This window comes from Streptomyces sp. NPDC037203, assembly GCF_055605065.1.
The window spans coordinates 69425-116133 of the sequence record NZ_JBVJUC010000016.1 but is presented as its reverse complement, the minus strand read 5'-3'; the positions used below and the strand labels follow the sequence as shown (position 1 = coordinate 116133).

At 74.4% G+C, this 46709-nt stretch carries 28 protein-coding genes (1 of these 28 cut by a window edge); 19 read left to right on the top strand and 9 right to left on the bottom strand.

All coding sequences use genetic code 11. From position 1 onward, the window contains the following. Positions 1-132 precede the first annotated feature (132 nt). Positions 133-1059: an ornithine carbamoyltransferase gene (locus ACZ7EC_RS31035; protein WP_471067975.1), complete on the bottom strand. Its 927-nt coding sequence runs from the start codon at positions 1057-1059 to the stop codon at positions 133-135. 95 nt (positions 1060-1154) lie between these two features. Next, positions 1155-2498, bottom strand: a complete 1344-nt coding sequence (locus ACZ7EC_RS31030; RefSeq protein ID WP_471067972.1) for a helix-turn-helix domain-containing protein — start codon at positions 2496-2498, stop codon at positions 1155-1157. A 253-nt stretch (positions 2499-2751) separates the two neighbouring features. On the opposite strand from ACZ7EC_RS31030, the gene ACZ7EC_RS31025 reads away from it, so the two are divergent. Further along, on the top strand, positions 2752-5718 hold the full coding sequence (locus ACZ7EC_RS31025; protein ID WP_471067970.1) for an AfsR/SARP family transcriptional regulator: 2967 nt from the start codon (positions 2752-2754) through the stop codon (positions 5716-5718). Between the two features lie 131 nt (positions 5719-5849). Here the strand turns inward: ACZ7EC_RS31025 and ACZ7EC_RS31020 are convergent, their stop codons facing one another. Then, complete coding sequence (locus ACZ7EC_RS31020) at positions 5850-6089, bottom strand: hypothetical protein (RefSeq protein ID WP_471067967.1); 240 nt, start codon at positions 6087-6089, stop codon at positions 5850-5852. 165 nt (positions 6090-6254) lie between these two features. Then, entirely contained in the window at positions 6255-6611 is a 357-nt protein-coding gene (locus ACZ7EC_RS31015) for a hypothetical protein (RefSeq protein ID WP_471067964.1), read from the bottom strand. Positions 6612-6821: 210 nt separating this feature from the next. Here ACZ7EC_RS31015 and ACZ7EC_RS31010 point away from each other — a divergent pair, with 210 nt between their 5' ends. The 7 genes from ACZ7EC_RS31010 to ACZ7EC_RS30980 are packed head-to-tail and all read left to right on the top strand — an operon-like array spanning position 6822 to position 26875. Next, positions 6822-8201: an MFS transporter gene (locus ACZ7EC_RS31010; RefSeq protein ID WP_471067961.1), complete on the top strand. Its 1380-nt coding sequence runs from the start codon at positions 6822-6824 to the stop codon at positions 8199-8201. Continuing rightward, a complete protein-coding gene (locus ACZ7EC_RS31005) occupies positions 8185-11802 on the top strand; it encodes an amino acid adenylation domain-containing protein (RefSeq protein ID WP_471067958.1) in 3618 nt (1205 codons plus the stop codon). Before ACZ7EC_RS31010 ends, ACZ7EC_RS31005 begins: the two co-directional genes overlap by 17 nt. Next, positions 11787-12842: a MupA/Atu3671 family FMN-dependent luciferase-like monooxygenase gene (locus tag ACZ7EC_RS31000; RefSeq protein WP_471067955.1), complete on the top strand. Its 1056-nt coding sequence runs from the start codon at positions 11787-11789 to the stop codon at positions 12840-12842. Before ACZ7EC_RS31005 ends, ACZ7EC_RS31000 begins: the two co-directional genes overlap by 16 nt. Next, a complete protein-coding gene (locus ACZ7EC_RS30995; RefSeq protein ID WP_471067952.1) occupies positions 12839-17656 on the top strand; it encodes an amino acid adenylation domain-containing protein in 4818 nt (1605 codons plus the stop codon). The genes ACZ7EC_RS31000 and ACZ7EC_RS30995 overlap by 4 nt, the downstream gene beginning before the upstream one ends. Further along, positions 17653-21555, top strand: coding sequence for a non-ribosomal peptide synthetase (locus ACZ7EC_RS30990; protein ID WP_471067949.1), 3903 nt, complete (start codon positions 17653-17655; stop codon positions 21553-21555). The genes ACZ7EC_RS30995 and ACZ7EC_RS30990 overlap by 4 nt, the downstream gene beginning before the upstream one ends. Continuing rightward, positions 21552-24803 carry a non-ribosomal peptide synthetase gene (locus tag ACZ7EC_RS30985; RefSeq protein WP_471067946.1) on the top strand — a complete coding sequence of 1084 codons (3252 nt, stop codon included), beginning with the start codon at positions 21552-21554 and terminating at the stop codon, positions 24801-24803. Before ACZ7EC_RS30990 ends, ACZ7EC_RS30985 begins: the two co-directional genes overlap by 4 nt. Further along, the gene (locus ACZ7EC_RS30980; protein ID WP_471067943.1) at positions 24800-26875 is read left to right on the top strand and encodes a beta-ketoacyl synthase N-terminal-like domain-containing protein; all 2076 of its coding nucleotides are present in this window, start codon (positions 24800-24802) and stop codon (positions 26873-26875) included. The genes ACZ7EC_RS30985 and ACZ7EC_RS30980 overlap by 4 nt, the downstream gene beginning before the upstream one ends. 85 nt (positions 26876-26960) lie before the next feature. Here the strand turns inward: ACZ7EC_RS30980 and ACZ7EC_RS30975 are convergent, their stop codons facing one another. The 4 genes from ACZ7EC_RS30975 to ACZ7EC_RS30960 form a co-directional block, all read right to left on the bottom strand. Further along, positions 26961-27698: a thioesterase II family protein gene (locus ACZ7EC_RS30975; protein ID WP_471067941.1), complete on the bottom strand. Its 738-nt coding sequence runs from the start codon at positions 27696-27698 to the stop codon at positions 26961-26963. Positions 27699-27785: 87 nt separating this feature from the next. After that, positions 27786-28271 carry a hypothetical protein gene (locus tag ACZ7EC_RS30970; RefSeq protein ID WP_471067938.1) on the bottom strand — a complete coding sequence of 162 codons (486 nt, stop codon included), beginning with the start codon at positions 28269-28271 and terminating at the stop codon, positions 27786-27788. Between the two features lie 10 nt (positions 28272-28281). Beyond that, the gene (locus ACZ7EC_RS30965) at positions 28282-28536 is read right to left on the bottom strand and encodes a hypothetical protein (RefSeq protein ID WP_471067935.1); all 255 of its coding nucleotides are present in this window, start codon (positions 28534-28536) and stop codon (positions 28282-28284) included. Between the two features lie 140 nt (positions 28537-28676). Further along, positions 28677-29909: a serpin family protein gene (locus tag ACZ7EC_RS30960; RefSeq protein WP_471067932.1), complete on the bottom strand. Its 1233-nt coding sequence runs from the start codon at positions 29907-29909 to the stop codon at positions 28677-28679. A gap of 259 nt (positions 29910-30168) precedes the next feature. Here ACZ7EC_RS30960 and ACZ7EC_RS30955 point away from each other — a divergent pair, with 259 nt between their 5' ends. From ACZ7EC_RS30955 to ACZ7EC_RS30935, 5 genes are all read left to right on the top strand, one after another. Then, on the top strand, positions 30169-30921 hold the full coding sequence (locus tag ACZ7EC_RS30955) for a GntR family transcriptional regulator (protein WP_471067929.1): 753 nt from the start codon (positions 30169-30171) through the stop codon (positions 30919-30921). Positions 30922-31325: 404 nt separating this feature from the next. Then, the gene (locus ACZ7EC_RS30950; RefSeq protein WP_471067926.1) at positions 31326-31511 is read left to right on the top strand and encodes an SPOR domain-containing protein; all 186 of its coding nucleotides are present in this window, start codon (positions 31326-31328) and stop codon (positions 31509-31511) included. 77 nt (positions 31512-31588) lie between these two features. After that, on the top strand, positions 31589-31999 hold the full coding sequence (locus ACZ7EC_RS30945) for a (deoxy)nucleoside triphosphate pyrophosphohydrolase (protein ID WP_471068004.1): 411 nt from the start codon (positions 31589-31591) through the stop codon (positions 31997-31999). Between the two features lie 122 nt (positions 32000-32121). Next, entirely contained in the window at positions 32122-32553 is a 432-nt protein-coding gene (locus ACZ7EC_RS30940) for an ATP-binding protein (RefSeq protein WP_471068002.1), read from the top strand. A 319-nt stretch (positions 32554-32872) separates the two neighbouring features. Further along, the gene (locus ACZ7EC_RS30935) at positions 32873-35461 is read left to right on the top strand and encodes a SpoIIE family protein phosphatase (protein WP_471067923.1); all 2589 of its coding nucleotides are present in this window, start codon (positions 32873-32875) and stop codon (positions 35459-35461) included. Between the two features lie 77 nt (positions 35462-35538). Here ACZ7EC_RS30935 and ACZ7EC_RS30930 read toward each other — a convergent pair whose 3' ends face one another. Then, positions 35539-37281, bottom strand: coding sequence for a hypothetical protein (locus tag ACZ7EC_RS30930; protein ID WP_471067920.1), 1743 nt, complete (start codon positions 37279-37281; stop codon positions 35539-35541). Positions 37282-37394: 113 nt separating this feature from the next. Between ACZ7EC_RS30930 and ACZ7EC_RS30925 the strand changes: the two genes are divergently transcribed. From ACZ7EC_RS30925 to ACZ7EC_RS30900, 6 genes are all read left to right on the top strand, one after another. Then, complete coding sequence (locus ACZ7EC_RS30925; protein ID WP_471067999.1) at positions 37395-38513, top strand: glycoside hydrolase family 18 protein; 1119 nt, start codon at positions 37395-37397, stop codon at positions 38511-38513. Between the two features lie 288 nt (positions 38514-38801). Then, positions 38802-40772 carry an ABC transporter family substrate-binding protein gene (locus ACZ7EC_RS30920; protein WP_471067909.1) on the top strand — a complete coding sequence of 657 codons (1971 nt, stop codon included), beginning with the start codon at positions 38802-38804 and terminating at the stop codon, positions 40770-40772. 152 nt (positions 40773-40924) lie between these two features. Further along, on the top strand, positions 40925-42832 hold the full coding sequence (gene typA, locus ACZ7EC_RS30915; RefSeq protein WP_471067906.1) for a translational GTPase TypA: 1908 nt from the start codon (positions 40925-40927) through the stop codon (positions 42830-42832). A 546-nt stretch (positions 42833-43378) separates the two neighbouring features. Beyond that, a complete protein-coding gene (locus ACZ7EC_RS30910) occupies positions 43379-44410 on the top strand; it encodes an ABC transporter permease (protein ID WP_471067903.1) in 1032 nt (343 codons plus the stop codon). A 151-nt stretch (positions 44411-44561) separates the two neighbouring features. Continuing rightward, positions 44562-46373, top strand: a complete 1812-nt coding sequence (locus ACZ7EC_RS30905; RefSeq protein ID WP_471067901.1) for an ABC transporter substrate-binding protein — start codon at positions 44562-44564, stop codon at positions 46371-46373. Positions 46374-46458: 85 nt separating this feature from the next. Continuing rightward, positions 46459-46709, top strand: the start of a protein-coding gene (locus tag ACZ7EC_RS30900; RefSeq protein WP_471067898.1) for an ABC transporter permease. The gene runs 730 nt beyond the window's last position; the window shows 251 of its 981 coding nt (coding positions 1-251); its start codon is at positions 46459-46461; its stop codon lies beyond the right edge, outside the window.

Sequence of the window (46709 nt, the reverse complement as noted above, 5' to 3'; positions counted from 1 at the left end):
GTCTTCAGAAGGGACAGTTTGGTGGGGGAGGGGCTCTTCCCAGGTTCTCGCTGCGGGGGGGGGTGGGGGGGGGGAGGGGGGGGGGTTTACCCCCCCCCCCCCCCCCCCCCCCCGGCCCTTTATTGTGTCCGCTCAGTTCCCGGCTGAGTTCACGCACCACTCCAGGACCGCCATGGCGGCCGTCATCTTGTGGTGCGCCTGCCGCCAGGCGATGCTGCGCGGCCCGTCCAGCACCTCGTCGGTGACCTCCTGGCCGCGCACGGCGGGCAGGTCGTGCAGGAACACGGTGTCCGGGCCGCCGAACCGGTCGAGGAAGGCGTCGTCGATCCGGAAGCCCTCGAAGTCCTTCAGCCAGTCGGGGTTCGCCTTGGCGACGCCCATCGTCTGCCAGCGGCTGGTGTACACCGCGTCGGCCGTCCCCTCGACCTCGTCCAGGCCGGTGACCTGGGTGACCGCCGCCTTGCCGCCGGCCAGCTCGTCGGCGAGGTCCAGCTTGTCCTTGGGCACCTCGTAGCCGCTCGGGCACAGCAGGGTCAGCCGCAGTCCGGGGGTCAGGGCGGTGGCCAGCGCGAGCGCGGCGCCGGAGCTGTTGCCCTCGCCGACGGCGAGCAGGTGCAGCCCGTCCAGCGAGCCGAACCGCTCGGTGAGCGTGGTCAGGTCCGCGATCGCCTGGGTGGGGTGCTCGTCCAGGCTCAGCGCGTTGACGACGGCCAGGTCCGCGCTGCTGCCGAGCCGCCGGATCTCCTCGACGTCCCCGTTGGTGCGCACCACCAGCGCGTCCAGGTACTGGCCGAGCACCCGCGAGGTGTCCTCGACGGTCTCGCCCGTGGTCAGCTGGAGCTCGTCGGGGCCGAAGGTGACGACGTCGGCGCCCAGCCGGGTCGCGCCGCTCCAGAACGACGTACGGGTACGGGTCGAGGACTTGCGGAAGTAGATGCCCACCTGCTTGCCGTCGAGCGACCTGCGGTCGACGCCCTCGCGGCCGAAGGACACGGCACGCCGCACGATCCGGTCCAGCTCGGCGGGGGTCAGATCGGCGAGGGAGATGAGGTTGCGCATGGCTGAAGTGCCTCTCGTGAAGGGGTGATCGGTCGCGGAAGAATGGGAGGAGCGGACGGACGGGGGAGGGGACGGGTGGCGCGCGGGCGGTGGGGTCAGTCGGTGGCGCCGACCAGGTCGGCGGCGGGACGACGCGTCGTCATCAGCTCGCGGACCAGGTTCAGCACGGTGAAGCCCATGGGGCCGCCCGGCTCGGCCGGGTGCTGGCGGATCAGGCCCCGCAGCAGCAGCCCGTGCACCTCGCGGGCGGTCTCGGCCAGCGGTCTGCCGTCGGCGCGGGCGGCGGCGTCCACCGTCCACGGCTCCGGCAGGGCCGCCAGCGTGGTGAGCAGGCCGGCCGCCCGGTCGTCCAGGCCGGCCAGCGCCGCGCCCAGCTGCTCGCTCAGCGTGCCGCCGGGCTCCGCCGCCGGTGTGACGTCGTCGACCAGCAGCAGCGGGGTCGAGCGGGCGATCTCCAGCAGCTGGTCCGGCGAGTACAGCAGCAGCCAGGAGGCGGCCGCCTCCAGGGCCCGCGGGATGCCGTCCACGTGGTGGCAGATGTGGGCCACGGCGGTCGTCACCGCGTCGGTGGGCAGCAGGTCGGGACGCATGTGGCTGACGTGCGAGAGCATCAGCTCGACCGCCGGCCGGCCCGCGACCAGCGAGTCGCCCGGCAGCGGGGACGCGTCCGCGTCCGGGGCCGGGGCCGGCAGCGGGGCCAGCGGCAGCAGCCGGCCCGCCGGGGGCCGGGTCACCCGCCGCGAGGTGACGATGGTCTTCAGCCGCTCGCAGGCCCGCAGCAGGTTGAGCAGCACCGGCACCGCGGGCGCCGGGTCGTCGAGGCCGTCGAGCACGATCAGGGTCGGCTTGGACCCGATGACCGAGGTCAGCTCCTCGAAGTGCGCACCCTCGCGGATCAGCGAGCGGACCCACTCCACCAGCGGTGTCCGCGAACCCGGCGCCGGGCCCGCGTCCGGGCCGCGGTCCATGGGCACCCACAGCACCGGTATCCGGTCACGGGCGTGCAGCACCAGCGCGGCCTCCTGGGCCAGCCGGGACTTGCCCACTCCGGGCAGCCCCACCAGGGTCAGCAGCCGGTCGTGCCGGTGGTCCAGCCGCTCCGTCAGCGCCTCCAGCTCGGCGCGCCGGCCGATCAGCGGGCGCAACGGGGCGGGCGGACCGGCCAGTTCGGCACTGTAGAAGGACTCCAGGACCCGGCCCGCCGCATGGGTGTCGGCGGCCAGCTCCAGCTCCACCCGCCGGGCGTCGCTCATGCGCATCGCGTCGGCGAGCAGCTTGAGGGTCTCCCTGCGCGGGGTGCGTACCCGCCCCTGCTCCAGGTCCCGGATGGCGCGCACGCTCACCGTGGCGAGACCGGCCAACTGGTCCTGGGTGAGCCCGGCACGCCGCCGTGCGTTCTGCAGCAGCACATCGAGACCGGGCGCGGACTCGGAATTCATCGGTGTCTCCTTCATCCTCGGAAAACGTGGCCGAATGCCAGGTAGGCGACCCGAGCCGACGAGGTGCCTGCCAACGAGGAAGAGACTGATCGACCCGCTTCCCGTACGGTTCCCGCCACGGTCCCACTGCGTTCCGTATGGGTTACGCTGCTCTCCGGCGCGAAGCGGACAGCTTTAGGGGAGCGGCGATTTAGGGGGGCTGTCGGTGACGGCGGCGTCAGGGGAACGGCTTCGGTTCAATATCCTCGGCCCGATGGAAGCATGGGCCGACGGCGTCCGGCTGAAACTCGGCGGCGTCATCCAGGAACGTGTTCTGGCCACCATGCTGCTGGAACCGGGGAAGGTGCTCCCGGTGTCCCGGCTGGTCGAGGCCGCCTGGGACGAGGAGCCGCCGGCGACGGCGTCCCACCAGGTCCGCAAGGCAGTCGCCGACCTGCGAAGACGGATACCGGGCGGCGCCGAGACGCTGCTCACGGTGGGGCCCGGCTACCGGGCCGTGATCGACGCGACCCAGTGCGACCTGTCCGAGTTCGGCACCCTGGTGCGCACCGCGAAGTCGGCCGTGGCCGAGGAGCGGCTCGCCGAGGCGGTCCAGGTACTGCGCAGCGCCCTGGCACTGTGGCGGGGCCCGGTGCTGTCCGGGGTGGGCGGACCCGTCGTGGAGGCGGCCGCCACCACCATAGAGGAACGCCGGCTGGCCGTGTGGGAGGAGCAGATCGCCCTGCGGCTCGCCCTCGGCGAGGCCGGTGAACTCGTCGCGGATCTGCGGGAACTGGTCGCCGAGCACCCGCTGCGCGAGACCCTGCGCGGCCATCTGATGCTCGCCCTGTACCGCTCCGGACGGCAGGCCGAGGCCCTGGAGGAGTACGGCAAGGTCCGCGAACTGCTCGTCGAGGAACTCGGCGTGGACCCCGGCCCCCACCTGACCAAGCTGTACGAGGGGATCCTGCGCGAGAGCCCCGAGCTGGCCGGCGCCGCGCCCGCCGCCCCGGCCGCCCCCTTACCGCTCGTCGCCGAGGCCCCCTGCACCCTGCCGTACGACCTCTCCGACTTCACCGGCCGCGAGACCGAGTTGGCCGAACTGCTGCGCCGCGCCCAGCGGGGGAGCGAGCAGGGGCCGAGGATCGTGGCCCTGGACGGCATGGGCGGCAGCGGCAAGACCTGTCTCGCGGTGCGCGCCGCCTACCAGCTCGCCGCCGACTACCCCGACGGCCAGCTCCACATCGACCTGCGCGGCTACACCCCCGGCGACCAGCCGGTGACCGCCGGCGCCGCGCTCGACAGCCTGCTGCGGGCGCTCGGCGTGCCCGGCGAGCGCATACCCGACGACACCGCGGGCCGCACCGCCCTGTGGCGGTCCACGCTCGGCGGCAAGCGGGTGCTGGTCCTGCTGGACAACGCGGCCGAGGCCTCCGACATCGAGCCGCTGCTGCCCACCGCCCCCGGCTGCCTGCTGCTGGTCACCAGCCGAGGCCGCCTCGTGGACCTCGACGGCGCGCAGTGGATCTCCCTCGGTGTGATGTCCCCGCGCGAGAGCGCCGCCCTGGTCGCCGAGACCCTCGGCGCCGAACGCGTCGCCGCCGAGCCCGATGCCGCCCTCGACCTGGCCCGGCTGTGCGGCCACCTCCCGCTCGCCCTGCGCATCGCCACCGCCCGGCTGCGCAACCGGCCGCGCTGGACCCTGCGTTACCTGGTCGAGCGGCTGCAGGACGAGACCCGCAGGCTCGACGAGCTGAGCTCCGGCGCCCGCAGCGTCTCGGCCACCCTGCGGCTGTCGTACCAGGCCCTGGACAAGGAGAGCCGCATCGCCTTCCGGATCCTCTCCCTGCATCCGGGCGGCGACATCAACGTGCACGCCGCGGCCGCGCTGCTCGACCGCGACATCCGGGACGCCGAGGACCTGCTGGAACGGCTGCTGGACGTGCATCTGGTGCAGCAGCCGGAGATCGGCCTGTATTCCTTCCACGACCTGGTGCGCAGCTTCGCCCAGAGCCTCTTCGAGGCCGCCGACCAGGGCGGGGGCGAGGCGGCCGACGCCGTGGAACGCCTGCTCTGCTACTACCTCACCGCCACCGAGCTGGCCTGCGACGTGCTCTACCCCGGCCGCCGCCACCGCCCCACCGGCATCGGGAAGTCCGCGGCCGAGATGCCCCCGCTCGGTGACGCCGAGCGGGCCAGGACCTGGTTCGACCGGGAACAGGACACCCTGCTCGCCGCGGTCGCCCTGGCCGAACGGCGGGGCCTGGACCGGTACGTCGTCTGCCTGAGCCGCAACCTCGTCTTCCAGCTCAACGCGCGTGGACAGATGGAGGAGTTCGGGGAACTGGGCCGGGCCTCCGTCGAGGCCGCGAAACGCCTCGGCGATCTCGCCCTGCTGGGCATGAGCCTGTCCAACCTGGGCGTCGCGTGCTGGCGGCTCGGCCGGTTCGAGGAAGGGCTGGAGGCCGCGCGGGAGGGCCGGGACGTGGCCGCACAGCTCGGCGACCGGCACACCGAGGCGCACAGCGAGGGCACCCTCGGCCAGTTCAACAGTCTGCTCGGCAACTTCCCGGAGGCGCTCACGCACCTGGAGCGGGCCACCGCCTACGAGCGGGAACTGGGCAGCCCCCGAGCCGAGGCCGACAGCCTCACGATGCTCAGCACGCTGTACGAGCAGTGGGGGCGCTACGAGGAGGCCAAGGCCGCCGCCCTGCGCGCGATCGAACTCCAGGCCGGACTCGGCCGGTTCGAGAACCAGTTCAGCGCCTTCACCGACCTGGCCTTCGCCCAGGCCGGCCTCGGTGACTACGAGGAGGCCGCCCGCAGCCTGGACCGGGCCCGCGCCCTCGTCGCCGACGGCGCGGATCCGGGGAACGTGGCGCTGACCCTGGCCCTGTCGGCCGACGTCGACCAGCATCTGGGCCGGCCCGTGCGCACCCCCGACCTGGCCGAGCAGGCCCTCGAACTGGTGGCGTCCAGCGCCTCGCCGCTGCGCCGGGCCAAGGTGGAGAACATCGTGGGCCGGCTGCGCGGGCGGCAGGGGGAGCGGCGGGTCGCCCGCGAACTGCATTCCGGAGCGCGGGAGTTGGCCGCCGCGGTGAGCTACCGCATCGAGGAGGCGTACGCGCTGGCGGGGCTCGCGGACGCCGAGGACGACGCCGGGGCCGCCGCCCGGCACCGGGACGCGGCGGAGGAGCTGTTCGCGCGCATGGGGGTCGCGCCGGACCGGCGCCGCCGCTGAGCTTCCCCGGCGCGGGCGCAAAGCCCCGGAAGCGGAAAGCCCGGAAGCGGAGACCCCCCGGACAGCGCGGTGCCCCGTCCGGAGGTCCGGACGGGGCACGGTCGCGAGGCGCACAGCCCTGGGGCGTCGGCTCAGTGGGCCGCGACGACGGTGGGGTTCTGGTTGTCGGCCAGGACGACCGTGCCACCGGTGGGGTTCTGGACGTTGGCCGGGCCGACGGTCGGGTTCTGGTTGTCGGCCTGGACCGTGGTGACGCCGGTCGGGTTCTGGTTGTCCGCCTGGAACGCGCCGGCCCCGACGGTGCGAGCCCCGAGACCGAGGATCAGCAGGGCGGCGGTCAGAGCGATGAACCCGGCGATCTTGCGTCCCATTTTCTGCCCCTTGGTGGTGTCTGTGCGGTTCGCGGTGTTTTCCGCTTCCTGACGCCACTGACTTTCCTGGGGGCCGTTCCTGCTGGGTTCCTGCCGCGTTACCGCGCCGCAGGAACGCGCGAGCGAGCCCCCCGGCCATACCGGGGGGCGGGCTTCGACCAGCGGTTACTCACTCAGACTGCACGCCACCACCCGAGGCCCCGCGGAGGTCAGTACGACCTGGGTGCGGGCCGGTCCGGTCTCATGGCCGGCCAGATCGAGCAGGGAGCGCACCAGCGAGCGCATGACCGCACGCTCACCCTCGCCCGAGGGCGGCGGGGCGATCCGGGCCACGTTGTGCATCCCGTTGACCGTCTCCGTCTCGACGCTGAACCGGGGGCCGTCGACGGGGCCCCGGTCGACATACGGAGGTGTCTCGCCATGGGCGGCCACCCGCTTCGCCCAGCGCTCCACACCGGAGAGGTCCCGGAGCGCGTGGGCCAGGTCCGTCCTGTCGGGCGATCGGTCCCGCGGTTCTTCCACGGCAGTACTCCTTCGGCGGGTTGTGCAGAAAACGACAGAGGGACCGTCACCCGGACCGCTCCTGTTCCGTTCCCGTCACGACCCCGGCCAGACGTTCGCGATGGGAACGCGGCAGGAATCAGCCCCCGCATCATGTCGGCCATTCCACAGCGGACCGGGCCCTCACGGCCCGCCGCGCCGACCGCACGCGACCGTCCTGGGGGCAGTGCAGTGACAGCAACACCAACCGATTCGGGCCCCGGCCGCTTCACCGGTCTCGGGCCCCTCATGCTGGTCTGGTCGACCCAGTCCGTCTCGCTCGTCGGGAGCGCGGCGGTCAGGTTCGCCTTCGTCGTCGACGTCTGGTCCACCGGACAGAGGGCGAGCGCCGTCACCGCGCTCTCCCTGTGCGCGCTGCTCCCGCAGGCACTGCTCAGCCCCATTGCGGGCGCAATCGTCGACCGCATGCGCAAGCGGGCCGCGCTCCGGCTGGCGGATGCCGGCGGACTCCTGGTCGTGGGCTGCCTGGCGCTGCTGCACTACCTCGGCCTGCTCCACTCCTGGCAGATCTACGTGGCCACCGCGCTGCTCGGCGCCTGCTCCGCCTTCCAGTTCCCGGCGCTGTCCTCGGCCGTACCGCTGCTCGTGCGCAAGGACCAGCTCGGCCGCGCCAACGGGCTGCTCGGCGGGGCCAAGAGCGCGGCGAGCATCGGCGGCCCGGCCCTGGGCGGCCTCATGCTCACCCTCTTCGGCATCGGCCCGACCCTCCTGGTGGACCTGGTCAGTTACGCCTTCGCGCTGGCCGGTGTGCAACTGGTGCGGCTGGCCGGGGACCGGGCCGCGCCGCCGCCGTCCGGCCCCCGCCGCCGGATCACCGCGGAGGCCGGGGAGGGCCTGCGCTATCTGTGGCGCACCCGCGGCCTGCGGGACCTGATCGTCAACTTCTGTGTCGTCAACCTGGTGATGGTCTTCGGCTTCGCCCTGATCCAGCCCATGGTGCTGCTGCGGGCCGACAGCGCGGCGCTGGCCGCGGTCAACACCTCGATCGGCGTCGGCGGGGTCGCCGGCGGTGTGCTGATGGCCGTGTGGGGCGGACCGCGCGACCGGGGCCGGGGCATGATGCTCGGCGTCATCGGGATGTGCCTGTCCGCGCTGGTGGGCATGGCCTTCGCCGGCGGCGTCGTCGGCTGGTCGGTGGCCGTGCTGATCGGCGCCCTGCTGATGACGGTCGTCAACGCCCAGATGAACGCCATCGTGCAGACCAAGGTCCCGCAGGAGTGGCAGGGCCGGGTCTTCGGCGCCGTGATGTTCCTCGGCTACATCTCCGTCCCGCTGGCCACCGCACTGTCCGGCCCGCTCGCCGACCACGTCTTCGAACCGCAGGCCGCGCACGGCACGGGCCTGTTCACCCTGCTCGGGCCGCTGTTCGGACACCGGCCGGGCAGCGGCATGGCCGCCATGTTCTTCCTCGCCGGCCTGGCCGGTGTCGGGGTCTCCCTGTGGGGGCTGGCCAGCCGCAACATCCGGGAGATCGACCTGGTGATGCCGGACGCGGACGAGGCGCCGGACGTCCCGGACGGGCAGGGGGTGCGCGATGAAGTGCGTGCATGAACAGGTCGCGGAGCGGGCGCGTACGGCGCCGGGTGCCACCGCGCTGATCGACGGCGCCGAGCGTCTGACGTACGCCGGACTCGACGCGCGCGCCGCCCGGTCGGCCGCCCTGCTCGCCCGGCACGGCGTGCGGCACGGCGACACGGTCGGCGTGCACCTGGAGCGCTCGGCCGAACTGGTCGTGACCGTCCTCGGCGTCCTCAAGGCCGGTGCCGCCTATGTGATCCTCGACCCGCAGTTCCCGCCGGCCCGGCTCGCCGCGATGGCCGCGGACGCCGCCGTCACCGCCGTGGTCGCCCCCGCCGGCCGCCGCCTCCCCGGCGTCGCGGCCCCCGTGGTCCACCCCGAGGACGCCCGGACGGTGCCCGCGCCGCCGGACGGCACGGTCCCGGTACGCCCCGGCGACCTCGCCTGCGTGATGTTCACCTCCGGCTCCACCGGCCGCCCCAAGGGCGCCGCCGCCCCCCACGAGGCGATCACGGCCACCCTCACCGGCCAGGACTTCGCGTCCTTCGGCCCCGGCTCGGTCTGGCTCCAGTGCGCGCCGCTGTCCTGGGACGCGTTCGCCCTCGAACTGTGGGGCCCGCTCGTGAACGGCGGCACCTGCGTGCTGCATCCGCCCGGCCGCCCCGAGCCCCTGGTGATGGCCCGGCTGATCGCCGAGCACGGTGTCACGTCGATGTACCTGTCGGCGTCCCTGTTCAACGTGGTCGTGGACGAGTACCCGGACGCCCTCGACGGGCTGCGCGAACTCCTCGTCGGCGGCGAGGCGCTGTCGCCGCCGCACGTCGCCCGCGCCCTCGCCCGCCGCCCCGGCCTGCGGCTGAGCAACGGCTACGGACCCGTCGAGTGCATGGTCTTCCTCACCACCCACCGGGTCACCTCGGAGGACCTCGCGACCGGCGGGCCCCTGCCGATCGGCCGCCCGCTCGCCGGCAAGCGCCTGCACGTCCTCGACGAGCGGCTGCGGCCCGTCCCCGACGGCGGCACCGGCGAGCTGTACGCGGCCGGTGCGGGCCTCGCCCGTGCGTACACCTCACGCCCCGCCCTCACCGCCGAACGGTTCGTCGCCGCCCCCTCGGGCGAGCGCCTCTACCGCACCGGCGACCTGGTCCGCCGCCGCCCCGACGGCGTCCTCGAACACCTCGGCCGCGCCGACAGCCAGCTCAAGATCCGGGGCTTCAGGGTGGAGCCCGGCGAGATCGAGGCGGTCCTGGCCGAGCACCCCCGCGTCGAGCGGGCCGCCGTCCTCGCCCATGCCCACCCGGCCGACGGCGACCGGCAGCTGACCGCGTACGTCGTCCCGCGCGGCACCCCCGCCCCCGCGCCCGAGGAACTGCGCGGGCACGCCCGCACGGTCCTGCCCGACCACCTGGTACCGGCCGCCTTCGTGCTCCTGGACGCGCTGCCCCTCACCCCGAGCGGCAAGCTGGACCGGGCGGCGCTGACGGCGACCGGTCCCGCCCGCGAGCGGACCGGCGGGGCGGCCGGACGCCCCGGCGCCGGGGCGGACGGCACCACGGGCACCCTGTGCGAGCTGTTCGCCCGCGTCCTCGCGACTCCCGTCGCGCCCGACGACGACTTCTTCGCGCTCGGCGGCAACTCCCTGCTCGCCGCCCGGCTGACGGGCCGCATCCGCGCCGCGCTCGGCGTCGAGGTGGACATCCGGACGGTCTTCGAGGCGCCCACCCCGGCCCGGCTCGCCCCGCTGGCCGACCGCGCCCCCGCCGCCGTACCGCCGCCCGCACCCGCCGCGGCCTCGGGTCCGCTGCCGGTCTCCGACGCCCAGCAGCGCCTGTGGTTCCTCGACCGGACCGGGGCGGCCGCCGCCTACAACCTGCCGATGCTGGTACGGCTGCACGGCCCCGTCGACCCGGACGCGCTCGCCGGAGCGCTGTCCGACGTGGCCGCCCGGCACGAGGTGCTGCGCACCCTCTTCGGCGAGGACGACGGCGTCCCGGTACGGCGGGTGGCGAGCGGGCCGCAGGCCGTACCGCCCTTCGTCCACGAGCACGTCGCGGCGGACGAGCTGGCGTCCCGCATCGCACAGGCGGCCCGGCACCGATTCGACCTCGGCGCCGAACTGCCGTGCAGAGCGGTCCTGTTCACCGTCCGCGAGCGGCCCGCCGAGCATGCGCTGCTGGTCCTGGTGCACCACATCGCCGGGGACGGCTGGTCGCTGCGGCCGCTGTTCCGCGATCTCTCGGCGGCCTACGCCGCCCGTGCGCAGGGCCGCCCGGCGGGCTTGGCACCGCTGCCGGTGCCGTACGCCGAGCACGCCCGCCGCCGCCTCGCCCGGCTCGGCTCCCCGGCCGACGCGGGCTCCCTGGCCGCGCGGCAACTCGCCTACTGGAGAGAGCAGCTGGCCGGACTCGACGCCGACGGGCCGCTGCTGCCGCGCCGCCCCGGCGCGCCCGCCGTGCCGGGACCGGCCGCCGCAGTCGTCGTACGGCGGCTCGGCCCCGCGGCCCACGCCCGGCTCGCCCGGTCCGCGCAGGCCCACGGCGCCACCCTCTTCATGGCCCTGCACGCCGCCCTCCTCACCGCGCTGCTGCGGGCCGGCGCCCACCCCGACACGGCGATCGCCGCACCCGTGGCGGCCCGCGCCGCGGACGGCGAGGTCGAGGACGTCGTCGGCTTCTTCGTGAACCTGCTCGTGCTGCGCGCCGACGCCTCGGGCGACCCCACCGCGGCCGAACTGCTGACCCGCGTCCGGGACGCCGACCTCGGCGCCTTCGCCCACCAGGACGTGCCGTTCGAGCAGGTCGTCGGCGCGCTCAACCCGGCCCGCAGGCCCGGTCGGCAGCCGTTCACCGAGGTGGTCCTGGCGCTCCAGAACAACGCCCGCGCCGAGGTCGCCCTGCCCGGCGCGCGGGACGGCGTGGAGCTGGTGCGCACCGGTTCGGCCCGGTTCGAGCTGCTCGTCGACGTGTCCGAGACGACCGGCCCCGACGGCACACCCGGCGGCCTCACCCTCACCTTCGAGTACCGGTCCGAGGCGCTGCCGACGTCCTTCGTCGACTGGCTGGCCGAGGCGCTCCCGGCGGCCCTGGAGGCCGCCGCGGCCGCCCCCGCGACCCGGCTGTCCGCGCTCGCCCTGCCCGAACCGCCCCGCCGGGCGGACGCGAGCGACCGCCTCCCGGCACCGGCCCGCGCCACCGCGCCCGCCGCCGGCGCCGGGCCCGCGGCCGAGGAGCGCGTCGCCGCCGTCTGGCGCGACGTCCTCGGTCTGCGCGTCATCGGCCGTGACGACGACTTCTTCGCGCTCGGCGGCAACTCGCTGCGCGCCGTGCGGGCCGCCGCCCGGCTCAGCACCCCCGAACGGCCGGTGACCGCGGCGCAGTTGTTCGCCGCGCCCACCGTCGCCGCCCTCGCGGCGGAACTGGCGGCCCCCGCGGCCGGCCCGCGCCCCGCCATGGCGCCGATCCCCCGCGCACCCCGCGTCCCGCGCGGCTCCCGGACCAGCCAGAACACCCCGGACACCCCGGACACCCCGGACGCCCCGGACGCCCGGAGCCCCCAGACATCCCCGACAGCCCGGACGACCGCCCCCCACCGCGGCGGCGCGAAGCAGGAGGAGCGGCAGTGGACCTCAGCGTGATGTTCTTCGGTGCGGACAGCACCGCCGGCGGGCAGGTGCGGCACGAACGCACCTACGAGGACATCCTCACCGTCGCCCGTACCGCCGACCGGCTCGGCTTCCACGCCCTGTGGACGCCCGAACGCCACTTCCAGCAGGTCGGGCAGGTCTTCCCCAGCCCGCCGGTGCTCGGCGCGGCCCTCGCCATGGCCACCGAGCGCATCGGGATCCGCGCGGGCAGCGTCGTACTGCCGCTGCACCACCCGCTCAAGGTCGCCGAGGACTGGGCGGTCGTGGACAACCTCTCGCACGGCCGGGTGGGCCTGTCGGTCGCCACCGGCTGGCACTCCGCCGACTTCGCGCTCGCGCCCGGCAACTACGCCGACCGCCGCGCCCGCACCCTGGACACCGTGCCCCTGCTGCGCTCGCTGTGGGCCGGGCAGAGCGCCGAATTCCCGGACGGCACGGGCAAGCCGGTGAGCGTGCTGCCCCAGCCGCGGCCCGTGCAGGACGCGCTGCCGCTGTGGATCACCACCTCCGGCAACCCCGAGACCTGGGAGGCGGCCGGGCGGCTGCGCTGCGGGGTGCTCGGCGCGACCGTCGGGCAGAGCCGGGACGACCTCGCCGACCGCATCGCCCGCTACCGCACCGCCTGTGCCGCCGCCCCCGACCAGCGGGGAACCGACGCGCACGGCCGGGTGACACTCATGGCGCACACCTACGTCGGCGCCGACGACGCGGAGGTACGGCGCCTGGCCGCCGCCCCGCTGAAGGCATACCTCGCCTCCTACCTCCGCCAGACCTCCGCCAACCGCACCGCCGACGCCGGCACCGCGGCGCTCACCGAGGAGAAGACCGCGCTGCTCGCGGAGTTCGCGTTCGAGCGCTACCTGAGCTGGGGCAGCCTGCTGGGCTCGCCCGGCCACTGCGCCAAGATGCTCGCCGATCTGGCGGAGCTGGGCGTGGACGAGGTCGCCTGCTTCGTCGACTTCGGCCTCGGTACCGACGACGTGCTCACGAGCCTGCACCGGCTGGCCGAACTGAAGGAGAACCTGTCATGACCGCCCCAGTCCGCGCCGGAACGGCAACAGGAACGGCAACGGGAACGCGGCCCGCCGCCTCCCTCGCCGAGCGGTTCAGCGCGCTCGGCGCCGAACAGCGCGTCGGGCTGCTGCGCAGGCTGGTGGAGAGCGGGCGGGTGCGCGACGTGCCCGCCGTCGTCCCGCCGCGCGACCCGGCCCGGCCGGTCCGGCTCAGCCCCGCCCAGCAGGACCTGTGGGCGTACGAGTCGCTGTATCCCGGCACCCCCGCCCTCAACCTGTGCTGCGCCTACCACTTCGAGGGCCCCGTGGACCCCGCGCATCTGGAGGCCGCGCTCACCCTGGTCCAGCGGCACCACGACATCCTGCGCACCCGCGTCACCGCCGCCCCCGACGGCGAACTCACCGTGGACTTCCCCGACACCGGGCCCTTCGTCCTGGAACACGACGACCTGCGCGGCACCGGCGTCTCGGTGCACCGGGCCTTCGACGCCTTCCGCCGGCGCCCCTTCGACCTGTCGGGCGGCCGGCTGATCCGGGGCCGCTTCGTCCGCGTCGACGACCGCCGGACGACCCTGATGCTCGGCGTGCACCACGCCATCGCCGACTGGTGGTCCTTCGACGTCCTCCAGAACGAGTTCGCCGAGGCATACCTGGCCTACCGCGACGGCACCGAGCCCACGCTCACCCGCCCCGCTGTCCAGTACGCCGACTTCTCCGCCTGGCAAGGCGAGTTGGAGGAGTCCGGCGTGTTCGGCGAGCGCCTCGCCTTCTGGCGCCGCTACCTGGCCGACCCGCCCGGCCCGCTCACCGCCCCCGGACAGGGCACCACCGCAGGACAGGGCACCACCGCAGGCTCCGGCCGCGACGACCCCGACGGGATCGTGCACATCGGCTTCGACCTCGACGCCCGCCTCGCCGCCGCCGTCCGCGCCCTGGCCCGCCGCTCGGGCACCACCGTCTACGGCGTCCTGATGGCCGCGTTCGCCGTCCTCGCCCACCGGGTCACCGGCGCCGAGGACATGGTCCTGGGCACCCCCGTCGCCAACCGGGCCGCCAAGGGCCTGGACCGCGTCATCGGCTACGTCATGAACGCCGTGCCCACCCGCTGGCGGGTCCGCTCCGACAGCTCCTTCAGCGGTCTGCTCGCCGCCTTCGCGGCCGACTTCCCCGGTCTCGTCGCCAACGCCGACCTCCCGGTCGGCCGGATCGTCGCCGCTGCCGCGCCCGAGCGCAGCCTCGGCCGCTCCCCGCTGTTCCAGTGGGTCTTCATGCACCTCACCCAGCAGCCGAGCGTCTCCGCGGTACGCGAGTTCGCCGAGCCGGAACGCATCCACACCGGCGGCGAGCACGACCTCGTCGGGGTGGTGAAGGACAGCGGCGACGCGATGATCGGCAGCTTCGAGGTGCGCACGGACACCTTCTCGCCCGAGGCGGTGGCGCGCTGGGCCGAGTGCTACGTCGAGCTGCTCGAACAGGTCACCGCCGACCCCGCGCGCGAGGTCGGCGACCTCGACATCGTGCCCGCCCGGCTGCGCGAGCGCCTGCTCGCCCAGTGCGCGGGACCCGCCGCGGAACCGCCCGCCTCGCTGCCCGAGCTGGTGGCCCGCCAGGCCCGGCTGACCCCGGACGCGCCCGCGCTGGACACCGGCGAGTGCGTCCTGTCGTACCGCGAGCTCACCGACCGGATCGACCGGCTGGCCACCACCCTGGCCCGCAACGGGGCCGGCCCCGGACGCCTCGTGGCGCTCCTCCTCGGCCGGGGCACGGACTGGCCGGTTGCCGCGCTGGCCGTCCAGCGCACCGGTGCCGCCTACCTACCCCTCGACCCCGAGCAGCCCGCCGAACGCCTGCGCCGGACACTGGCCGACACGCGCCCCGCACTGGTCGTCACGGCCGGCGCACCGGCCGCGGCCACCGGCACACCGGTGCTGGTCCTCGGCCCTCAGGCGTACGACGCCGAGCCGATGACCGCGCCCGCCCCCGACCCCGCCGCCCCCGCCTACGTCATCCACACCTCGGGCTCCACCGGCACCCCCAAGGGCGTCGTCGTCCCGCACTCGGGCCTGGCCGCCTTCGCGCGCTCGCTCGCGGACCGGCTCGGGCTGGGCGCCGGCGACCGGGTGCTCCAGCTCGGGCCACCGGTCTTCGACATCTCGGTCGCCGACCTGTGCATGGCCTTCGGCTCCGGCGCGACCCTCGTCCTGCCGCCGGCCGGACCGCTGGTGGGCGAGGACCTGGGCCGGGTGCTGACCGGGCGGGGAGTGACCGCGGTCATGACGACCCCCTCCGTGCTGGCCACCGTCCCGGCCGGTGCCTACCCGGACCTGAGGGTGCTCGCGGTCGGCGCGGAGGTCTGCCCGCCGGAGCTGCTGCGGCGCTGGACGGCCACGGGCCGCCGCCTGCACAACGCGTACGGCCCCACCGAGGCGACGGTGGCCGTCACCCTGTCCGAGCCGCTCGTCCCCGGCCCCGGCACGGCGGGCCCGCCCCTGGGCCGCCCGCTGGCCGGCACCGTCGTACGGCTGCTCGACTCCCGGCTGCGCCCGGTCCCGCCGGGCACCTGTGGCGAGCTGTACCTCGCCGGACCGCTGGCCCACGGCTATCTGCACCGCCCCGCGGGGACCGCGGAACGCTTCGTCGCCGACCCCTACGGCCCGCCCGGCGCCCGCATGTACCGCACCGGCGACCTCGCCCGGCAGGACGACGACGGCACCCTGCACTACCTGGGCCGCACCGACGACCAGGTGAAACTGCGCGGCCTGCGGGTGGAGCCCGCCGAGATCGCGGCCGCCCTCGGCGAACACCCCGCCGTCGGCCGCTCGCTGGCCCTCGTCCGCACGGGCCCGGCGGGCCGCCCGCAGCTGATCGGCTACGTCGTGCCGGCCCCCGGCCGCACCCCGGACCCGGACACCCTGCTCGCGCACGCGGCCGAGCGGCTGCCCGCCGCCCTGGTCCCGGCCGACGTGGTCGTCCTCGACACGTTCCCGCTGACCCCCGGCGGAAAGATCGACAAGGCCGCGCTGCCCGCGCCCGCCCCCCGCGGCACGGCCGCGTCCCCGGCAGCACCGCGGGCCGCCTCCACCGCCGAACAGACCCTGCGCACCCTGTACCGCGAGGTCCTCGGCACCGAACCGCCCCCGGCGGACGCGGACGCGGACTTCTTCCGGCTCGGCGGCGACAGCATCATGGCCATCCAGCTCGCCGCCCGTGCCGCGACCGCCGGCCTGCTGCTCGCCCCCAGGGACGTCTTCACCGCCCGCACCCCGGCCCGGCTGGCCCTGACGGCCCGCGCGGCGGCGCCCGAACAGCCCGCGGAACCCGGCCCGGCGGTGGGCCGTTTCCCGCTCACCCCGGTCATGCACTGGTGGCGCGAACGGCACGCGCCGCCGGGCCGGTTCATCCAGTCCATGGCCTTTCCCGCCCCGCACGGCATCGACGAGGACCGCGTCCGTACGGCCGTCACCGCGCTGGCCGACCGGCACGCCGCCCTGCGCATGCGGCTGATACGGCACGAGGAGTGGACCGACTGGGAACTGGAGACCGGGCCCGCCGCCGTCACCGTGCGGCGGATCGCCGTCCCGGCCGGCGCCGAACCGGCGGACCTCGCGGGGGAGTCGGCACGTACGGCCGTGCTCGACCCGGAGCGGGGCGAGATGGTGCGGGCGCTCTGGTTCGACGCCGGTCCCGGCAGGGACGGCCTGCTGCTGCTCCTCGTGCACCATCTGGCCGTCGACGGGATCTCCTGGCGGGTGCTGGGGCACGAACTGGCGCAGGCGCTCGCGGGCGCCGAGCCGCAGGTGGAGCCGGGTGCCTCGTTCGCCCGGTGGGCGAGTCTGCTGCCCGCCGAGGCGGACCGGGCGATGGCCGAACTGGACTGGTGGACCGGCCGGCTGGCCGACGCCGGCGAGGACCGGCTGCTGCCCGCACCGGAGCCGTCGGCGGCCACCGGTCCGCTCGTCACGCCGGACCGTGATGCCGTCACCGTCGAGCTGGACGCCGGGCTGACCCGGTCCGTCCTGGTCACCCTCCCCGAGGCCTTCCACTGCGGCGCCGACGCCGTCCTGCTCACCGCCCTGGTCCGCGCCGCCGTCCGCCGCCGCGGCATCGGCAGCGCCCTCCTGCTCCACCTGGAGGGGCACGGCCGCGAGGCGCTGTCGGCACCCGTCGACGTCTCGCGCACCGTCGGCTGGTTCATCACCCAGTACCCCGTCCGCCTCGACCTCGGCACGGACACCGGGGCGGCGGCGCTCAAGCAGGTCAAGGAGCAGCTGCGGGCGGTGCCGTCCGCGGGACTCGGCTGGGGCCTGCTGCGCCACCTGCACCCCGAGGCGGGCCCCGCGCTGGCCGCGCTGCCCGTGCCCGACGTCCGCTTCGCCTATCTGGGCCGGTTCGCCGGGGACGACGCGGCCGGCGGCCGGCTCCTCGATTCCGGACCGGACGCGGTGCCGGTCGGCCACGCCCTGGAGATCGACGTCCTGGCCAGGGGCGCGGAGGACGCACCGCGCCTGGAGGCCACCTTCTCCTACGCGCGGGGCGTGCTCACCGAGGACGAGGTGCGCGAGCTGGTCCGGCTGTGGGCCGCGGAACTCGCCGCGCTCGTGACGGACACCGGCGACGGCGCGGACGCCGGCCACACGCCGTCCGACTTCCCGCTGGTCGACCTGGGGATCGATCAACTCACGCGAATGGAGCAGGAGTTGGACTTCGGGGACGACTTCGGTCTCGGCGACGAATCCGACGGCTTCGACGGCTTCGACAGCCACGACGGCTTCGGTGGCCACGACGGCTTCGGCGGCTTCGACGGCCTCCGGGACGGGGAGGCGGGACGGTGAACGCCCGAATACAGGACGTCCTGCCGCTGTCCCCGGCCCAGGAAGGACTCCTCTTCCACACGCTGCGGGAGCCGACGGGACCCGATCCCTATCTGGTGCAGGCCCGGTTCCGGATCGGCGCGGGCATCGAGCCGGAACGCGTCCGCGCGGCGGTGACGGAGCTGCTGCGGCGCCACCCCAACCTGCGGGCCTGCTTCCGCCACGAACGCCTCGAGAGGCCCGTGCAGATCATTCCGCACGCGGTACGGCTGCCCTGGCGGGGGGTCGACCTCACCGGTCTCGGCCCCGAGGAGACGGCCGGGCAGCTGCGACGGCTGCTGGCGGCGGACGCGGCCCGGCGCTTCGATCCCGCCCGGCCGCCCCTGCTGCGGGCCACCCTCGCCCGCCACGACAGTGGCGCCGAACTGCTGCTGACCTTCCACCACATCCTGCTCGACGGCTGGTCCATGCCGATCCTGGAGGCCGAGCTGGCCGCCCTGGTCGCGGGCCGCCCGCTGCCGCCCGCCGCCTCCTACCGCGACCACCTGGCCTGGCTGGCGCGGCAGGACCGGCACAAGGCGGAGGCGGCCTGGGCCGAGGCCCTCGCGGGCTTCGAACCCCCCGCGCCGCTCGCACCCCCGGAAACCGCCGCCACCGCCGACCACACCGCCGACGCGTCCCCCGACACCTCCGCCTCCGTCGACCGCGCCCGCGTCCACCTGCCCGCCGACGTGACCGCCGCCCTCGTCCGGCGCGCCGCGGAGACCGGCGTCACGCTCAACGTCGTCGTCCAGGCGGCCTGGGCGCTCGTCCTCGCCCGGACCACCGGCGCCCGTGACCTGGTCTTCGGCGCGGTCGTCTCCGGGCGCCCGCACGACCTGCCCGGCGTCGAGCGCATGGTGGGCCTGTTCGTCAACACGCTCCCGGTACGGGTCCGGCTGCGCACCGGCGAGAGCGCGGCCGAGCTGCTGGTCCGCCTCCAGGAGGAGCAGTCCCGGCTGGTCGAGTACCAGCACGCCCGGCTGGCCGACGTGCAACGCCTCGCGGGCGCGGGCGAGTTGTTCGACTCCGTGCTCGCCTTCGAGAACTTCCCGCAGCGCCGCGAGGACGAGCCGGGCCCCGACGAGGTGGTCCTGCACCAGGTCGCGGACGCCACCCACTACCCGGTGACGCTGACCGTCGCCGGCGGGGAACGGCTGTTGCTGTCGCTCGGCTGCCGTCGGGGCCTGCCGGCGTCCGCGCTGGCCGGCCGCATGGTCCGCGCCCTGGAGCAACTGGCCGGCGATCCGCACCGGCCGGTGGACCGCCTGGACGTCCTGCCGCCGCACGAGCGGCGCCGGCTGCTCGACCTGGCCACCGGCCCCGTGCGGCACGAGGCCCGGCCGGCCACCGTCACCGGCCGGTTCGCCGCGCAGGCCGCCCGCACCCCCGACGCCCCGGCCGTCGAGTCCGAGGAGGGGACGCTCACCTACGCGGCCCTGGACGCGGCCTCCGACGCCCTCGCCGCCCGCCTGATCGCGGCGGGCACGGCCCCCGGCGACACCGTCGCCCTCCTCATACCCCGCTCCCCGGCCGTGGTCGTGGCCCAACTGGCCGTCCTCAAGGCGGGCGCCTGCTGGCTCCCGCTGGACCCGGCCCAGCCCGCCGACCGGCTGGCCCGGCTGGCGCGGGCGGCACACGTCCGGCTGACACTGACCGCGCCACCGGACGGAGCGGCAAGGGACGGAGCGCCGTACCAACCGCCCTACGAGACACGGGTGCTGGACGTCCGGGAGGCCGGGCCGCTCGCCGTCCCGCCCCTGCCGCGGACCCATCCCGGCGCCCCCGCCTGCGTCCTGTACACCTCCGGCTCCACCGGCGAACCCAAGGGCGTCGTCGTCCCGCACCGCGCCGTCGCCGAGCTCGCCGCCGACGCCCGCTACCGGGGCGGTGCCCACCGCCGGGTGCTGGCGCACGCCCCCTACACCTTCGACTCGGCGACGTACGAGGTGTGGGTGCCGCTCCTGAACGGCGGCACGGTCGTCGTCGCGCCGCCCGGCCCCGTCACCCCCGGCGTGCTGCGCCGCGTGATCGCCGGGCGGGGGATCACCGCGCTGTTCCTCACCCCCGAACTCCTGCGCACGGTCGCCGAGATCGCGCCGGACGCACCGGCCGGGCTCAGCGAGATCTGGGCGGGCGGCGATGTGCTGGACCCCGCCGCCGTGGCCCGTCTGCGGGCGCACTGTCCGGGCGTCACCGTCGTCAACGGATACGGCCCCACCGAGACGACCGTCTTCGCCACCGCCCACACCACCGGCGGCGGCCCCGGCGCGATCCCCGTCGGCCGCCCGCTGGACAACACCCGCGCCTACGTCCTGGACGGCCTGCTGCGCCCGGTGCCCGAGGGCGGCACCGGCGAGCTGTACCTGGCCGGGACCGGTCTCGCCCACGGCTATCTGGGCCGCCCGGCCGAGACCGCGGGGCGCTTCGTCGCCGACCCCTACGGGCCGCCGGGCAGCCGCATGTACCGCACCGGCGACCTGGCGGCATGGCGCGGCGACGGCGCCCTCGGCTTCCGGGGCCGCGCCGACGACCAGCTCAAGGTGCGCGGTGTGCGCATCGAACCGGCCGAGGTGGAATCCGTCCTCGCCGGCTGTCCGGGGGTACGGCGGGCGGTCGTCGCCGCCCGCCCGGACGCCACCGGCGGCAAACGGCTGGCCGCCTGGCTGGTGCCGGAGCCGGACACCGGCGCGGGATGGCCCGAACTCCTCGCCTCGGTGCGTGAGTTCGCCGCCCTCCGGCTCCCCTCCCACCACATCCCCTCCGTATGGGCCCGGATCGATGCCGTACCGCTCACCCGGCACGGCAAGACGGACCGCGCCGCACTGCCCGAACCGGCCGGCGCCGCGGCCGGCGGCCCTGCCACCCGCGCCCCGCGCGACGAGCGCGAACGGCACCTGTGCGCCCTGTTCGCGGACATCCTCGGCGACCCCGCCGTCCACCCGGACACCGACTTCTTCGCGGCCGGCGGCCACTCCCTGACCGCGCTGCGCCTGGCCGCCAGGGCCGGGGTGCCGCTCGCCGCCCTGTTCGCCGCCCCGACCCCGGCCCGGCTCGCCGCCCGCACCGCCCCCGTCCCCGCACCCGGCGCCGACCTGGCCCCGCTGCTCACCCTCCGGCCGGGCACGGGCACCCCTCTCTTCTGCGTCCACCCCGCCCTCGGCCTCGGCTGGTCCTTCGCCGCCCTCCTCCCGCACCTGCACCCGGACCGCCCGGTGCACGCCTTGCAGAGCCCCGCGCTCGCCGGGCACGCACTCCCGTCCACCCTCACCGAGCTGGCCGGGATGTACACCGAGCGGATCCGCGCCCTGGTGCCCGAGGGGCCGTACGCCCTGCTGGGCCGCTCCTTCGGCGGCCTCGTCGCCCAGGAGATCGCCGTACGGCTGCGCGCGGCCGGACAGGAGGTGCGGCTGCTGGGCGTGCTGGACACGATGCCCCAGGCGCCCGGCACGCCCCGGCTGCCGGCGGACGTCACCGAGCGGGAGACGCTGCGGGTGCTGCTCAACGCCCACGCTCCGGGGCGCCCGCTGCCCCCCGCGCCCTTCGGTCGCGCCGAGGCGTTCGCGGTGGTCCGCGACGGGGACAGTCCGCTCGCCGCCCTCGACGACCGGGTGCTGCACGCGATGACCGACGCGGGCAACCAGCACATCCACCTCTCCCGCGCCTGGCGCCCGTCCCGCTACGACGGCACCCTCACGCTGTTCTCCGCGACCCACCGGGCCCACGTCGGCACCGCGGAGAAGGCCGCGGCCTGGCGGCCCGTGGCCGCCGCCCTCGACGTCCACGAACTCGCCTGCGCCCACAGCCAGGTACTCCAGCCCGACCCGGCGGCACGCGTCGCCGCGGTCCTCGAATCCACCCTCCGGGGGAGCGAACGATGACCCACGACACCCCTGCCCTCGTCCCGCCGGCCTCCGACGAGGCGTACGAGTTCCCCGTCTCCGACGCGCAGAGCCGGCTGCTCGTCCTCGACCAGCTGCATCCGGGCACCGCGCAGTACAACGTGCCCGCGGCCTTCGCCGTCACCGGCCCCTTCGACCTCGCCGCGTTCGGCCGCGCCCTCGATCTGCTGGTCGCCCGGCACGAGGCGCTGCGCACCGTCTTCCGCACCGCCCCGGACGGCACCCAGACCCAGCTGGTACGGGCCGCCGGGACCGCCGCGCTCACCGTCGTGCACGGGGTGCCGGCCGACCGGTCGGACACCCTGCTGCGGCAGGAGGCCGCCCGCCCCTTCGACCCGGCCACCGGACCCCTGCTGCGCTGCACGGTGCACGCCCTCGACGACGGCACCCACCGGATCCTGCTCGTCGCCCACCACCTGGTCTGCGACGGCTGGTCGCTCGGCATCGTGCTGGACGAACTGGGCGCCGCCTACCGGGACGAAGCGGCCGGCGGAGTGCACAGCCCACCGGGCCCACCGCTCCAGTTCCCGGACTACGCCGTCTGGCAGCGCGGACGCCAGGCGGCGGGGGAGCACGAGAGCGCCGTACGGCACTGGGTCCAGACCCTGCGGGGTGCCCCGGCCACCCTGGAGCTGCCCGCCGACCGGCCGCGGCCCGCGGTGCGCGGCACGGACGGCGCCGCCGCGCGCTTCCTGCTGCCGGCCGCCACCCGGACCCGGCTCGCCGAGGCCGCGGCGGCCTGCGGGGCGACGCCCTTCATGGCGCTGTTCGCCGCCTACGCCGCCTTCCTCGCCCGGCTGAGCGGTCGCACCGACCTCGTCATCGGCTACCCGGTGTCCGGCCGCGAGCACCCCGACCTCCAGCACACCGTCGGCATGCTCGCCAACACCCTCGCCCTGCGCGTCGACGCGAGCGGCGACCCTTCCTTCCGGGAGCTGACCACACGGATCCGCACCGCCCTGCGCGCCGCCGCCGCGCACCAGGACGCCCCGTTCGAGGCGGTGGTGGACGCCCTCGCTCCGGTCCGCGAGAGCGGCCACGACCCGGTCGTGCAGGTCGTCTTCTCCTACGACGACGACACCGCCCTCACCCTCGACCTGGCAGGCGCCGAGACCCGGCGGCTCGAACTCGTCCTGGACACCGCCAAGTTCGACTTCCATCTGCACGTGGAACGCTGGGGGGAGGAGCTGGCCGCCCAGTTCATCCACCGCAGCGACCTGTTCGAGGCGGCGACGGTACGCCGCTGGGCCGGCACCTTCACCGGCCTCCTGGACGGCCTGCTCGCCGACCCCGACGCCCCGCTGTCCGGCCTCGCCGCGGTCGGGGAGGAGGAACGGCGCCTGCTCGTCGCGCAGAACGACCGCCTGGCCGAGGCCGCCCCCGCCGACCGCCTGGTCCCCGACCTGATCGCCGATGCCGCCGCCGCCCGCCCGGACGCCACCGCGCTCGTGCACGGCACGCGGCGGCTCACCTACCGCCGACTCATCCGCGAGACCGACGCGTTGGCGGCCCGGCTGCGCGCCGCCGGGGTCCGCCCCGGCCGCCGGGTCGGACTGCTCCTGCCCCGCTCGGCCGACCAGGGCATCGCCGCCCTCGCGGTGCTGCGCGCGGGCGGCGCCTACGTGCCGCTCGACGGGGCCCACCCGGACGACCGGCTGCGCTACATGCTCGACTGCTCCGGCACCGCGCTGCTGCTGACCGCCGAGGCCACCGCCGAGCGGGCCGCGGCGTTCGGCGTGCCCACCCTGCGCGTCGACCGCGCCGACCCGGCCGAACCGCCGCCCGTCGCCGACGGCCCGGCACCCGGCCCCCGCGACCTCGCCTACGTCCTGTTCACCTCCGGCTCCACCGGCCGCCCCAAGGGCGTGGCCGTCGAACACCGCTCCCTGGTCAACCTGACCGCGGCCGTGCGCCACTCCTTCCCGGTGACGGCCGCCGACCGGGTGCTCCAGTTCGTGGCGTTCGGCTTCGACGTCGCCGTGTCCGACCTCTTCTTCCCCTGGGTCGCGGGCGCCGAACTGCACGTCCCCGCCGAGGACGAACGGCTCGGCGAGGCCCTGCTGCACCGGCTGCGCGACTCCCGTATCACCTACGTGTTCCTGCCCCCGTCCGCCGCCATGCTGCTGCCCGCCATCGAGGGCCGGCTCCCCGACCTGCGCACCATCGCGGTCGGCGGCGAGGCCTGCCCCGCCGAACTCGTGACCCGGCTGCACGAGGAGGGCCGGCGGATCGTCAACGCCTACGGCCCCAGCGAGGTCTCCGTCTACTCGCACACCGCCGAGCTGACCCCCGGCGAACCCGTCGTACTCGGCCGCTCGGTCGCGGGCAGCCGCGCCTACGTCCTGGACGAGCGGCTGCGCCCCGTCCCGGTCGGCGTCACCGGCGAGATCTACATCACCGGCGCCGGACTCGCCCGCGGTTACATCGGGCAGCCCGGACTGACCGCCGAGCGGTTCGTCGCCGACCCGTACGGCGCCCCCGGCGCCCGCATGTACCGCAGCGGCGACCTCGGCCGCCTCGACGCGGACGGCGTGCTGACCTATCTGGGCCGCGGCGACCTCCAGGTCAAGCTGCGCGGGGTACGCATCGAACTGGGCGAGATCGAGTCGCTGCTGGCCGCACACCCGGACGTGCGCGTCGCGGCGGCCACCGTGCGCGGCACCGGCGAGGACCAGCGGCTCGCCGCCTACCTGGTGTGCCGCGACGCGGCCGCCCCGCCCGCCGACGACGCCCTGCGCGCCCATCTCGCCGAGCGGCTGCCGGCCTTCATGGTCCCCGAGGTGTTCGTCCGCCTCGCGGAACTGCCGCTGAACGGCAACGGCAAGGTCGACCGCGCCCGGCTGCCCGAACCGGCGGTCACCCGCCGGGGCCCGGCGGCGCGGACGACGGCCGCGGGGACCGCGACCGAACGCCTGGTCGCGGACGTCTGGGCCCGCGTCCTGACCATGGACCGGGTCGGCGTCCACGACAACTTCTTCGAGCTGGGCGGCAATTCGGTCCGCCTGCTGCGCGTCCTGTCCGCCCTGCGCGACGCCGGCGCGGACGGCGGGCTCACCCTGGTCGACCTGTTCCGCCACCCCACCGTCGCCGCCCTCGCCGCCCGCCTCGACGAGGCCGGCGCGGCGGAGCACGCCGACCCCGCCGACGCCGCCGCCCGCGGCCGTGACCGACACCAGCGGCGCACCGCCGCCCGAGACCTCCGCACCCGGAAAGGCACCCTCCGATGACCGACACCGCAGCCTCCGAGACCCTCGACTCCGCCATCGCCGTCATCGGCATGAGCGGCCGCTTCCCCGGCGCCCCCGACCTCGGCGCGTACTGGCGCAACCTCCTCGCCGGGACCACCTCCATCACCGACTTCACCGAGGCGCAGCTCCTCGCCGACGGCGCCGACCCGGACGAGGTCCGGGGCCCCGACTACGTGCCCGCCAAGGGCGTCCTCGCCGACGCCGACCGCTTCGAGGCCGGCCTGTTCGGCTTCCACCGCACCGAGGCCGCCGCCCTCGACCCGCAGCACCGGCTGCTGCTGCAGACCGCCTGGGCCGCCCTGGAGGACGCCGGCCACGACCCGCTCGCCGCCCCGTCCCGCACCGGTGTCTACGTGGGCGGCGGCGTCACCGAGCACATGCTGGCCGCCCAGACCGATCCCGCCCTCGCCGCGCGGATCGGCGCGCTCCAGGTGCGCATCCTCACCGACCGGGAGTTCCTCGCGCCCTGGATCTCCTACCGTCTCGGTCTGGACGGGCCGAGCCTCACCGTGCAGACCGCCTGCTCCACCTCCCTGACCGCGGTCCACCTGGCCTGCCAGGCGCTGCTGCTCGGCGACTGCGACACCGCGCTGGCGGGCGGCGTCGCCGTCGACACCGTCCGCGCCCGCGGCTACGTCCACTACCAGGGCGGGATCTTCTCGCCCGACGGCCGCTGCCGCCCCTTCGACGAGGCGTCCGGCGGCACCGTGCCCGGAAACGGCGTCGGCGTGGTCGTCCTGCGCCGCCTCGCCGACGCCCTCGCCGACGGCGACCCGGTGCGCGCCGTCATCCGGGGCAGCGCCGTCACCAACGACGGCGCCGGCCGCGTCGGCTTCACCGCCCCCGGCGTCGACCAGCAGACCGCCGCCATCGTGGAGGCGTGGACGACGGCGGGCCTGGACCCGGCCGACGCCCAGTACCTGGAGGCACACGGCACGGCCACCACGCTCGGCGACCGGATCGAGGCGACCGCCGCGACCGCCGCGTTCAAGGGCGCCCTCGGTACCGGCGCCATCGGCCTGGGCTCGGTGAAGGCGAACATCGGCCACCTGGACGCGGCGGCGGGCGTGGCCGGGCTCATCAAGACCGTCCTGATGCTGGAGCACGCCGTCATCGCGCCGACCGCCGGGGCGGGCCGGCCGCACCCCGAACTCGGCCTGGAAGGCTCGCCGTTCCACCTCGTCACCGAGGCCGAGCCCTGGCCCGAGCCCGACTACGGCCCCCGCCGGGCCGGCGTCAGCTCGGTCGGCATCGGCGGCACCAACGTGCACGTCGTGCTGGAGGAGGCACCGCCCGCCGAGCGGGGCACGGCGGCGCCGGGGCCCGAGGTGCTGCTGCTGTCGGCCCACACCGAGGACGCCCTGCGGGCCCTGGCCGGCCGGCTCGCCGGCGCGCTGCGCGCCCCGGACGCCCCCAGCCTCGCCGACACCGCCCACACCCTGCGCTTCGGCCGCACCCCGCTCGCCGTCCGCGCTTACGTCCTGGCCGCCGACCGCGACCAGGCGGCGGACCGCCTCGACGCACTGGCGGCGGGCGGCACGGCGCCTGTCCTGGACGGCCCGGACGGCGCGGGCGGCGCGGACCGGCTGCGCGCCATCGGCGAGGCGTGGCTGCGGGAGCAGGAGCTGCCCTGGCCCGGCCGGGGCCGCCGGGTCTCGCTGCCGACGTACCCGTTCGGCGGGGAGCACTACGGGGCGCTCGGCCTGGGCACGGCCCGCACCACGCGGGAACCGGCGTCCGCCGAGCCGGAGGCCGCGGAGCCGGCCGCACCGGAACCGGTGTCCCGCGAAGAGACCGTCCGCGCCCTCCTCCTGGAGACCCTCGGGCTCGACGACACCGCCGATCCGGGCATGACGTACTTCGCCGCGGGCGGTGACTCCCTCGCCGCCGTCCACCTCGTGGGCTGCCTGCGCGACGACTTCGGCATCGACGTGCCGCTCACGCTGTTCCTGGAGGAACTGGCGCTGGACGAGCTGGCCCGGCGGATCGTGGCGGCAGGGGAGCCCGACGACGCGCTGGACGCGCTGCTCGGCGAGTTCGAGAGCGCGTGAGGGGTCGCAGGGGAGTGAGGCCGTAAGGCCGTAACGGGGCATGGGAAAGGGGCCGGTGGCGATCACCGGCCCCTTTCCCATGCCCTCACGCGGAGACGCGGGCCGAGCCCAGCACCCCGGCCACATAGGCCAGATGGTCGTCCAGGAAGAAGTGCCCGCCGGGCAGCACATGCGTGCTGAACGGCCCCTGCGTCTCCCGCTCCCAGGCCGCCACCTCCGCCACCGGCACCCGCGGATCGGCGTCCCCCGTCAGCGCGATGACCGGGCAGCGCAGCCGGGGGCCGGGCCGGTAGGAGTAGGCGGCCAGCATCGCGTAGTCGGCGCGCAGGGCGGGCAGCACCAGCTCCAGCAGCATCGGGTCGGCCAGCAGACCGTCGTCCGTGCCGGCCAGCAGCCGCAGCTCCGCCAGCAGTTCCGCGTCCGACGGCGACCCCTGCCAGCGCGGGACGAACGGCAGCGAGGGACCGCCGCGTCCCGACACGAACAGGGCCGCGGGCGTCCGGCCCCGCGCCTGCAGCGCACGGGCCGTCTCGAACGCCACCAGCGCGCCCATGCTGTGCCCGAACAGCACGAGCGGCCGCCCCGCCGGATCCGCGGGCAGCGCCTCCAGCACGGCGGCCACGACGTCCTCGATCCGCTCGGCGAACGGCTCCGTGAAGCGGTCGTGGCGGCCCGGATACTGCACCACCAACGGCTCCAGCGGGCCGGCGACCGCGGCCGACAGGGGATGGTAGGCGGCGGCCGCACCACCCGCGTGCGGGAAGCACAGCAGGCGGGCGGCGGCATCGGGGGCGGGGTGGAAACGCCGTATCCAGTCGTCCATCGAAGTCCCTCTCTGTTCTCGGCAGCAACGGGCCGGGCCCCGCGCCGGTCGTCCCGGCTCGGGGCCCTGTCTCGTCCTGTCCGCGGCTCATTCCGCCGCGGCCATCCAGCTCTCCAACTGCTCCAGGGTCGTCTCGGGATCGGCGACGAGCACGTTCAGCTGGTCGTCGTGCGGGTTGAGGGTGACGACGGCGGGGCAGCGGTGGCAGCCCTCGACGCCGACCTGGTTCCACCACTTGCAGTGCGGACGCAGGTGACACCGTGGTACGGCCCGCGGTTCGGCCTCGGCCTTCGCCGGTACGGCCCGCATGCGCTCGATGAGCCCGCACGCCGTGCCCACCCGGTTCGCGCACTCCGATGTGCAGTGCGAGGCGAACCGCAGCACCCGGTTGGGCGCGATGCCCTCCGGGATGCTGCCCAGGACCTCCGCCGCCGGGACCGGATCGGCGAGGTACACGACCTCGCCGCCGTCTCCGGAGCGGACGCCGAGGACCACGCTCTCCGGGCGGCTCGCGTCGCCGGAGGGACACCAGTCGAGGGGCCGCTGCGCCCCGGAACCGTCCACGGTGCTCACCCCCGCCGGCCTAGCAGTCCGGGCGCACGATGTCGGCGCCGGCGACGGACTTGGTGCCGAGCATCACCATGCCGCCGACGACCCCGTCGCTGACGACGCCGTGCTCCTTCTCGGCCGCGACGGCCTTGGCGATGCTCGCCGACAACTGCTCGTGCGAGGTGATCCGCTCGGGCCGGGTGGCCGCCGCCGCGGGCACGCTGCCCGCCGCCGCGAGCCCGCCGACCAGCGCCGCGGCCACGGCCGCCGTACGAAGTCCCTTGTTCATGTGTGTCCCTTCCCAAGTCGCCCACTGGCTGACGTACTTGACGCTAGAACCACCGCCGCCGCCCGACCGGCGGCCGGGGCGGCAGCTTCGGGGAGACACCGCGGGGACGACGGCACCCGGCGGCCGGGCGCCGTCCCGCCTCACGGGTGGCGCACGCCGGGGGCGCCCGCGTATCCCGGCGCCGGGTACGGGGCGGGGTCGGCGACCCAGCCGGACAGCAGGACCAGGCGGGAGTCGCGGTCGACGGCGAGGAAGGCGAAGGGGCGGTCGAAGGCGACGCGTACGACGGTGGTCTCGTAGCGGTACTGCGGCGGCGCGCCGCCGGGAGCCATGGCCACGGCCGTCACCGCCGCCGCGCGGAAGCCGAGCGCGCCGAAGCGGGTCACGGCCGACTGCCGGGCCTCCGAGACGGTCAGCGGGTGGGCGCTCACGCCGGGGAAGTGGCCGAGGCGCGCGTCGGTGGCGGAGCGCAGCCCGAACAGCTCCGGCAGGGCCAGCAGATCGTGGTCCGCGCGCACCTCGTACGCCACCGTCCGCACGTCCAGCGACGTCGGCTCCGGAGCGAGGGCCTGCTCCTTCTCCACCCGCAGTCCGGGCCCGACCTCGCCGTACGGCAGGGCACCGCCCGGCGTGAGCGCGAGGGCGCGCTCCACCACGGCCACACCCGCGGCGATGACCTGGCCCGGCGTCATGCGCTCCTCGCCGAGTACCAGATGGACGTCGATGCCGTTGTCGCCGGGGACCGTCAGCGCCGTGACGAAGCCGTGCCGGGTGCCGGCCACGCCGACCCGGTCCGGGCGCACACTGCGCCGGTGCAGCCCGCGCAGGGTACGGCCCTGCCAGGGGCCCGCCGCCGGGGTGAGCGGCTGCTCGGTGAAGGGCTGGCGCCAGGTGGTGTGCAGGGCGAGCGCGCCCGCCAGCACCATCCGCGTCTGCCGGTTCAGCGTCACCGGCATCCGCTCGACCAGGCCGCCGGTGCGCTCCGCCGCCCAGCGGTCCAGGCGCTCCTGGGCGGTGACGAGGTCCTCCCCGAACACGCCGTGCGCGCCCGGCGGCAGCGCGGCCGACCACTCCTCGCGCAACGGCAGGTCCGCCTGCGTCCACAGGCCGAGCGCCGCGTCCAGGCCGGACACCGAGCCCAGGGCCGCGAGCAACTCCCGCGCGAGGGCGCCCGCTTGCTCCGCGGGCACGCCGAGCGCGCCGGCCAGCTCCTGCCGGGCGGGGCCCGCGGCGCCGTCCGCGAGGAGGGCCAGCAGGGGCCAGACCCCGGCGGCGGAGAACGCCGTGCCGCCCCGCGCGAGGGAGCCCCACCGCGCGGTGAGTCCGTTCACCGTGCGTACGACGGTGCCGTCGACCCCGTTCCCCAGCCTCAATTCCGCCCCCTGTGTCCCGCTTACCTGCGACAAGTCGTACGAGGCACGGTACCGGTGTTCCCGGACTGCCGTTCGGGTGGCCGGAGTTGTCCGGGGCGCTCGGCAGGTGTGAAAGGGGGCGCGAGCGGGGCAGAAGGTGCTGGGTGGCGGGCTGCCCGCCCGCTTTCATCACTTCGGGTGATTCTCTGGCCTTTGCTTGCATGGCTCAACCGACGGTTGCCACGCTGTTGCTGTCTGTACAACCTGATGGGAGCGGCCAGTGACATTCGGTGAGCAGCCGGCCTACCTGCGCGTCGCGGGTGATCTCCGCAAGAAGATCGTCGACGGTTCACTGCCGCCCCACACCCGGCTCCCCTCCCAGGCCCGCATCCGCGAGGAGTACGGCGTCTCGGACACCGTCGCCCTGGAGGCCCGCAAGGTTTTGATGGCCGAGGGGCTGGTCGAGGGCCGCTCCGGCTCCGGGACGTACGTGCGCGAGCGGCCCGTGCCGCGCCGGGTCTCCCGCTCCGGGTACCGCCCGGCCGGCGGCGCCACCCCCTTCCGGCAGGAGCAGGCCGACGCCGCGGTGCGCGGCACCTGGGAGTCCAGCAGCCGGCAGACCGAGGCCGGCGCCGCGATCGCCGAGCGGCTCGGGATCGAGGCCGGCGAGCGGGTCATGCGCACCAAGTACCTGTTCCGCGAGGCCGGTGAGCCGATGATGCTCTCCACCTCCTGGGAACCCCTCGCGGTCACCGGCCGCACCCCGGTGATGCTGCCCGAGGAGGGGCCGCTCGGCGGGATGGGCGTGGTCGAGCGCATGCGGGCCATCGACGTGATCGTGGACAACGTCACCGAGGAGGTCGGCGCGCGCCCCGGTCTCGCCGAGGAACTGCATCTCCTCGGCGGCGTCCCCGGCCATGTCGTCCTGGTCGTCCAGCGCACGTACTACGCCTCCGGGCGCCCGGTGGAGACCGCGGACGTGGTGATCCCGGCGGACCGGTACCGGGTCGCGTACCACCTGCCGGTGCGCTGACGGCCGCACCGCGTGCCGTACGCGTGTCGTACGCCGCCTCGCGCGCCGCGGAGTGAGGTAGCGCACACCCCCCTCCCGCCCGGCGGGCGTTCGCGCCGGTGACGGCGGCTCACCTGCCCCGCGGCGGCTGCCCTGGCCCGGTCGTCTGCGCAGGTGGGCGCCGTTTCCCGGAGGGGGTGGCCGCCACCCTGCCCGAGGGCGCGTTCGCGCTCGCGCGCCCCCGCCGGTCTGACGGCTTGCGTACCTCTTTGTGAAAATCCGTATTCGCTGCGTAAAGGTTGGGCGTACGCTCGGGCATATGCGTAGTGCGGTTTCCTTAGGCGGGGCCCGGCAAGGGTCCGGGACGGGATGGGGGTCCCGTGGTGCCGGAAAGGGTGAAGGGCGCGATGGGGGCGGAGCGGACCATGAGTGAGGGCACGGCTTCCCTGCCCTGGATCGTCATACGGCAGGACGACAACGGCAATCGCTACCGCGTCGGCCGGTACGCGACCCGTGCCGAGGCGCAGAAGATCGCCGACAGCTTCCGGGACCACGGGCACGAGCAGCTCTACATGGTCGAGCGGCTCGGGCAGAACGGGCAGAACGGGTAGGGCGGGGACGGCGGCCGCGACTGACCGGCGCCGCCGCACTCCGCGGAGCCTCGCGTAGGCTCCGCTCCATGACGCCCATGACGGAACGGACCGTGGTGGTCGGTGCCGCCCTGCTCGACGGCGGTCGTCTGCTCGCCGCGCGCCGCAGCGCGCCCGCCGACCTGGCCGGACGCTGGGAGCTGCCCGGCGGCAAGGTCGAGCCGGGGGAGCGGCCCGAGCACGCCCTGGTGCGCGAACTGCGCGAGGAACTCGGTGTGGACGCCGAGACGGTGGCGCGCGTGCCCGGCGAGTGGCCCCTGCGCGAGCCGTACGTCCTGTGGGTGTGGACCGCCCGGCTGCGCCCCGGCTCACCCGCGCCCCGGCCCCTCCAGGACCACGACGAGCTGCGCTGGCTGGCCCCGGCCCGGCTGTGGGACGTGCCGTGGCTGGAACAGGACGTACCGGCGGTGCGGGAGGTCGAGGCGCGGATGGCGGCGCAGACGCACTGAGCCGGACTCCCGCCCCCGCGCCTTCCGGCGCCGTCGGGCCGGGTACGCCGTTCGACCACACTTCGGCGGTCCGGGCGGTACTGGCCATCGCTTACCGGGTATGTGCCCATTAACCCCACGAAATCGGACAGCTCGCGGCCTGGGAAGTGATCGGCGTGATCGACACCGATGGCGACTGCGCCGAGTGGACCTTTCCCGCGGAACCGGGCGCCGTGCGCAGCGCCCGGACCGCGGTCCGCGGCCAGTTGCACGGCTGGGACCTCGACTGCGTCGCCGACCTCGCCGCGCTGCTGGTGAGCGAGCTGGTCACCAACTCGCTGCGCCACGCCACCGGACCGATCGGGGTACGGCTCGTCCGGCCGGCCGGCGCCGACGGCTCCCTGCTGGTCGAGGTCTCCGACCCGCTTCCCGACCCGCCGCGCGAGCGCGTCGCCCGGCCCGAGGACGAGAGCGGACGCGGACTCCAGCTGCTCGCCGGGTCCTCGCGCCGCTGGGGCACCCGGCCCGGCACGAGCGGAAAGACCGTCTGGTTCGAACTCGCCGTGCCGGAATGACACCGCCGGGGGCGCACCGGGGTGGCGCGGGGGTGTCCGGGGTGAGGCAGGGGCGCCCGAGGGGGCGGAGGGGGGTGTACAGCGGCCGCCGTACGGTCCACCGCGTGACCCCGGCTCGCGGACGGCCCCGGAGCGGGGGGTTCGAGGCCGTGTTCCCTGGTTAGAAGAGTGGAAGTGCGATCGCGGAGCGGTCCGAAAAACGTCTGGACCGAGCTGTGATCGTGAACACCGTGTCGCGCGGCGCCGTAGTGCTGGATACTGCGGGCAGCCGCCCCCGGTGACCGGTGCCGGGTGCGGTGAGCTGGAGGGGACGGTTCGCGTGAGCGAGATACCAGCGAAGGCCACGGAGTCCGAGGACCCGTCGGACGGCGCGAGGGAGCAGACCGCCGCGGGTGCGGCGGCGACCGGTGGCGCCCTGTGGCAGAGCAGTCCGCCCGGCTCCATGTACGACTACATAAAGGTGGCCTCCTTCTCCATCGGCCCCGACGGCCTGGTGGAGCAGTGGAGCCTGCGGGCCGAGCAGCTGTTCGGCATCCCGGCCGCGCGCGCCGTCGGCATGGACCCCATCGAGGCGTTCATCGACCCCGACCTGCGGGAGCAGGGCCAGCGCAAGATGGCGGAGATCCTCGACGGGCGCGAGTGGACCGGTGTCGTGCCCTTCCGGATGCCGGAGCCGCCGCAGGGCGGGCGCGGCGCGGACGGTCTGGCCGAGGTCTATGTGATGCCCACCCGCACCGCGGAGGGCGAGAAGGCGGCCGTCTGCATCGTCGTCGACGTCCGTACCTTGCGCAGGATCGAGACCGATCTCGCCGCTTCCCAGGCGATATTCGGACAATCCCCCTTCGGTTTCCTGCTGCTCGACTTCGACCTGCGGGTGCGCCGCGTCAACCAGCGGTTCGCCAACGTCTTCGGCGGCGCCCCGGACGACCACCGGGGCAAGGGCGTGTTCGACTATCTGCCGCGCGCCGAGGCCGAGCGGGTCTCGGCGACGCTGCGGCGGGTCCTGGAGAGCGGCGACCCGGTCACCGACATGCACGTCACCGGGCATGTACCGGGCTCCGAGGAGCGCCGGCACTGGTCCGTCAACCTCTATCGCGTGCACAGCGGCAGCGGCCGGCCCATCGGTGTCGCCTGGCTCGCCACCGACGTCACCTCCCGCCGTGCCGCCGCCCGCGAGGCCGCCGCGGCCCGGCGCAACCTGGCGCTGCTCAACGAGGCGGGGGCGCGGATCGGCAACTCCCTGGACCTGGAGACCACGGCGCGCGAACTCCTCGACGTCGTCGTCCCCGGCTTCTGCGACCTGGCCACCGTCGACCTCTACCAGGGGCTGCTGACCGGCGACGAGACCCCGCCCGGCATGGCCGACGGCAGCGCGGAGCTGCGCCGGGTCGCCATCGCCAGCGCGGTCGCGGACGCGCCCGCCGGACGCGCCAGCGAGACCGTCAAGGTCGGTGCCGTACACCACTTCCCCTTCAACTCGCCCTGCGCCGACGCCCTGCGCACCGCGCGGCCGCGGGCGGTGCCGGCACAGGAGGGGAGCCTCGTGCAGTCCACGCTCGCCGTGCCGATGGTCGCGCACGACACGGTGGTGGGGCTCGTGCGGTTCTCGCGGACCAAGGGCAGCGAGCCGTTCGGCGAACGGGACCGGGACCTCGCGGTGGAACTGGCGGCGCGCGCCGCCGTCTGCATCGACAACGCGCGGCTGTACCGCCGGGAGCACGAGCGGGCGCTGATCCTCCAGCGCTCCCTGCTGCCGCCCGGCGATCCCGAGGCGTCCGGGCTGGACATCGCCTGCCGCTATCTGCCCGGCAACGCGGCGACCGAGGTCGGCGGCGACTGGTTCGACGTCATCGAACTGCCCGGCCACCGCACGGCGCTGGTGGTGGGCGACGTGATGGGGCGCGGGCTGCGGGCCGCGGTCGCGATGGGCGAACTGCGCACGGCCGTACGGACGCTGGCGCTGCTCGATCTCGAACCGGCCGAGGTGCTCTCCGCGTTGGACGAGATCGCACGGGGACTGGGCACACCGGGGGGCGTGCAGCAGGCGACGCGTACGGCGCGGCAGTCCAGGGACGCCGATCTGTCGGAGGTGTACCTCGCGACCTGCGTGTACGCCGTGTACGACTCGGTGACCCGGCGATGTACGTTCGCCAACGCGGGCCATCTGCCGCCGGTGCTGGTCGAGCCGGGCGAGCCCGCGCTGATGCTGGACGTGCCGCCCGGAATGCCGCTCGGGGTAGGCGGCGAGCCCTTCGAGGAGGTGGAGGTCGAACTCCCCGAGGGCGCGCTGCTCGCGCTGTACACGGACGGTCTGGTGGAGTCCCGCGACCATCCGCTGGACGAGGGGCTGCACGCGTTCGTCGGCGCGCTCACCGATCCCGCGCAGCCGCTGGAGGACGTGTGCGACCACGTCCTCAACACCCTCGACACGCACCACGGCGAGGACGACATCGCGCTGCTGATGGCCCGCGTGCAGGGGCTGCCGGCCGGGTCCGTCGGCGACTGGACGCTGCCGCGGGAGCCGCGCAGCGTCGGGCGGGCGCGGGAGCACGCCCGCGCACAACTGCTCGGCTGGGGCCTGGAGACGCTGGTCGACACGACGGAGCTGCTGGTCAGCGAGCTGGTCACCAACGCGCTGCGGTACGGCGAGGGGGAGATCAGGCTACGGCTGCTGCTGGACCGGACGCTGGTGTGCGAGGTGTGGGACGGCGGGCTGGTCCAGCCCCGGCGCCGGCGGGCCCGCGACACCGACGAGGGCGGCCGGGGGCTGCAACTGGTGCAGTTGCTCAGCGCGGCCTGGGGCTCCCGGCGCACGCCCCGCGGGAAGACGGTGTGGTTCGAACTGCCGCTGCCGGGAGCGGACGCCCCCCTCACGGACCCGGCGGAGGCACTGCTGAGCCTGTTCTGACGGCCCCTTCCGCCCGTGTCGCCCGGCCGGGCGCCGCGTCTTCGCCCCCGGTACCGGGCAACTCCCGGCGCGGCGCGCTACGTCCGCGTCCCGCCATGGCGCCGCCCCCGTGTCGCCGGGCCCCCGAACGCGGCCGGCGGGCCCCCGTCGGGGTCCTCGGCGAGCAGGATGCCGCCGAGGACGGCGCCGGGCAGGCCGCTCGTGACGGAGTCGGCGTAAGGGGTGCCGTGGGCGCGGACATCGCGTTCGGCGAGGTCGCGGGCCTCGCGGGCGGCGGTGTCGGCCTCGAAGGCGGTGCTGGTGCCCAGGGCCAGGGTGCGGGCCGCCTCCGACAGGAGGGCGCGGGCCGGAGCGCCCACGGCGCCGCGGTGCACCGTGACGAAGTCGTCGGCCTCGTCCAGCGAGGCGTGCGCGGCGAGGAGCGCCGCCGTGTCCAGGACACCGGAGCGGCCCGCGTCGAGCCGGTCGGCGGCACGGGTGATCCGGCGCAGCGCGTCCAGCGGGTCGTACGGGAGGGCACCGGTCAACTCCTCCCGTACGGCGGCCAGTACACCGTCCGCGTGGGCCAGCCGGGCGTTCAGCGCGCCGGCCGCCGGGGCGGCGCGGGAACGTCCCCGCCGGGCCGCCGCCAGCTCCGCCTCCGCGCCGGTCAGGGCCGCCGGTACCAGCGCCGCGGCCTCCCGCAGCCGGGCGGCGAGCCGCTCCACACCGCTCACCAGGGTCTCGGCCTGGGCCACGGCACCCTCCGCGGCGCGCAGGTTCCGGGCCGCGTGGTCGCCGTCGGCGGCCTCGACGCACCGGCGGGTCTCGTCGAGGCGGCCGGTGGCGAACAGCAGGCGGTCCTCGGCCTGTTCGACCGATCCGGCGACGGGGCCGGTGGCCGAGGGCGCGTACCGCTCCCGCAGCGCCGCGAGGGTCGTCCGGGCGGCCACCGCGCGCACCGCCAGCTCCCGGAGCCTGCTCTCCGCCACGTCCAGCGCGGCGCCGGCGCCCGGACCCTCCAGCCCCCGCGCCTGGTCGAGGGCCGCGGCCTCGGCGTCCAGCCGCCGCCCGGCCTCCGCGCACCGCCCGATCACCCCGGCCAACGCCTGCCGCCGTGCCCCCGCCGCCGCGGGCAGCCCCTGCTCGTACCTCCGCCACATCGCGAACGCCGCCACCAGTTCGGCTTCCGCCGCACGCAGGGCACGCACGAAGGGCGCGGTTCCGCTCTCCGCCCCGCCCCCGGCGATTCCCCGCCCGAGAGGGCCGGCCTCCTGCGTCCGGACCCGCCGGAAACGCCCGCTCACCGCCTCCGCCTCAGCCCCGAACCGCGCCCGCCCGTCCGCCACGGCGTGCACCCCCGCCTCCCCCCTCACCCCCGCCCCGCCCTTCCCCGCCGCGAACCGCTCCTGGACGAAGCCGAGTTCCTCCCGGCTGGTCCGTACACAGTCGTCGGCCAGCACCAGCGCGATCCGGGCCTGGCGCTCGGCGTCGGCCAGGGTGGGCGGTGCCGGACGGCCCGTCAGTGTCCCCGGCGTCGTACGGGTCCGGGCGCGGCGGACACGGCGCAGATGGCCGTAGGCCGCCAGTACCGCCGCCGCGGCCACGGCGACGAGGGGGAGCACGTAGTCCGCCGTGGACGTGCCGCCGCGCCCCTGCGCCGCCGCGTCGGCGAGCGCTCCGTGGGAGGTGGCGGGAACCGGAGGGCTCGTCACGGCCGTCGTCAACGGCGACATCAGCCACCCGACGCCCACCAGGGCACCCAGCGCGGCATGCGTCACCCGCACCCGTATGTGCGCCTTGGCACACCGGGGGCGGCCCCGGAACGGAGAGGACGTCACATTTCGGAGCGTATGGGGGAGCAGACCGCACCGCGAGCGGGGCGGATACGGGTGGGGGACCAGGTGGACAGGGGGACGGGATGGACGCGGAGACCGGGCCGGCGGGGCCGGAGATGGGGCCCGAGCAGAGCCGGACGCGGAGCCGGAACCCCGAGCCCGCCCCCGGCACCGGCCCCCGCCCTCGCGGGAGTCGCCGCCTGCGCTGCCTGCGCACCGCCCTCTCCCTGCTCCTTCTCCTCCCGCTCCTCGCCCTCCTCACCGCCGAAGGCGCCCTCCGCGTCGGCTACTGCGGGAATCCCGCACCCGGCACCGGCGGTCGTGGCCAGGACGCGCTCTGGCTCGGGCACGCCTGGGTGGACGGGCGGAAGACGGGGAAGGACGTCGAGGAACTGGCGCGACGGCTGCGGGGAACCGGGGTCGAGGACCTGTACGTGCACTCCGGCCCCCTGGAGGACGACGGAACGCTGCCCGGCGCCGACTACCCCCGCGCACCCTGGCTGATCCGCACCCTGCACCGGGAGCTGCCCGGCGTCCGGGTGCAGGCCTGGCTCGGGGACGTGCTCGCGACCGAGGGGCCCGACGGCATGCGCCTGGACCGCCCGGCGACCCGGACCGCGATCCTCGCCTCCACCCGGCGGATCCTCGCCGCCGGCTTCCAGGGCGCCCACTTCGACCTGGAACCCCTGCACTCCGGCGACCCCCACTACCTGACCCTCCTCGACGACCTGCGCGCCCTCACGCGCGCACGGCACGCGCTGCTCTCCGTCGCCGCCCACCAGATCGACCCCCTCCCGCGCTTCCACTCCTTCTGGGGCGCGACCACCGGCCATCCCAAATGGTGGTCGCAGGCGTACTTCGGGCAGGTCGCCCGCCGGGTGGACCAGATCGCCGTGATGTCGTACGACACCCTGCAACCGCTGCCGAGCCTGTACGGCGGCTACGTGGCCCGGCAGACCAGCCTCGCCCTGGAGGCCACCCCCGGCTCCACCCACCTCCTCATGGGCCTGCCCTTCTACCACGAGAACCGGTTCGGGCACTGGGCCCGCGCCGAGACCGTCCCGGCCGCGGTACGGGGCGTACGCCTCGGACTGTCCCGTACCGACGCCCACCGCGCCCGCTTCGGCGTCGCCCTGTACGTCGACTTCGCCGCCACGGAGGCCGACTGGCGCGCCTACCGGCGGGACTGGGTGGGGCAGGCCGCCGCTCCCCCGGCGCCGACGTCCACCTCCTGATCTCCGAGCCCGGCCACACCGCGTCGTCCGAGTCCGTCCGCGGCCTTGCGCACGCGCCTGAGAGTGTCGCGCGCCGGATCTGGTGCTGGGAAGGCGTCTGCACGGATCACACAGGCGCCGGGCGCTCGGCCCGGTGTATTTGCGCCGCACGGGTGGGCTTGCCGTCCGCCGCCGCCGTGTCGCTCGTGTCGGCGGAGCCTTTCCTCTTCAGTAGCCGCATCGATCTGATCAGCTCCATATACCGCCAAACGTGATCATATCGCTCGCGGCTTCCCGGAGGTAGCAGAGATGTCCCACCACGGCGTCGGCCTGCGCGCGGCCCTGCGCTCGGCCGCCTTCCTCACCGCGGGCGCGCTCGCGGTTCCGCTGCTCGCGGCCTGCGGCTCGGACGAGGACGTGGCCAAGCCGCTCGCCGCGCAGGACATCGATCTGGTGGCCCGCGGGCAGGTGGCCGACGGCGGCACCCTGCGCTGGGCCGTGGACGACCTCCCGGAGACGCTGAACACCTACCAGGCCGACGCCGACACCGGCACCACCCGCGTCGCCCAGGCCACGCTGCCCTCCATGTTCCGGATGGACGCCACCGGCCGGCCGGTCGTCAACCCCGCCTACCTGGAGTCCGCCAAGGTCATCGAGACCGAGCCGCGCCAGGTGGTGCTGTACAAGCTGAACCAGCAGGCCGTGTGGAGCGACGGCCGGGAGATCGGCGCCGCCGACTTCGTCGCCCAGTGGCGCGCCCTGTCCGGGAAGGACAGCGCCTACTGGACCGCGCGCAACGCCGGGTACGACCGGATCGAGAAGATCGAGCGCGGCGCCAGCGACCTCCAGGTCCGGGTCACCTTCTCCCGTCCTTACGCCGACTGGAAGTCGCTGTTCTCCCCGCTGTACCCGAAGGACGTCATGGGCACCCCGGATGCCTTCAACGACGGCGCCCGCCGCAAGCTGGCCGTCAGCGCGGGCCCCTTCAAGGTGGACAAGGTCGACACCATCGCCCAGGACATCGTGCTGACCCGCAACCCGCACTGGTGGGGCCGGCCCGCCAAGCTGAACCAGATCGTGCTGCACACCGTGCCCCGCGACAAGCGGGTCGGCGCGCTCGCCGACGGCACCGCGGACCTCGCCGACCTCGACCCGGCCGACGCCCAGCGGATCGGGCTCGCCGCGAGCGGCAGGGGCAAGGCCTACGGCGTGCGCAAGTCCCTGGAGCCCGCCTACACCCAGCTCGCCCTCAACGGCGCCTCCGGGCCGCTCACCGACGAGCGGGTCCGCCGGGCCGTCGCGCGCGCCCTGGACCGCAAGGAGATCGCCCGCCTGGTGCTGACCCCGCTGGGGCTGCCCGCCGTACCCGTCGGCAGCCATCTGGCGCTGTCCGGGCAGCCCGCCTACGCCGACGACAGCGGGGCGCTCGGCGCGCAGGACACCAAAGCGGCGCAGGCGCTGCTCGCGGACGCCGGCTGGGTGGCCGGCGGGCCGGTCAGGGAGGAGAAGAAGGGGCAGAAGGCGGCCGGGCCCGAGAGCGGCCAGGAGGAGAAGTCGGACGGCGGCCACGACGGCGAGTACGTCGTCGGCGAGGACGACAAGGGCGACGCCGGCGGCAAGCACCTCGCAAAGGAGGGCCGGCACGGGGGAGCGGCGGGCGCGTACGCCCCCAAGGGCACGGCGGCGCCGGCCGCCGGGGCGCGGACCGGGCCGCTGGCCAAGGACGGCAAGGCGCTCACGCTGCGCTTCGTGCTGCCCTCGGGGCCCGGCTCGGACACGCTGAACACCGTGGCCAACCGGATCTCCGCGATGCTGGACCGGCTGGGCATCGTCACCACGGTCACCAAGGTGTCCGACGAGAGCTACTTCAAGGACCACATCGCCGCGGGCGACTTCGATCTCGCGCTGTATTCCTGGCCCTCCTCCGCGTTCCCCGCGACGGACGCCCGGCCGATCTACGCCAAGCCGCTGCCCGGCGCGGACGGCTCGGTGAACGTCGAGCAGAACTACACCCGCGTCGGCACCGACCAGGTCGACCAGCTTTTCGAACAGGCGGCCACGACGCTGGACGAGGACGAGGCGAAGTCCCTGATCAGACAGGCCGACAGCCACATCTGGGCCGCCGCCGGCTCCATCCCGCTCTACCAGCGCCCGCAGCTGGTGGGGGCGCGCAAGGACCTGGTCAACGCGGGGGCCTTCGGCTTCCAGACACCGGTGTACGAGGACATGGGATTCCTGAAGAAGGGGGCCCGGATCTCGCCGAGCCCGTCGCGCGGCTGAGCGGTCCCGGAGGCCCCGCGGAGGCCCTGCGGAGGCCGACCCGGCCGGGGCCACGTACCATGGGGTGAGGCCGTGGCGTGTCAAGCCCGGCAGGCCCGCGTCACGGACGTACGCAGCAGGGCCTTCTCACCACTTCGGGAGTACGCCGCACTATGGCCACGCGCCACGACATCCGCAACGTCGCCATCGTCGCCCACGTCGACCACGGCAAGACCACCATCGTCGACGGCATGCTGAAGCAGGCCGGCGCGTTCGCCGCCCACCAGCTCGACCAGGTCGACGACCGGGTCATGGACTCGAACGACCTGGAGCGTGAGAAGGGCATCACGATCCTCGCCAAGAACACGGCGGTGAAGTACCACCCCAAGGACGGCGGGGAGGTCATCACCATCAACATCATCGACACCCCCGGCCACGCCGACTTCGGCGGCGAGGTCGAGCGCGGTCTGTCGATGGTGGACGGCGTGGTGCTGCTGGTGGACGCCTCCGAGGGCCCCCTCCCGCAGACCCGCTTCGTGCTGCGCAAGGCGCTCCAGCAGCGGCTGCCCGTCATCCTGTGCATCAACAAGACGGACCGCCCGGACGCCCGCATCGACGAGGTCGTCAACGAGACGTACGACCTCTTCCTCGACCTGGACGCGGACGAGGAGCAGATCGAGTTCCCGATCGTCTACGCCTGCGGCCGTGACGGCGTCGCCTCGCTGACCAAGCCCGAGGACGGCACCGTCCCGGCCGACAGCGACAGCCTGGAGCCGTTCTTCTCCACGATCCTGGAGCACATCCCGGCCCCGACGTACGAGGAGGACGCGCCGCTCCAGGCCCACGTCACCAACCTCGACGCCGACAACTTCCTCGGCCGTATCGCGCTGCTCCGCGTCGAGCAGGGCGAGCTGCGCAAGGGCCAGACCGTGGCCTGGATCAAGCGCGACGGCTCCATCAGCAATGTGCGCATCTCCGAGCTGATGATGACCGAGGCGCTCACCCGCAAGCCCGCCGAGGTGGCCGGCCCCGGTGACATCTGCGCCGTCGCCGGCATCCCGGACATCATGATCGGCGAGACCCTGGCCGACCCGGAGAACCCGATCGCGCTGCCGCTGATCACGGTGGACGAGCCGGCCATCTCCATGGTCATCGGCACCAACACCTCCCCGCTGGTCGGCCGCGGCGGCACCGGCAAGGGCGCCGACGCGAAGGCGGCCGTCAAGGACCGCAAGGTCACCGCCCGCCAGGTCAAGGACCGCCTGGACCGCGAGCTGATCGGCAACGTCTCGCTGCGCGTCCTGGACACCGAGCGCCCCGACGCCTGGGAGGTGCAGGGCCGCGGTGAGCTGGCGCTCGCCATCCTGGTCGAGCAGATGCGCCGCGAGGGCTACGAGCTGACCGTCGGCAAGCCCCAGGTCGTCACCAAGGAGGTCGACGGCAAGGTCTACGAGCCGGTCGAGCGCATGACCATCGACGTGCCCGAGGAGCACATGGGCGCCGTCACCCAGCTCATGGGTGTCCGCAAGGGCCGCATGGACAACATGTCGAACCACGGCTCCGGCTGGGTGCGCATGGAGTTCGTGGTGCCCTCGCGCGGTCTGATCGGCTTCCGCACCGAGTTCCTGACCCAGACCCGCGGCACCGGCATCGGCCACTCCATCCACGAGGGCCACGAGCCCTGGTTCGGCACCCTGACGACCCGTAACAACGGCTCGCTGGTCGCCGACCGCGCCGGCGCCGTCACCGCGTTCGCGATGACGAACCTGCAGGAGCGCGGCGTGCTGTTCGTGGAGCCGGGCACCGAGGTGTACGAGGGCATGATCGTCGGCGAGAACTCGCGCGCCGACGACATGGACGTCAACATCACCAAGGAGAAGAAGCTCACCAACATGCGGTCCTCGACGGCCGACGTGGCGGAGTCCATCGTGCCGCCGCGCAAGCTGTCGCTGGAGCAGTCGCTGGAGTTCTGCCGTGACGACGAGTGCGTCGAGGTGACCCCGGAGGCCGTTCGCATCCGCAAGGTGAACCTCGACCAGCGTGAGCGCGCCCGCGCCGCGAGCCGCGCCAAGCACGGCTGATCCAGGGCAGCTTGAACCCGGATCCCCCCTCGGAGGGGGGATCCGGGTTTTTTGCAACCCGTTTTCCAGTCGTGTATGTCCGACATGCGGAGATCGCTGCCCGATACCCATGTAACACGTCCGTTTCGCGCCTTCTTCGGCCAGACACTTTGTCCAGATATTGAAAGGTCTGGGCGACAGCTGTGACTGAATCGAGATCTACGGGCAGTGGTCGGTGGTTCCGCCCATGGCAGATAGTTAGCCGCGTAGCGCTCGGGTCAATGGGTCACGCGCTGTGGGGACAGTCGCGTCGACTCACGAGCACCAAGGGGTGCCTGAGCCTCCGTCAGGGGTGTCGGGGGCAAGGCCGGAACCCTCTCCTGTAGGTGTACGCGTGCAGTCGTGAGGAGGAACACCCATGCGCGGTGTCATAAGCAACAGGCGGATCGGTTCTTCACTTCCCGTCGTGTGACCAGGTCCTGGAACTACGCGCGTCCGCCTGCCGGTTCGCGCGTCCCTGGAGTACCCGGACACCATTCACACTCATACCCGTGAAACGGACGAACCGTGACAAGTCCTATCGACATGGGCGGCGGCGGAACCGCGGTCGCCTCCGGCGATCCAGGGCCGAAGACGACGGGCGAGCCCGCCGCGCCGACGGGCCGGTCTCCCGGCCGGCTGATGTGGACGCGCTTCAAGCGTGACCGCACCGGCGTGATCTCGGCCTACGTGGTGGGCTTCTTCTTCCTGATCGGCCTGCTCGCCCCGCTGATATCCAAGGTGTACGGCAAGAACCCGTACACGGTCTACGCGGACGACCGCCCGGATCTCTTCGACAGCGCCGGTGTGCCGCTGCATCCCAACGGCGGCATCAGCGGCCAGTTCTGGTTCGGGCTCGAACCCGGCAACGGCTACGACGTCTTCACCAAGCTCATCTACGGCATCCGCACCTCGCTGATGATCTCGGTCGCCGTCACCCTCGCGGTCGTCGTCACCGGCATCCTGCTCGGGGTGGTGGCCGGCTACGTCGGCGGCAAGACCGACTACTTCCTCGGCCGGGTCATCGACTTCCTGCTCGCCTTCCCCGCGCAGCTGTTCTTCATCGCGAGCATGCCGGTCGTGGTCTCCCTGTTCGTCAGCCCCCGCGACGAGACGCCGACCTATGTCCGGGTGGTCGCGCTGATCATCGTCCAGTGGTTCCTGGGCTGGATGGGTCTCGGCCGCATCCTGCGCGGCACCGCACTCGCCCTGCGCGAGCGGGAGTTCATCGAGGCGGCCAAGGTCAGCGGGGCCTCGCCGTGGCGGATCGTCCGCAAGGAGATCCTGCCGAACATCGTCACCCCGCTGCTGGTGCAGTCGACGTATCTGCTGCCCAACTTCGTGACCGCCGAGGCGGGTCTGTCCTACCTGGGCGTGGGCATCGTCGAACCCACGCCGGACTGGGGGCAGATGTTCGCCAAGGCGTCCACGGAACTGGTGATGCAGAACGACATCACCTACATGTTCTTTCCAGGCATCTCGATGATCATCTTCGTGGTCGCGTTCAATCTGCTCGGCGACTCGGTCCGCGACGCGTTCGACCCGAAGACCGCGCGCTGACCCGCACCGCGGCGGCCGGCGGGAGACGGGCCCGTCCGGCGACTCCTTCGCACAGCACGGCACTTCAGCACTCCTCGCACCACACCACAGTCCTTTTCATGCCGGTGACGGATGAAACGCACCGGTGTCATACAGATGGGTGGGAATCCTCGTGACGAGTAGGGGCGGACGCCACGCATACGGCGCGCTCTCCGTGCTCGCGGCCGGAGCTCTCGTGCTCACCGGTTGCAGCAAGGGCGGCAGCGACGCGGGCGACAACAAGAAGCAGGACCAGCAGAACGCCCAGCGCCAGCAGGCGTCCATCAAGTTCGGCGACACGGCCGACTCCACCGGGCCCGCCGCCCCGGTGCCCGGCGCCAAGAACGGCGGCAGCATGGAGGTCCTCCAGCGCGACAGCTACGCGCACCTGGACCCCGCGCAGATCTACGTCAACGACGAGATGACGGTCGCGCAGCTGATCCACCGGGGCCTCACCGGTTACAAGGCCACCAGCAACGACGGCAAGAAGCACGAGGTGGTCGGCGACCTCGCCACCGACTCCGGCACCACCACCGACGGCGGCAGGACCTGGAAGTACACGCTCAAGGACGGCATCAAGTTCGCCGACGGCACCCCGATCACCTCCAAGGACGTCCGCCAGACCTTCGAGCGACTCTTCGCGCCGTTCATCAACCAGGGCCCGACCTACATCCAGCAGTGGCTCGCGGACACCAGCGGCAGCGCCTACCGCAAGCTGCTGCCCGACGGCCCCTACAAGGGCAAGCACCTGCCGGACAGCGTGCTGTCCACACCCGACGCCAAAACCATCGTCTTCCACTTCCAGAAGCCGCACCCGGACCTGCCGTACGCGCTGGCCATGGCCGGCTACTCCGTCGTCTCCGCCAAGGGCGACACCAAGGAGAAGTACGACAAGAAGCCGGTCACCAGCGGTCCGTACAAGATCCAGTCGTTCCAGTCGGGCAAGTCGATGGTGCTCGTCAAGAACCCGGACTGGGACCCGAAGACGGACCCGATCCGCCACCAGTACGTGGACCGGTTCAACATCACCTTCAACCAGCAGTTCGAGGCGTCCACCAAGGCGCTGCTCGCCGACAGCGGCCCCGACCGGACGGGCATCAGCTGGAACAACCAGGTCGACGCGGGCAACCTGTCCGAGGTGCTGCGGGACCCGAAGCTCACGTCGCGCGTCGTCTCCGGCTACCAGCCGTACGTGGGCCAGATGAACATCAACATGAGCAAGCCCGAGATGAAGGACATCCGGGTCCGCCAGGCGATCGCCTACGCACTGCCGGTCACCCCGTTCGCCCGCGCGTACGGCGGCACCGACGCCATGGAGATCGCGGGCGGCCTCATCAGCCCGACCGTCAGCGGCTACGACCCCTCCTTCGACCCCTACGGCAAGAAGAAGAAGCCGGCGGGCGACCCCGACAAGGCCCGCGCCCTGCTCAAGGCGGCCGGCAAGCTCGGCATGAAGCTGACCTTCGGCTACATCAACACCCCCGAGGGCCAGCAGTACTCCACCGCCATGGCGGCCGGCCTGAAGAAGGCCGGCTTCGACGTCCAGCGGCAGGAGATCCCGGCCGAGACCTTCTACGACCAGGTCTCCAAGCTGAACAACCCCTACGACATCTTCCACACGGCCTGGGGCGCCGACTGGCCCTCCGCGTCCACGGTCATCCCGCCGCTGTACGACGGCCGCCAGATCGCCGACGGCGCCGCGAACTACTCGCAGGTCGACGACCCGCACGTGAACAGCGAGATCGACCGCATCAACACCATCACCGACCCGGTCAAGTCCGCGGCCGAGTGGGAGAAGCTCGACAAGTACCTGCTGACCAAGGTGGTCAACGAGGTCCCGACCGCGTACTACAAGCAGACCCAGATCGCCGGCTCCGATGTCGGCGGCCTCGTCTACGACGACGTGATCGGCGGCGTCGACCCGCGTCGCCTCTTCATCAAGTAACCGTCTCCCGCCGCCACCCGGCGCGCCTCACCGCCAGGCGCGCCGGGCGGCGCCCGGACCGCCGACGTCTGAGAGCTGCCCTGTCATGCTGCGCTTCCTCGTCCGCCGGATCATCGGTGCCGTCGTCATCCTGTTCCTGCTGAGCATCGTCACGTTCGTGCTGTTCTTCGGGGTGCCCCGAGACCCGGCGCTGCTGATGTGCGGCAAGACCTGCAACCCGGACAGCATCGCGAACATCCACCATGTGCTCGGCCTCGACAAGCCCCTCACCGAGCAGTACTGGATCTTCCTGCACAACCTCGTCATGGGCAGCGACCAGTTCGTCCAAGGGCCCTG

Coding starts and splice junctions, on each gene's coding strand:
- ACZ7EC_RS31035 (WP_471067975.1), bottom strand. CDS start 1,059: ATGCGCAACCTCATCTCCCTCGCCGATCTGACCCCCGCCGAGCTGGAC.
- ACZ7EC_RS31030 (WP_471067972.1), bottom strand. CDS start 2,498: ATGAATTCCGAGTCCGCGCCCGGTCTCGATGTGCTGCTGCAGAACGCA.
- ACZ7EC_RS31025 (WP_471067970.1), top strand. CDS start 2,752: ATGGAAGCATGGGCCGACGGCGTCCGGCTGAAACTCGGCGGCGTCATC.
- ACZ7EC_RS31020 (WP_471067967.1), bottom strand. CDS start 6,089: ATGGGACGCAAGATCGCCGGGTTCATCGCTCTGACCGCCGCCCTGCTG.
- ACZ7EC_RS31005 (WP_471067958.1), top strand. CDS start 8,185: ATGAAGTGCGTGCATGAACAGGTCGCGGAGCGGGCGCGTACGGCGCCG.
- ACZ7EC_RS30995 (WP_471067952.1), top strand. CDS start 12,839: ATGACCGCCCCAGTCCGCGCCGGAACGGCAACAGGAACGGCAACGGGA.
- ACZ7EC_RS30985 (WP_471067946.1), top strand. CDS start 21,552: ATGACCCACGACACCCCTGCCCTCGTCCCGCCGGCCTCCGACGAGGCG.
- ACZ7EC_RS30980 (WP_471067943.1), top strand. CDS start 24,800: ATGACCGACACCGCAGCCTCCGAGACCCTCGACTCCGCCATCGCCGTC.
- ACZ7EC_RS30975 (WP_471067941.1), bottom strand. CDS start 27,698: ATGGACGACTGGATACGGCGTTTCCACCCCGCCCCCGATGCCGCCGCC.
- ACZ7EC_RS30965 (WP_471067935.1), bottom strand. CDS start 28,536: ATGAACAAGGGACTTCGTACGGCGGCCGTGGCCGCGGCGCTGGTCGGC.
- ACZ7EC_RS30950 (WP_471067926.1), top strand. CDS start 31,326: ATGAGTGAGGGCACGGCTTCCCTGCCCTGGATCGTCATACGGCAGGAC.
- ACZ7EC_RS30945 (WP_471068004.1), top strand. CDS start 31,589: ATGACGGAACGGACCGTGGTGGTCGGTGCCGCCCTGCTCGACGGCGGT.
- ACZ7EC_RS30925 (WP_471067999.1), top strand. CDS start 37,395: ATGGGGCCCGAGCAGAGCCGGACGCGGAGCCGGAACCCCGAGCCCGCC.
- ACZ7EC_RS30920 (WP_471067909.1), top strand. CDS start 38,802: ATGTCCCACCACGGCGTCGGCCTGCGCGCGGCCCTGCGCTCGGCCGCC.
- typA (WP_471067906.1), top strand. CDS start 40,925: ATGGCCACGCGCCACGACATCCGCAACGTCGCCATCGTCGCCCACGTC.